Raw genomic sequence first — 57,671 nt, forward strand, 5'->3', positions numbered from 1 at the left:
ACAGGTTGCAGCAGTACGAGGGGGTGAAAATCAGCGCTTCACTTTTGAAAATAGCGTTGATGTAGCGCTGCAGGCCGAAGTTCTCGTTCATGGCAATTAAACGATGTTCGGTTAACTGGCTAGCGCTCACGGTGGCAAGTCCAGCTAAAGGATGATCCGGCGGCACAATGGCGCAGATCGGTCCGCGTTGAAAGCTTAGGCACTTCACGCCCGGCGGTCCGGCAGGGCCAAAACTCACTGCCATATCCACCTCACCTTTGGCAATCAGCATCACCGTGGTTTGCATATCGCCAGACATGATGTTCACAAACACGCCGGGATAGGCGACGGAAAACGCCTTCACCACATGCCGCACGACATCGTCCACCATGCCCTGGCCGACACGAATGTTGATCGATCCGCCGCGCATATGGCGTAAATCCTGCAACTGGCGTTCCAGTTGCTTGCGGCGCTGGCTGGTTTGCGCAAAATCCTCCGCCAGCATTTTTCCCGCTTCGGTCAACACCACGTTGCGCCCACGCCGTTCAAGCAGTGGCAGTTGCAGGCTGCGTTCCAGTGATGATAGCTGTCGACTGATCACTGAGGGATTGATGCCGAGCGCATCCGCCGCGCGTCGAATACCGCCATGCACGCCGACTTCATACAAATAACTTATGGCTTTCTCAGGATAAGTGGACAACGTCATAATTTTTGCCAATCTGTTGCTTTCAGAGCAACAATATTAACATTTACTGCTTATTTTTTAACGGCAATCTTTCTGCGCATACTGGCTAAGACACTTAGACAGATGGGTAATAATATGAAAAATATAAAAGATTATTTGCAACAACATGCCGCTGAGATTCTGGGGGACATCAAACGTCTGGTGGCGGCGGAGTCGCCTTCACACGACAAAGTGGCGGTAGATCGTTGCGGTGAGGTGCTGCAAAGCCTGTTTCAGCAGCGTTTGGGCATCAGCGCCAACGTCTCGCCGCAGCAGGAATACGGCAACCATCTCAAATTCACGCTGGGTGATTCTGGTCCGCAAACCACCATCATTGGTCATTTCGATACCGTTTGGGATCATGGCGAGCTAACGCTGCGCGAAGAGGACGGTAAATTGTTTGGGCCTGGCGTGCTGGATATGAAAGCCGGGCTGGTGCAGGCGATGTGGGCGGTGCGTGCCTTACAGGCGCTGGATCAGCTGGCGGGCAAACGCATCGTCTTCCTGTGCAACAGCGATGAAGAGTTGGGTAGCCCAAGCTCCAGCGACTGGCTGGCACAACATGCGCCGGGCGCCGATCAAGTGCTGGTGGTCGAGCCGGCCGTGGCGGGCAGCGGCGCATTAAAAGTGGCACGCAAAGGCACCGGACGTTACGACATCACCATCAGCGGTCAGGCGGCACACGCGGGTAATAATCCGGAAGAGGGCGTCAGCGCGATTCAGGAGATGGCGCAGCAAATTCTGGTGCTGCATGCCTTGAATGCTCCAGAGCGCGGCACCACGGTGAATGTCGGCATTGCCAACGGCGGCGGGCGCATCAATGTGGTCGCGGACAAGGCGGAATTGGGCATTGATACGCGTGTCACCAGTGAAGAAGAGGCGCAGCGCATCGATGCTGCCATCAAACAGCTCACGCCATTTAGCGCGGGGATTGGGATCAGCGTCAGCGGTGGGCAGAAACGTCCGCCGATGCGCCAAACGCCTGCTTCACTGCTGCTGCTTAAACATGCACAGCAGGTGGGGCTGGCGTTAGGTTTCGCGCTGGAAGGAAAATCAGTCGGCGGCGGCAGCGACGGTAACTTTACCGCTGCGCTGGGATTACCGACGCTGGATGGGCTCGGCGCCACCGGCTCGGGCATTCACGCCCGTCACGAACACATCATTATTGCGGACATCGTCCCGCGCGCCGCGTTAGTCGCAGGCATGATCCTCACTGATGCTGAGGAGGCAACGCCATGTCGCAGTTAAACGTTCAACACGTCAGCCGCGCCGCGCCAGTGCAGGAGAGCGGACAAAGCCCGTATATGCTGCTGTTCATCATTTTAGTGCTGGCAGCGGTCGCAACCTGGCTGATTCCGGCGGGCGTGTTCGATTTTGTCACGCGCGACGGCATCAAATTCGCGGTGAAGGACAGCCTGCATGCGGTGCCGCAAAGCGGGGTTTATCCGCTGGAGATTTTCACCGCCATCGCTAAAGGGATGGTGAAATCTGCGCCGATCATCTTTCTAATCCTGTTTACCGGCGGTGTGCTGGCAGTGGTTGAAGAGACGGGGGCGATTGCCACTGCATTGAATTCGCTATCACGCAGCACGCGGCTCAGCGATACACGCATGGTACTGATTTTCGGCACTATCTTTGCTTTACTCGGTACAACCGGCGTGGTGGTGAATGCGGTGGTGGCGTTTGTGCCGATTGGCCTGCTGGTGGCGCGATCGATGGGATTGCCGCCGATTCTCGGTGCGTCACTGGTTTACCTCACCTGCGCGGCTGGCTTTAACGTGGCGATTCTCAACCCAGCAACCACCGGTTTGACGCAGCATCTGGCGCAACTGCCGCTGTTCTCCGGCATGCTGCTGCGCGGCATTACCTGCCTGTTATTTGTGGTTAGCGCCGTGGCTTACTTGATGTGGTCAATTCGTCGCGCGCGTCAGGATGGCTATTTGCGCCCAAAGCAGGCGCAAGGCAGCGAACAGGCGGCAATAGTCACCGGTCGTCATAAGCTGATTTTGAGCACGGTCGCGCTGTCGCTGCTGCTGTTTATCAGCGGCGCGGTGAAGTTCCACTGGGGCACCAGTGAGATGTCAGCGATGTTTATTCTGCTCTCCATCGCGGTGGGATTGATGGGGCGCATGACAGGTTCGGATATCGCTAATACCTTCCTCGGCGGCTGTTCCAAGCTGGTGAAAGGCGCGTTTATCGTCGGCATGGCGGCTTCCATTTCGCTGGTGCTGCAACAGGGCAATGTGCTGGATCCGATTGTTGGATTCCTGTCAGATCTGCTCGCACCGATTCCGCCAACGGCGGCAGCAATTGGCATGTTTGTCAGCGCCGCCTTGATGCATTTCGGCATCTCATCCGGTTCCGGCGAATCGGCACTGCTGATCCCAATCTTCTCTCCGCTCGGCGATAACCTCGGTTTGACCCGTCAGGTGATGGTGCAGACGGTGCTGCTCGGCGAAGGCATCGTCAACTGCATGAGCCCAACCTCCGGCGTGTTGATGGCAGTGCTGGCTACCGCGAACGTATCCTTTGGCAAATGGCTGCGTTTCGTCGCGCCAGTCATCGCCGTGTGGTTTGTTATCTGCGTGGTGATGCTACTGATTGGCGTGGCGATTAATTGGGGACCGTTCTGATAACACATGAGGAAGCCTGAAAGGGGCTTCCTCGCAACTTCGCATAGTAATGATCTAAATTTCTGATCTACGGGTTCAAATCTTGTCATCACCGCGTGTTCATATACAACTTCTCGCGCCCGAAACTCAATACTTCAAGCACACCGATCTCAACGAGTTGCTTAAGATAAGCAGATCCCGTCTGACGTTTTGCCATCCCGCGTTCAACCTCGAATTATTTAGGGTATATAATCTAACCGGTTAAGTGGCTTGATCTGCCCGTTGAGCACATCAGCTTTTCCACTCCCTATTCGTGGCGGTGAATTTCAGAGGCATACATTATGCGAACACTTCAGGTGGCCTGGTCTCTTATTCTTGTCCTGTTTATTTTCCCCGCCACAGCGGCTAACTCGCTCAGCGACGGCTGGGAATGGCTCAAGCAGGACGTTTCTCAAACCTGGCAAGAACCGCAATATTACGATCTCTATCTGCCTTTCATCAGCTGGCATGCCCGTTTCGCCTACGATAAAGATAAAACCGATAACTACAATGAAACGCCGTGGGGCGGCGGATTGGGCGTATCGCGCATTAATGAAGACGGTAACTGGAGCGCGCTCTATGCGATGGCGTTCAAAGATTCGCATAACGAATGGCAGCCGATCATGGGTTATGGCTGGGAGAAAGGCTGGTATCTGGATCAACAGCGCGATTTTCGTCTCGGGCTCGGACTCACTGCCGGGATTACCGCACGTGATGACTTCGCCAATTACGTACCGCTGCCCATTGTGCTGCCGCTGTTCTCCGCCGGTTATAAACGCCTCAACGTGCAGTTCACCTATATTCCTGGCACTTACAACAACGGTAACGTGCTGTTCGCCTGGTTGCGCTATGCCTTCTGATTCCGCTAACGCGTTACACAAAGATCGCATCAGCAAAGTCCTTAAGCGCGTCGCGCTGGGTTTGCTGGTTTTACTGGTGATGTTCCTGGTGATCCGCGGTTACCAATCTGAACAGGGGCCGCCACTCCATCGCTGGCATACCTGGTCAGCAGATGAAATGTCCGTGGATGAGGTCGATCGCGCCAGTTTCGCAGATTATCTGACGCGCGAAGCGGCGATTTTCCGCGACATGAAAGTCAGCGTGACCGATCAACTCAGTGACGATGAGAAAACGGCACTGAACCGCTTCAACGCACAGAGCCCGGTTTATCCGGCGCGATTTGATACTGACTGGAACCGCTCTTATATCCTCCAGCCAGAAGGAAAAGTGATAGGCGCGGTAGTATTGCTGCATGGATTAACCGATTCGCCCTATAGCATGCGCTATCTGGCGCAGGCATATCAGCAAAAGGGTTTTGTGGCGGTGGTGCCGCGATTGCCGGGGCACGGCACGGCGCCCGGTTCGCTCACCAACGTTGACTGGCAAATGTGGATGGCGGCAACGCGTTTAGCGGTGCGCGAAGCCACGCACCTCGCGGGAACCAACGTGCCTTTGCATCTGGTTGGTTATTCGAATGGCGGCGCACTGGCGGTGAAATACAGCCTCGATACGTTGCAGAATAACGCGCTGCGCAAGCCGCAACAGCTGGTATTGCTGTCGCCGATGATTGGCGTTACTGCCTATGCGCGCTTTGCCGGTTTAGCTGGCTGGCCCGCTATCATTCCAGGCTTCGCCAAAGCGGCGTGGCTGAGCATCATCCCGGAATACAATCCCTTTAAGTACAACTCGTTTCCGGTGCGCGCGGCGCGTCAATCGTGGCTGTTAACGCAGGCGATGCAGGATCAGCTGCTGCATGTGATACGCAGCGGCACCCTGCAGGCGTTTCCCCCCGTGTTGACCTTCCAATCGGTACTGGATTCGACCGTTAGCACCCGCGCGGTGGTGAATGGGTTCTATCGCTATTTACCGGATAACGGCAGTGAACTGGTCATGTTTGATGTTAACCAGGCCGCGAATTTACGCGCACTCTTCAGGCCCACACTCTATTCAGCGGTGAACAGTTTATTGCCGCCTGCGCCGCGTCGCTACGCATCAACGGTGATCACCAACGCATCCCCCACGACCTATCAAACCGTAGCGCGTACAACACCGGCCGACCAGACACAAGAGATCGTGCGTTCGATGCATGAAGCCTGGCCGCTGGATACCTATTCGTTATCGCATATTGCCGTGCCGTTCCCGCTCAGCGACTCGCTGTATGGCCGCGTGCCAACGGAAAAGAATCGTTATGGCATCAGCTTTGGCACTATCTCGCTGCGCGGTGAAACCGCCAGCCTGATCGTTGGGTTGGATACGCTAATGCGCAACACCTCCAATCCGTTTTTTGATTACATGATGCTGCAAATAAAAGGGCGCATTGACTGCAGCAGTCAGGCTGAAATCGCGACATGCCTCAAAGCGTTATGACCTTTTTCAGCCAACCGCTGGCGAGGATCAGCTTTGACAGCAGCACCGAGGCGGCAAACGTCACGGCAATCAGCGTCAACTTAGTGGCCAGTGACGTGATTGGAATCAGCGCGGTGAGCAGATGGAAAACCGAGTAGTGAAGAATATACACCCCGGTCATGGTTTTGCTGATGGTTGCCAGTATGGTCTCTTTGACGGCGGCATTGCGGCGGAAGCGTACCTGGCTGGCCGCGATCACCAGCACCACCACCAGCAGATAGATCTGCGAGCCGGTGAGAATAAAGGCGTTACGATCGGCTTTGAACAGGGCAAAGAAGAAGTGCTGCTCATAAAACCAGGTAAACAGGTAGATAAAGGGCAGGGCGATCACCGCGCCGCGCGCCACTTTTTTACGCTCCATCCAGTCGGCGATCGCGGGGTCGCACAGTAGCTGGCCGGTTAAGTAAAACAGCAGCCAGGTCCAGAGCCGATACTGCGGCTCAAGGCGGAACAGCGGATCGTCCGGATGCAGCACCGCCAGCAAATCGTAGCCATACGAGAAGGCCAGCAGCGCAAACACCAGTGCGCAGAACGCGCGCCGATGCTGGCTGAGCCAGATCATCAGCGGGTGAAAGCTGTAGATGATAATGAACGAGAAGACAAACCACGGCTGAATCAGGTAGCCGCGCTGATAGGGTTCCCACAGGTAATAGACCGTCATCCAGAACAGAAACACGATCACCAGATTGCGAATCTTGCCCATCTGCCAGTTTACATCCTGCTCGGAACGGGCATCCATAATCCCGGCGACGACAAAAAACAGCGGCGTGGCGATGGTGGAGATAAAGGTCAGAAACGCCAGAATCCAGTGGTAATCATAATCGTAGCGATCCCAGGTGTTATACACGGTGAAAAATGTCACCGCCGTCATACATCCCAGCGTTTTAATCACATTGAGGCCGGTCACATTCATGAGGCGATCGCCACCTGCTGGCGGTGGAAGCAGGCGTAAATCACCGGCAGCACCAGCAGTGTTAGCACAGTAGCAAAGCCTAAACCAAACATGATCACCACCGCCATGCTCTGGAAGAAAACATCTCGCAGCAGCGGCGCCAGCCCGAGCACGGTGGTAAAGGCGGTCAGCAGAATAGGGCGCAGACGCGAGGTGGCGGCGTAGATGATCGCTTCAGCCTGTGGCTTCAACCGTTTCTGTTGCTCAATCTCCTCGACCAGCACAATACCGTTGCGGATCAGCATGCCACTTAGGCTCAGCAGGCCGATAAGTGCCATAAAGCCAAACGGAATGCCGGTGATTAAAAAGCCCGGCGTCACGCCAATCAATGCCAGCGGTACCGTCAGCCAGATAGCGACAGCGTTCTTAAGCGAACTGAACATCAGTACGGTGATGACGAACATCACCAGATAACCCAGCGGCAGCGAGGTAAATACGCCTTGCTGCGCTTCACTGGAGCTTTCGGCATCGCCACCCCACTCAATGCTGTAGCCGTGCGGCAACGGGATCTGGTCAATCTGCGGTTTAACGCGCGCCAGAATATCACCGGACGTGTCATTACTGAGGGGATTGGGATCGGTCTGCACGGTGAGAACACGGCTGCGATCGCGGCGCAGAATCAGCGGATCTTCCCATTGCAGCGTAAAGCCGCTCACCACGTTGCTGAGCGGAATGTACTGCTGTTGGCTCTGGCTCCACACCAGTACGTTATTAAGATGATTGGCATCCTGCCGCTCGCTGGCGGGGGGACGCACGATAACCGGCAGCAGATCAGCGCCTTCACGGTACAGTCCAACGCGGCTACCTGTGAAATTCATCTCCAGCGCGTTATCCACATCCTGCTTATCCACGCCCAATTCACGTCCCAGTGCCAGATTGTATTGTGGGCGGATCACTTTGCTGCGGTTTTGCCAATCATTACGCACGCTGTCGGTAGCGGCATCGGCGGTCAGGATGTCGCCCACCTGGCTGGCAATCAGGCGCATTCTGTCGGGATCGGGGCCTTTGATACGCACTTCAATTGCGCTGCCCCCTGAAGGGCCAAACATCACCCGTTTAGTACTGGCGTTAACCTGCGGATACTGGCGCGCAATATAGGCATCAATACGGTGTGAAAGCGCGGCGATATTGCGTTGGTCGTCCATACGCACCATGATCTGCGCATAGTTGCTGTACTGGCGTTGCCCGTTATAGGTGAGAATAAAACGCATGCTGCCCTGACCGATGGTGGTGACCGTTGAAACGACCCCTTTTTGCCCGGTGATCGATTTTTCAATATCGCTGGCCATCTGCTCGGTGGCATTGATGTCGGTGCCATACGGCAGCCAGAGATCGACAAAGAAGATGGGCGTATTCGCGGACGGGAAAAAGTTTTGCCGCACCGAACCAAAGCCCCAAATTGCCAGCGCTAGCAGCACCGCCATCAGTGAAAGCGTGAGGGTTTTTTGCCTGAGTAACACGTTCAGTGTGCGCTGATAAAGGCGATAAAAACCGCCGTCGTAAGGTGAAACGTCGGCCGCAGCCTTGGCGGGTGCCTGAGTTTTAAATAGCCACCATTTAATCAACACCGGCGTAATCGTCAGTGCCGAGAACCAGCTCAGCAGCAGGGAAATCAGCAGCACCTGGAACAGCGATTTGCAGTACTCGCCGGTGGAATCCTGCGATAAACCAATCGGCGCAAACGCCAGAATGGCGATGATCGTCGCGCCCAATAGCGGAAAGGCGGTACGGCGAATCACAAAATTGATGGTGGTCATCAGCGGCGAATTTTGCTGGCGCGCGATAAGCACGCCTTCGACAATCACAATCGCATTATCCACCAGCATGCTAAGCGCGATAATCAGCGCGCCCAGCGAAATGCGCTGCAATTCGATGCCGCACAGATACATGATCAGCAGCGTGCCCAGCACATTAAGCGCCAGCGACAGCGCAATAATAATGCCGCTGCGCACACCCATAAAAATCAACAGCACGCCAACGACAATCGCCAGCGCCATCAGGAAGTTAGCAATAAATCCATTCACGGAGTGCGCGACTTCCGCCGCCTGATCGTAAAACACGTTGATCTGAATGCCCGCCGGTTTTTCAGCCGACATTTGCTGCAGTTTGGCCTCCAGCGCGTGCCCGACATCAATCACATTCACGCCGGGAATAAACGAAATCCCCATGGTGACGGCCTGACGTCCGCTGGCATGGTAAATGCTGGAGGGCGATTCGCTCAGCCCGCGCGATAGCGTAGCGATATCGCGCAAGCGAGTCGTGGCGTGATCGCCCGGCGGACTGACCAGCAGATCACTCAACTCCTCGATGTTTTGAAACTCGCCGGTCGGATGCAAACGGATCGCTTCCGTCCCGGCTTTGATGTCGCCCGCATTAGAGACCACATTGAGGCGGCTCAGTACGCTGGCGAGTTGCGGCAGCGTAATGCCGCGCGCAGCCATCATCGTCAGGGAAACATCGATATTGATCTGCTGCGGGATCACGCCGCCCAGCGCGACTTTTCCCACGCCCGGCACCAGCACCAGTTCACGACGCAGCTGTTCTGCGTATTGCACCAGTTCCGGGTTGCTGAAGTTGTCGCCAGAAATGGCGAAGAAGAAACCAAACACATCGCCAAAATCATCATTGACGAAAGGTGCCGCCACGCCGGGAGGAAAGAAACGCGCCGCGTCGCCCACTCTGCGCCGCAGTTCATCCCAGATTTGCGGTAGTTGATTGGAGTGGTAACGCGAATCAATGTTCACTGTAATCTGTGACAGACCGTTGGAAGAGATAGAGCTGACATTATCCAGATAGGGCAATTGCTGCAGCGCATTTTCCAGTGGCAGGGTGACTTCCTCTTCAACCTGTTGCGCGGAGGCGCCGGGATAGTGCGTGACAACTATCGCTGTCTTAATGGTAAAAGCCGGATCTTCGAGACGACCAATATTGAGCAAGGCGAAAATGCCGCCGACGCCCAGTAACAGCATCGCCAGCCAGACGCGGACCGGATTATCGATAAACTGCCGAGAGATATCCATTACAGCCCCCGCTCACGGGTCCAGATACGCACCGGCTGTTGGGCATGCAACTCATTGACGCCTGCGGCGACCACGCGGTCACCTGCCTGCAACCCGGCGGTAATCACCACGCCACGATCGGTGACTTCACCCACGCTGACTTTGCGATCCTCTAATGTCAGCTGGTCGCCGCTGCCTTGCACCACCCAAACATGCGGTTCATTGCGCTGGCGGTTATCGGGATTGAATACCGCTTCCACCGGCACCACCAACGATTCACGATTTACGTTGGCGGGAAGATTGGCGAGGTTGATCGTCACCGTGCCACTGACGCCGCCCACCGCCGGGAAGTCCGCCGGACGTGGCATGGTGAGAATGATCTGCCAGGTCAGCGAATGCGTGTTGCTGCTCCCGGTGTGCTCTTTGTATTCGGCCTGGAATTCGCGCTCCGGCATGCTGTTAATGCGCACCACCGGGCGATAAGCCAGATTGCGCATATCCAGTGCGGTAAACAGATTTTCCGGCACGCTAAACACCACATCGAGTAAGTCGTTGCGGGTCAGGGTGGCGATAGTTTGCCCGGCGGCGACCACCTGATGATTGCGCACGTTGACGACCGCGGCTACACCGCTGAATGGCGCTGTCAGCGTCATTTGGCTTAACTCTTCCCGGGCGATTTGCAAAGCGGCATTGGCTGCATCGCGGTTGGCGCGCTGTACATCCATTTCTGCCTGCGAGATCGCCTGTCGCCCAGACAGCGTCTGGAATCGGGCAAATTGCCGTTGGGCAAGCGTGGCCGCAGTCTGGCGTTCATTGACGCGCTGCTGTGCTTCGCGTGCGGTGAGCCTGGCGATAAGCTGACCCTGCTCGATGCGGTTGCCCTGGCGAATATCCAGCGTTTCGATCTGTCCTCCCCGTTTGAATGACAAATCGGTGGAGTCACCGGATTCAATCCGTGCCGGGAAGATGCGTTGTTGAGATTCACCGGAAGCCACCACCTCAACGACTTTAACCATGCGCGGCGGCGGGGGAACTTCCTGTTTTTTTTGATCGCAACCGGTTGTTATAAAAATAACAATGGCAACCAGAGTGAAATAACGAGTCACTGTTTTATCCTCAGCAACAACGGTTTAATCGTTGACGTTATTATTAGTGGCGAATTTATCTGCCAAGCATAGAAACCACCGCAAAGGTGAACAGTCCTACGGCAGAGCAAGTGATGATCGCAAAGATGACATAAAGACTTAGTCGGAGCAGGCTATAACCATACATCGTTGCCTCCATTAACCATGAGCGCAGAATAACCACGCCATCGCCCTAAAAGGTGAGAAGTATTAACAAGATGTTTTGTCATCGATGAGCATAGACTCAGATGTCAAAAAAAGTAAAGGTGTGTAGCTTGTAATATTTTTAATGAAATAATCATTATTTAATGCTGTAAAAATCTACTTTATTGGATATATAAACCATCATGTCGGCATTATATGCTGATCAGGATCAACATTAATATCCGCATTAAATTATCCATCTTTATGAATCGCCACTCTTTTTATAAATTATTAGCAGGGTCGGATTAGTCTGATGAGAGAGGCGTGTTCAGCTTCAAACGTTTTATTGCGAGATGAATGCGATGAATATCCCTGTGCTACGTTTATAACGTTAATTTTTCAAAATAATATCTTTTTTATAGAGAAAATAGGGCAGTTACTCTGCAACTCAGCAGGCATTAATGACATATATTTCAAACAGAAACGGACCATTGCTCAAAACGAGCACGTCAGGTCTGTTCTTTTCGTTCAATGGCGTCTTGTTAATCACGGGATATCACCGCCTTGATTTCCGAAACAGGATTTGAGGAGAAAGCGATGAATACTGCTAAACCGGAAAGTACCTACTATCAACTTTCTGTCGATGAAACGCTGGCCAGTACGCAAAGTTCAACCGAGGGAATCAGCGGTGCTGAAGCGGCGGCGCGCTTAACGCAATACGGGGAAAATGCCCTGCCACAGAAACCCGGTAAGCCGGCTTGGTTACGTTTTCTCGCTCACTTCAACGATGTCTTAATCTATGTTCTGCTGGCCGCTGCGGTACTGACGGCCGTAATGGGACACTGGGTTGATACGCTGGTGATCCTCGGCGTCGCGGTGGTGAATGCCCTGATTGGCCATATTCAGGAGAGCAACGCGGAAAAATCCCTGCAAAGTATTCGCAACATGCTCTCCAGCGAAACGGTGGTGATCCGCGCGGGTAATCATGAGACGCTGCCCACCACCGCGCTAGTGCCGGGTGATGTGGTGGTAATCCGCGCGGGCGACCGCATACCGGCGGACCTGCGCGTCATCGAAGCACATAATCTGCGCGTTGAGGAAGCGATTCTGACGGGCGAATCGACGGTTGTTGAAAAAGGCACGGACGCACTTACCGGGGAGTTGCCGCTGGGCGACCGCACTAATTTGCTGTTCTCAGGCACGACCGTCAGCTCCGGCGGGGGCAAAGGGCTGGTGGTCGCAACCGGCGGTGCCACGGAGCTTGGGCACATTAATCAGATGATGTCCGATATCGAAAAGCACCGCACGCCGCTGCTGGTGCAGATGGATAAACTCGGCAAAGCCATTTTCCTGATCATCCTGGCGATGATGGCCGCGCTGTTTGTCTTCAGTCTGCTGTTCCGCGATATGCCGGTTTCTGAGCTGATGCTATCGCTGATTAGCCTCGCCGTGGCATCGGTACCTGAAGGTTTACCGGCGATTATCTCAATTATTCTCTCTCTCGGCGTGCAAACCATGGCGAAGCAGCAGGCGATCATCCGCAAACTGCCCACCGTGGAAACGCTGGGTGCGATGACAGTTATCTGCTCGGATAAAACCGGCACGCTGACCATGAATGAAATGACGGTGAAAGCGATTATTACCGCCGATCAGATTTATCGCGTCGATGGCGTCAGCTATGAACCGGTGGGCGCCATCCATAAAGCCGACGACGCTTCGCCGGTAAAGGTGACGCAAGGCTCAATACTGGAGCGCTATCTGCGCACCATCGATCTGTGTAACGACAGTCAGCTGATTAAAGATGAAACCGGCTTGTGGAAAATCACCGGCGGGCCGACGGAAGGTGCGCTCAAGGTGCTGGCCGCCAAAGGACATTTACCTTCCGTCACCACCGAACTGCGCAATAAAATTCCCTTTGATTCGCAATACAAATACATGTCGACGCACTATCTGATCGGCGATGAAGAGTGCGTGCTGCTGACCGGTGCGCCGGACGTGCTGTTCAGACATTGTCAGCAGCAGCAAACGGAAGCCGGGCTGCAGCCAATCGATCTGCCGTGGTGGGAAGCCAGGATAGAAGAGTATGCGCGCGAGGGATTACGCATGGTGGCGGCGGCCTGGAAACCGGCCACGCCAGGTCAAAGCGAACTGACGCATCAGGATCTACATCAGGGCATGATACTGCTCGGCATCGCCGGGATGATGGATCCACCGCGACCAGAAGCCATCACCGCCATTGGTGACTGCCTGCAAGCCGGGATTCGCGTCAAAATGATCACCGGTGACCATCCGCAAACCGCGATGAGTATTGGTCAGATGTTGGGTATCGGCAACGCCAGCACCGCGATCACCGGACGTGAGCTGGAAGTCATGGATGATCATCAACTGAGCGAGGCGGCGCAGGCTTACGACATCTTTGCCCGTACCAGTCCGGAAGATAAGTTCCGCTTGGTACAGGCTTTGCAGAGCAAAAAAGAGGTGGTCGGGATGACCGGCGATGGCGTAAACGATGCGCCCGCGCTCAAGCAGGCGGATGTCGGTATCGCCATGGGCATCAAAGGCACCGAAGTGACCAAAGAAGCCGCCGACATGGTGCTAACCGACGATAACTTCGCCACCATCGCCAGCGCGGTGCGAGAAGGACGCCGGGTTTATGACAATCTGAAAAAGACCATTTTGTTCATCATGCCAACCAACCTTGCGCAGGGCTTGTTGATCATCATTGCATTGCTGGCGGGAAACTTAATTCCGCTCACGCCGGTGTTGATTTTGTGGATGAACATGGCGACGTCCGCCACGCTCTCTTTTGGGCTGGCGTTTGAAGCGGGCGAGCAAAATATCATGCGTCGTCCGCCGCGCGATCCCAAACTGCATGTAATGGATGGTTTCGCCATCTGGCGCGTAATCTTTGTCGGTTCGATGATCGCTATCAGTGCCTTCGTGCTGGAGGCGTGGCTGCAACCGCGCGGCTATTCACCAGAATTTATTCGTACCGTGTTATTACAAACGCTGGTGACGGCGCAGTGGTTCTATATGTTGAACTGCCGTGTTTCCAATGGCTTCTCATTAAGCAAAGGGTTGCTGATGAATAAAGGTATCTGGATTGTCAGCGGGGTGCTGTTAGTCCTGCAATTACTGATTATCTACGCACCGTTTATGCAACTGCTTTTTGGTACCACCGCGCTACCGTTACGCTACTGGATTATTACCCTGATTATTGGCTTCGTGATGTTTTTAATTGTCGAAATCGAGAAACCTTTAACGCGGAGATTCAGAATCAACTAATAACGTGTGACATTCAGGCCGGTGTTATCATGGCCTGAATGTTTTTCCTCACTTGACCTCAAACAAGGCCCCGCGCACAGGTTTTTCTCTATAATACATTTTGTATAGGATGAAGGATCTTTATGATGGGACTGAACGAATTTCCTCTCTGGTCGAGGCTTTTACGCGTACTATTAATTCTCGCCACGCTAACCATAATTCTTACCGGTATCTATCTGGCATCAGCGTTAATTAATCAGGTGATGCTGTCGCTGTTTCTGGCGATTATGCTCGATCCGTTAATCAGTCGGCTTGAAAGAAAACGCGTGCCGCGTTTGCTGTCATCCCTGCTGGTGATCGTATTGCTGTTACTGGTGATCGTCTTCACCATCATCAAGCTGACCGTATTAACACCCGATTTAATTCAGCTGAGCCGCCAGGCACCGCTGCTGCTGGCCGAACGCTTCGAGCCGGTGACGCAGACGTTTAGTCATCTGGGCATTGTTTTGACGCCCAACGACATGCTGGCGTTTGTTGATGCGGGTGCGGTGGTGCGCTTTGTCACCAGTTTTCTCACGCAAATACCCAGCATTCTCTCCTGGTGGCTGATGGTATTTCTGATGCTGTTTTTCATGTTGTATGAAATGAGAAATTTAAAGATCCTGCTACGCAAACAGGCCGAAGGGAAATATCAGCGCTATTACGTGGCGCTTGAAGAGGGTGTGCAAAGCGTCATTGTTTACGCTCAGGTGAAAACGTTAACCAGTATTGTCGGTGGCATTATTGTATGGGCTGGCGCGCATCTTCTCGGCCTGAAGTTTGCCTTTTTCTGGGGTGTGATGATGTTTGTGTTCAACTATATTCCGGTGCTGGGTTCATTTATGGCGGCCATCCCGCCGGTGCTACAAAGTTATATGTTGTTTGATGTCCAAACCGCATTGGTGGTCGCGCTGTTTTTTGTCGCGCTAAATCTCATCCTTAGCTCAGTCATTGAGCCACTATTATTGGGCAAGCGGTTAAATATGGCGTTGACCACCCAGCTGCTGGCGTTTCTCATCTGGCAATCGCTGCTGGGCATCATCGGCGCGATTCTGGCGATTCCGCTGACCTTTATGTTGAAAAAGATATTACTGGCGAGCGCAGGACAACATATTAATGACGTTTCGTAGCGGCGCGCTGGTTCGCGCCGCTACGGCGTGTGCGTTGTTAGCGCTCAAGCCTTTTTAACAGTATGAAAACTTTGATACAGCACCGGCAATACCAGCAACGTCAGCACGGTGGCGAATCCCAGACCGAAAATGATCACCACCGCCATGCTCTGGAAAAAGACATCGCGCAGCAGCGGCAGCAGTCCGAGCACGGTGGTGAAGGCGGTGAGCAGAATCGGGCGCAGACGCGAAGTCGCGGCATCCAGGATCGCGTGCTGCAACGGCTGATGTAGCGCGAGCTGGCGCGTTTCCTCAACCAACACGATACCGTTACGAATCAACATTCCTGACAAACTCAGCAAACCAATCAACGCCATGAAACCAAACGGAATGCCAGTGAGCAGGAAGCCGCAGGTGACGCCAATCAGCGCCAGCGGCACGGTAATCCAGATTGCCAGCGCATCGCGCAGCGAGTTGAACATCAGCACGGTAATCACAAACATCGCGAGGAAACCCAGCGGCAGCGAACCGAGCAGGCCGCTCTGGGCATCGCGTGAACTCTCCAACTCGCCGCCCCATTCCAGATGATATCCCGCGCGTAAGCTCAGCTGATCGATAGCCGGCTGCACGCGCGCCACAATTTCCGCCGCGGTGCGGCCGCTGGCCGGATCGGGATCGGTCTGCACCGTTAACACGCGCATGCGGTCGCGGCGCATAATCAGCGGATCTTCCCACTCCAGTTGGAAATCGCTCACCAGATTGGCCAGCGGCACATAGCGCTGCTGCGCCTGACTCCACACCTGAATATTGCCAAGATGATCGATATTTTGTCGCTCGAACGCCGAAGTTTCTAGCATGATCGGCATCAGCCGCGAGCCTTCTCGCAGCAGGCCGACCGCGTCGCCGCTGAAGTTAATACGTAGCGCGCGATCGATATCACGCTTATCCACGCCAAGTTGCTGACCGCGTAGCGGCGAATACTGCGGACGGATCACTTTACTGCGCGCCTGCCAGTCATGACGTGGCGGAAACGCGCTGCCTTCGGCGAGGAAAATGTCGTCAATCTGGCTGGCAATCTGGCGCAACGTAATGGGATCGGGGCCGGTGACGCGCAACGCAATCGTGCTGTCGCTGGCGCTACCGAAATTAATGCGTTTGATGCGCTCCGTCACCTGCGGGAAGTTATCCCGGATGTGCTGCTCGGTCTGCTGGGCGAGCGTTTCCAGCTGCTTCGCGTCCTGCACACGCACCATTATCTGCCCGTAATTACTGTACTGCCGCGTGGCATCGTAGGTCAGCGTAAAACGCATCGCGCCCTGACCAATGGTGGTCACGGTGCTGGTCACCCCGGTCTGCTGGCTGATCCAGCCTTCAATCTCGCGCGCGGTTTGCGCGGTGTAATGGATGTCAGTGCCATACGGCAGCCACAGATCGGTGAAGAAAATCGGCGTATTAGAGGCGGGGAAGAAGTTCTGCTTCACGTAGCCAAAGCCATAGAACGATGCCGCCAGACACGCCGCCATCAGCACCAAGGTCGTGATGCGGAAGTGCAGCAGCGTGGTGAGCACGCGGCGATACAGGCGGAACAACACGCCCTGATATGGCTGCGCGGCTGTTTTACTGACCACCTGACGGCCATCCATCCACTGCACGAACACCGGCGTTAGCGTTAGCGCGGTGATCCAACTCAGTAGCAGGGAAATCAGCAGGACCTGGAACAGCGATTTGCAGTATTCGCCGGTGGAATCCTGCGATAAACCAATCGGTGCGAAAGCAATGATGGCGATCACCGTGGCGCCAAGCAGCGGCAGCGCGCTGCGTTTTACTATCTGCATCATCGCCTGTTGCAACGGCTTGCCGCGCTGACGATCGACCTTGATGCCTTCCACCACCACGATGGCGTTATCCACCAGCATGCTGAGCGAGATAATCAGTGCGCCCAGCGACACGCGCTGCAGCTCAAGCTTAAACAAATACATGATCAACAGCGTGCCAAGCACATTGAGCGCCAGCGAGGCAGCAATCACCATGCCGCTGCGAACGCCCATAAACAGCAGCAGCGTACCTACCACAATCGCCAATGCCATCAGGAAGTTATTGATGAAGCCATCGACGGACTGCTTCACTTCCTGCGCCTGGTTATAAAACACGTCCAGCGCGATGCCGAGGGGTTTGGCCTGCTGATGCTGCTGAATTTTGGCGCTTAACGCATCACCGACATCAATGACGTTGACGCCAGGCGCAAAGGAGACGCCCATCGCCAATGCGGCATCGCCGTTAGCATGATAGAGATTACCCGGCTGCTCGGTGACGCCATAGCTGACCGTAGCGATATCACGCAGCAGCACTTGCTGGCTGCTGCCAGGCGCGGAGATCGGCAGCGCGCTGATCTCGTCCAGCGATTGAAATTCGCCGGTGGGATGGAAACGGATCGCTTCATTGCCGATGCGAATCTGGCCCGCATCGGAAACGGCATTAACGCTGTTGAGCACGGCGGCCACACGCTGTGGCGTAATGCCCAGCGCCGCCATCTGCTGGCTAGAGAGTGTGATGTTCACTTGCTCCTGTTCGATGCCGGCGATCGCCACTTTCGCCACGCCGGGCACCAGATTCAGCTCACGCCGCAGCTGATCGGCATAAGTTCGCAGCTCGCCGTTGCTGAAGTTCTCTCCCGAAAGGGTAAAGAAGTAGCCGTACACATCGCCAAAGTCGTCATTGACGATGGGCGCGCTGACGCCGGGCGGAAACTGGCGCGTGGCATCGTCCACGCGGCGACGCAGTTCATCCCACACCTGCGGCAAGTCGTCGGCGCGATAATGGCTGTGAATCGTGACGGTGATCTGCGATAAGCCGTTGCTGGAAATCGAACTGACGTTGTCGAGGGACGGCAAACGCTGCAAGGCGTTCTCCAGCGGCAGCGTCACTTCCTCTTCCACCTGCTGGGCCGAAGCGCCGGGATAGTGCGTCACAATCACCGCCGATTTGATGGTAAAAAGCGGATCTTCCAGGCGACCGATATTGAGCAGCGCAAAAATGCCGCCCACGCCGAGCAGCAGGATCACCAGCCAGCTGCGAATCGGGTATTTAAGGAACTGTTCCAGCAGGCGCATCACAGACCTCGCTCGCGTGTCCACAAGCGTACCGCCTGACCATCACGCAGATCGCTGACGCCCGCGACCACAATACGATCGCCCACGTTCAGCCCGGAAAGGATTTCGATGCCCTGTGCATTGAGTTTTCCCACCACCACTGGCTGCTGCTGAACGTTAAGCACATCGCCTTCACCGCTGATTAGCCACACGTAAGGCTGATTTGGCAGGCTGTGATCCGGGTTAAACACCGCGTTGGCGGGTACGCGCAGCAGCGGGGTGCCATCGGACGTGGGCAGGTTGTGCATCTGCACTTTTACCGTGCCGCTCAAGCCGCTGACCTGCGGTAAATCTGTGGGACGCGGCATCGTCAGCACCACTTGCCAGGTTAGCGTGGCGGCATCAGCTTCTGCGCGATGTTCTTTATATGCCGCGCGAAACGTACGGCCCGGCAGCGCATTCAGGCTGATCTCCGGCTGATAGGTCGCGTTCTGCACGTCAAGGCTGGTAAACAGGTTTTCCGGCACGCTAAAAATCACATCCAGCACATCGTTACGGCTGATCACCGCCACCGTTTGTCCGGCGGCGACCACCTGATGATTTTGTGACGCGACGCTGGTGACGATGCCGTCAAAAGGTGCGCGCAAGGTATGGTAATCCAGCTCCTGTTTGGCGATGTTGAGCGCCACGGCGGCGGCGTCGCGGTTCGCCTTTTGCACATCCATATCAGCTTGCGAAACGGCACTGCGCGTGGCCAGCGCACTAAAGCGTTGATACTGGCGATCTGCCAGCCTGAATCTGTTCTGCTGATCGTTGACCCGCAGTTGCGCATCAGTATCGATCAGCCGGCCAATCACCTCGCCAGCCTTAACATGGCTGCCTTCACGCACCTGCAGCTGCGCTAGCCGACCGGTACGCTTAAAGGCTAACTCGGTGTAATCGCCGGCTGAAATACGCGCCGGAAATAGCCTGACTTTCTCTGTGGTATTTTCACTCAGTGTTAACGCTTTAATTACGCGAGGTGTGGTGATTTCACCACCGCTTTTATTGTCACAGCCAATCAAAACCAAACAAATTAGAAGTGCGCCCAGCACTGGCCAATTATTCATGCCCCTGCCTCAATAAGAAAGAAAGGGCGGGAATATGCCATTAGATGAAGCAGTGAATAATGACCCTCCGCAATATAAGGGTCATTAACAGGGGTGGATTAAAGGTGTTTAACTTTCGTTTAATTTCGCTGTGTATAGCGAAACTAATTATCCCGCCATGCGTGAAACGATATTGTAGGTCAGAAAACCAATCGCGGTAGTTGATGATACCGCAATGAAAATAAAGAAGATAATCATCGGAAATGTCAGTTTATGTATTTTATTCAAAATAATTCCCCATCAGGTTAATAGAGTCTGGCACAAACGGTGAAGATATATTCGTTACGTGAGCTTTCTAATCGGGTGAAAATAATAACACTGAGTAATTAGTGCTTTCTTTATTAGCATCACACTTTCAAATCGGTAAAAACATGACCACGGTCAGTATGCTTCGGGAAAATATAATTAAAATGTGTTTTTTATTTTCGCACGCTTTTATATTTTCATTTCAATCTCACGGGGTTAATTATGACCGTTATTCCTATTCAGCCAAAACGTTCGGAGGCAACCGCGCGGCCCTATTATCAGCAGGATAACGCCGCCGTATTTAAAGCAATAAACAGCTCACCCGCGGGATTGAGCACAACCGACGCTCAGCAACGATTAACCGCCAACGGGCCAAACGTGCTGCCGCAGAAAGCGGAAAAATCACTGTTGATGCGTTTTCTGGCGCATTTCAAAGATGTGCTGATCTATATCCTGCTGGCGGCCGCGGTGATCACTGCGGTGATGGGCCATTGGGTCGATACCTTTGTCATTCTCGGCGTGGCCGTTATCAACGCGCTAATCGGCTTCATTCAGGAAAGTAACGCAGAAAAGTCGCTGAAAAGTATTCAGAACATGATGTCGAGCGATGCCATGGTGCTACGCGATGGCCAGCAGATTACCGTCGCCACTCAGGATCTGGTGGTGGGCGATGTGGTCATGCTGCGCCCAGGCGATAAGATCCCGGCGGATTTGCGTCTGTTTGAAGTGCATAACCTGCGCGTCGAAGAGGCGATTTTGACCGGTGAATCGACGGTGGTATCTAAGAATACCGTGGCACTGGAGGGCGAGAAAGCGCTCGGCGATCGCCTGAACCTGGCCTATTCCGGCACGACCGTCAGCTCGGGTACCGCGCTGGGCGTGGTGATCGCCACCGGCGGCGACACGGAGTTGGGCCACATCAATGCGATGATCTCCGCGATTGAAGAGGCGAAAACCCCGTTGCTGGTGCAGATCGACAAACTCGGTAAAGCCATTTTCGGCATCATTATGTTGATGATGGCGGCGCTGTTCGTGTTTGGTTATCTGCTGCGTGACATCGCGGTGACGGAGCTGCTGTTGTCGGTGATCAGCCTCGCGGTGGCAGCCGTGCCGGAAGGCTTACCGGCGATTATCTCGATCATTCTGTCGCTCGGCGTGCAGTCGATGGCGCGCAATCACGCCATCATTCGTAAGCTGCCGACTGTCGAAACGCTCGGCGCCATGACGGTGATCTGCTCGGATAAAACCGGCACGCTAACCATGAACGAAATGACGGTAAAAGCAGTGGTGCTGGCGAATAGCCAGTGGCGCATCAGCGGCAACAGCTATGAACCTAAAGGTGAGTTTACCCTTGAAGCCGGCCAGCAGTCCGATGCGCTGATGCAGGGTTTTTTGCAGGTGGTAGATATCTGTAACGAGAGCCAGCTGCGTCAGGATGCCAACGGCAACTGGGGCATTGTCGGTGGCCCAACCGAAGGTGCGCTAAAAGTGCTGGCCGCCAAGGCGGGCATTCAGAGTGACAACGTGCAGATCCTGAGCAAGCTGCCGTTTGATTCGGCCTACAAATACATGGCGGTAAGCTGCCTGATTGATGGCAAGCCTTGCTTGCTGATGACCGGCGCGCCTGATGTGTTGCTTGCGCTGTGTCAGCAGCAGCAGGGAGCGACAGAGGCGGAAGTCATTGATCGCCGCTATTGGGAAGCGGCGATCACCACTTACGCCAGCGAAGGCTTGCGCACCGTCGCCGCCGCGTGGCGCTGGCTGCCGGAAGCGCAGCACTCTATTGATCACGATGATTTACGTCACGGCATGCAGATGCTGGGACTGGCCTGCATGATGGATCCGCCGCGTCCGGAAGCCATCAGCGCCATTCGCGACTGCCAGCAGGCCGGAATTCGCGTGAAGATGATCACCGGCGATCACCCGGAAACCGCGATGGCGATTGGTCAGATGTTGGGCATTGGTAACAGCGACTCCGCCATCACCGGTTATCAGCTGGAGCACATGGATGATGCCGAATTGGGTGTGGCCGCGCGCGAGTACGACATCTTTGCTCGTACCAGTCCCGAGCATAAGTTGCGTCTGGTGAAAGCGCTGGAGAGCAGCGGTGAGATCGTTGGCATGACCGGTGATGGCGTCAATGATGCGCCCGCACTGAAGCAGGCCAATGTCGGTATCGCGATGGGCATTAAAGGCACTGAAGTGACCAAAGAGGCGGCAGATATGATCCTCGCCGATGACAACTTCGCCACTATCGCTGCGGCGGTGAAAGAGGGCCGACGCGTCTACGATAATCTGAAGAAAACCATTCTGTTTATCATGCCCACCAACCTCGCGCAGGGATTGCTGATCATCATTGCGATTCTGATGGGCAACTTGCTGCCGCTGACGCCGGTGCAGATTTTGTGGATGAACATGGCGACCTCAGCAACGCTGTCGTTTGGTCTGGCATTCGAACCGGCAGAACGCAACATCATGCGCCGACCGCCGCGTAACGCGCGCAGCCCGGTGATGGATGGTTACGCCATCTGGCGCGTGATCTTCGTGGGTCTGCTGATTTCAATTAGCGCCTTTGTGCTGGAAGCCTGGCTGCAGCCGCGCGGCTACACGCCGGAGTTTATCCGCACCGTGTTGCTGCAGATGCTGGTGACCGCGCAGTGGGTTTACATGCTGAACTGCCGCAACAGTAACGGGTTCTCGCTGGATGCAGGTTTGCTGAAAAACCGGGGTATCTGGCTGGTCACCGTGGTGCTTATCGCGCTACAGGCGATGATTATTTATGTTCCGCTGATGAACACGCTGTTTGGCACCACGCCGCTGCCGTTTAAATACTGGCTGATTTCGTTGGCGGTAAGCGCCGGAATCTTTGTGCTGGTGGAGATAGAAAAGCGTTTGACGCGAGGATGGCGTGTAGCAGGTTAAGTGCTGGCTGAGAGATATTCCTTGTACGTTAGAAATTCCGCTGCGCATGCATCGGCTGGCTAACAGCATGCCGGTACGCAGTGGCGCGCCAGTGGAACTTGAACGCATTGTTGAGGTGCTGAGGGAGAGTAAAAGGTATATCGATGGACTGCAGCGCAACGATGGCTAAATCAGGCATATCAGGGCGTTAAATCCGCACCGCTGGAAGGACAATCTCTTTCAGCGGTGCGGATTCAGTCAGATTATTTCTTAGGAATTTCTGAAATCTCTTTCACGTCACTCTTATTCATTTGCTGCTTCACGCCATTGGCATCCACATAACCCAGCAGGCCGGTTTCCGCATCCTGTGGTTTGCCATCAGTTACGATGGTGCGACCATCATTGGTGTGGATAGCGTAAGAAGTACGCGTACATCCGGTCAGTGCGGACAGGGCAATCACTGCAGTAATAGAAAGCAAAATTGATTTTTTCATTAGTCTCTCCAGACAGTTATAAGGATATTAATTATCCAGTTCGCTCATGTTGGTAATCTTGTCGCGATTGATCTGCTCAGTTTTACCGGTTTGCGCATCCTTATAGGAAACAAGGCCCGTGTCGCTGTCGATTTGCGGCTTGCCAGACGTCACGATAGTGCGTCCGTCGGTAGTCTTAATGGCCTGATTAGAAGAACACGCTGACAATGTCATTGCCATAAAGGTGCCAAGAAATGCGGTTGCTAATACTGTTTTTTTCATCGTGATGAGTTCCTTTCAGTGGAATAAGTTTTAACTACCTAAATAGCTTAGAACATTTTTCCGAAACAGCCAGAAAGCGGGGTATTAACGCAACTGGCTATCCTTACTTCCGCGACGATTGTAACCGCTGTTCGCCGCCTGTTTTTTATCCATCTTGCTTTGACAGTTCACGCAATAACGCACGCCCGCTAACGCCGCGCGACGCGCTTCCGGGATCGGTTCACCGCACTCATCGCAAAACTCAGCGCTTTCGCCGTGACCGAGATTTTCGCGGGCGCGGGCTACCGCATCATCAACCGTGGCATCAATTTGTTTGTGAACCGCACCGTCTTCCGACCAACCGCCAGCCATACTTCACCTCCATAAAAACGTATAGGAAAAGTATAAGACACGGCGCGATTAATGCCGGGCAGGTGGGAATGACTGCGTTAATCGCCACCACTTTTAACAGGGTTGACACATCATCGGGCGCCACCCTAGACTGCGGCTTGTTCCAAGGGGTGCTCTGTTAAGGGGCTGAGATTCTACCGGCTGGCGTGTCTGCGCTGGCAACGTAGTGACCCTCCGAACCTGATCCGGCTAATACCGGCGTAGGGATGCGGAACCGCAGGGCGACAGTACGCCCTGATTCCCTCTTTGTGCTTTGTAGCGGACAGTTCGCGCTCTTCAGGCGATGCCTGGGAGTCTCTGCGCAATCGCAAAGGTGGCTATGCACATGAACGAAACCCAAATCATCCAGGCTCTGCTGGCATTCCTGCAGCGCGAAGATGCCTCAGACGACGATTTCAACCAGCTGGCCCTTGAAATCTTCGCCTACCAGTTCACCCATAACCCACCTTATCGCCGCTTCGCCATCCAGCGTGGCCGCACGCCCCTGACGGTGAAAAGCTGGCGCAATATTCCCGCCATTCCGATTACCGCCTTTAAAGATTTGACCCTCAGCTGCCGACCCGTCGACGAAATGGCAGCCATTTTTATGACCAGCGGCACTACCGGCACGGTAAAAGGGCGCAGCTACCACCCAACGCTGGAAGTGTGGAAACATTCAATGCTGCTCAACTTCCGCCGCCGCTTTATGGCAGGCAGAGCACGTATCCGCATGGGCATTTTGTTCCCGGACCCGGTGGTGATGCCGAACTCCTCGCTGGCTACCTATCTCGATGTGGCGCTACAGGAATGTGGTACGCCAGACAGTGCAGTGATGGTGGGCGAGCAGGGTCTCGAAACCGAACTTCTGTTCAACGCGCTGGAGCAGACCGAAGCTCGCGGCGAGCCGTATGCGCTGCTGGGTGCAAGCTACAGCTTCGTGCATCTGCTCGATGAAATGCAGCGCCAGCAGCGGCGCTTCTCGCTGCCTGCAGGCAGTCGCATTCTGGATACCGGCGGGTTTAAGGGCCAGTCACGCGAAATGGGCGCGGAAGAATTCTACGCATCGCTCGCCGCCGCATTCGGCATTCCGCGCCAACACTGCATCAACATGTACGGTATGACCGAAATCAGCACGCAATTCTACGACTCGGGGAATGAACACTGCCCGCCGGTGAAATCAGGACCGCACTGGATCCGCACGCGTGTGGTCAATCCGCTTACCGGTGATGATGTGCCGGAGGGCGAGATTGGCGTGCTGGTGCATCACGATCTGGCGCATTTCAACTCGGTTTCCGCCCTGTTAACGGAAGATGCCGGTGCGATCGTGCCTGGCGGATTTCATCTGCTGGGACGCGCGACCGGTGCTGATGCCAAAGGCTGTTCATTGACCATGGATGCGTTTCTCGCCGGCGCGCGGGCTCCGCTGTGAAAGAAATTGCCGGTCATCTGCCGGGCCTTTCCATTGATGACGTGCAGTGGCACACGCTGAATTTCAGCCATCACGGCGAAAATCTTGAGGTTTGCGTTCCGCAACTCAATGATGAGCAGATAAACGCTCTTTCTGCGCGCATCCGCGCCAACGCCCGCGCCTACCTCTGCCAGCTAAGCGTCGCGCAGATCATTGCCGTCGTTGATCAAGCGGTAGTGCGACTACTTGATCGCCAGCATCCGTTACGTATCAAGGCTGAAAAGCTGCTGCCGATTATCACCGGTTACGATGCCGAAATGGTGCGCCTTGGCCTCACCGGCTACCTGAAAACTTTCCGCCAGCCGCAGCTGAAACGCTTTCTGGCGGAAGATTTCGCCGATCCTCAAATGCTCGACGATTTCCAACCGCGCCCTAAAGGCGGTTTCGCGCGGGCATTTGGCCCGCAGCTATTGATGCACATCTGGGCGGGTAATGTGCCCGGTTTGCCGCTGTGGAGTTTGATCTGCGGTCTGCTGGTCAAAGCGGGCACCATTGGCAAACTGCCGGGCAATGAGCCACTGATGGCGAGCTGGTTCGCGCAATTGCTGGCGGAAATCGACCCAAAACTGGGCGAGTGCATCGCAGTAGTGTGGTGGAAAGGTGGCGATGCGCAAACCGAGCCAACGTGGCTGCGCCAGCCCGATGCGGTGGTGGCTTATGGCGGAAACTCAACGCTGGCGGCGATCCAACAGCGTTTGCCTGTCACCACCCGCTTTCTGCCACACGGCCACAAAATCAGCTTTGGGCTAGTGGCGAATTCAGCGCTGAATTCACGGCAGGGCGCTGAACTGGCGCGTCGCGTGGCTCACGACGTGATGTGTTACGACCAGGCGGGTTGCTACTCGCCGCAGATGCTGTTTGTTGAACGCGGCGGTAAGGTGTCGCCAAATGAGTTCGCCAGCTATATCGCCCATGAACTTGCCGCACTGGCGCATAAACATCCCCGCCGTCCGCTGGCTAGCGAAGAGACGAACAGTATTGCCGCGTGGCGTAATGGCGAGGAGATTCGCGCACTGCGTGGCGATCGCACGCTGTATGGCGATGCGACAGAGAGTTGGGCGGTGGTGAGCGTTGATCACGCGGAAGCGTTATTGCCTGGCGCCCTTGGGCGCACGTTAAAAGTGGTGTCAGTTGATGCGCTGAATGAGGTGATCGATTTGCTGGCGCCGCAGCGGCATTTTCTGCAAACCGCCGGCGTAGCGGCCGCGCCGCAGGCGTTGTTCCGCATCTCCGCTCTGCTCGGGCAAGTGGGCGTCACCCGCATCGCCGGGTTTGGCAATATGACCTCGCCGGAAGCGGGCTGGCATCACGACGGGCGTTTTAGTTTGCTCGATCTGGTGACCATCACGGAAATTGAGCAGGGCGCAGAAACGGCCGCCGAACATTACGCCCCCTATGCGGACTAACGTGGCCCCGCACCGTAGCGGCGCAATTTATTGCGCGTGACGATATAAGATCTTATTTCTACTGGAGCAAAACATGAAATTCTCCAACCAGACAGTTTTAGTGACAGGCGCCAGCCGAGGTATTGGTGCGGCAATGGCTAAAGCGTTCGCCGCAGAAGGCGCGTTTGTGATGGTGAACTATCTGCGTAATGCTACGGCGGCTGAAAGCGTGGTTGAGGCGTGTCGCGCACTGGGCGGGGACGCGCTGGCGATTGCCGCAGATGTCACGTCTGAGCCGCAGGTCTACGCAATGATGGAGCAAATCGTCAACACGACCGGCCGACTCGATGCGGTGATCAACAATGCCTTTGCGCCTTACGTTTTCGACACCGAGAATCGTCCGCGTTTCTGGGAAACCGCGTGGTCAGGATATCAGTCGCAGTTCGATGGCTCGGTTAAAGCCGCTTATAACGTCTGCCAGGCGGCGCTGCCTTTAATGCGTACGCGAGTGCGTGGCAGCATCGTTAATCTGACCAGCGATCTGGTGGCGCGTCCCTCAGTGCCGTATCACGATTACATCACGGCTAAAGCCGCGTTGACCGGCTTTAGCCGTACGCTGGCGACGGAGCTGGGGCCGCTGGGCATTCGTGTTAACTGCGTCGCGCCCGGCCTGGTTTATCCCACTGATGCCAGCCAGGCAACGCGTGAAGCGGTGCGCGATCTCCTCACCACGCAAACGCCGCTGCGCCGCATTGCGTGCCCGGAAGATGTCACTGGCCCGGTACTGTTTCTGGCCTCCGACTGGAGCGAATTTGTCACCGGGCAAACGTTATACGTCGATGGCGGATTAGTGATGAATTAACCCGTGGGGTCGCCATTCAGGGTAAAACTGAGTTGCCTTTTTGCGCATTGTTCACCGGGAACATGCCTGCGGTGACAATCGAATAGTTGGGAACTCATTACATCGATCAGACTTTTGATACGACGGTGAATGCGATTTCGGTGATCTTTATCAGCTACGCGCTGCTGGTATTACTGGTGATTGAGAAAACGATTGGGTTGATGACGTTGAGTGAGATTGATGATGACGATTCGCACGCAGATGGCGCGGTGTTTGTGGCTAAGGAAATGTTGTAGTTTGTTATCTTTGTTCATATAATTATTCTGTTCATGAATCATGAACGAAACGAAAGTGTGAACAAATGAAGATGGAACAACTGATTTCTGATGCAATCCGCTGCCTGCCGACCGGACTTCGTCTGGAGTACGACCTCGCTCCACACGTCTTGCCTCCGGCTGGCTCGGCCATACTCTTTGCGCCGCATGATGAAAGTATAAACTTCACCCTTGAGGTTAAGCATATCCATCGTATGGAGACGCTTAAGCGGGTGAAAGCCCATATCGAAAGCTTGCAGCGGGAACGCCCAGTACTGCTTATCTGCAATCAGCTCAGTCAGTCACTTGCTGCTTACTGTATGCAAAATGACATCAATTTCATCGATACCGCCGGCAATGCAAGCATTCAGTTACCAGGATTTTTTATGCTGATTGAGGGCAAACAAGAAAAAAAATCCGTGACCTCAGGCGGAAGATTCCCGGTAGGAGTCATGAAGCTGCTGTTTATCTTGCTGTCAGACCCCAGCGTTATCGACCAACCTTACCGTGCACTGGCTGAAATGGCGGGAATCTCTTTGGGTATGGTAAGCAAAGCCTTCGAATATCTTGAGCGTCAACGTTATTTTCGCAAGACTAAAAATGGCAGGCGGCTCATCGGCGTAGATGAACTCTGTGCAATGTGGATAGATGACTATCCTCGCTCGTTAAAGCCCAAACTTGATCAGCTGAAGCTGGCTATGCCGGAGAAACCAGAATACCTTGCTTTGATTGACGATGAAATTGCAGGAGGAGAGTTGGCAGCTGCAAACCTCAGCAACGGCTATCTGGTGCCCACCTCAGCAATTGTTTACACCCCACATTCGTTGCTGCAGCGTCGTAAAGAACTCGCGCTAAAACCTTCTCGTGAAGGGGATTTCCAGCTTATTGCCGGTTTCTGGGGACGTTATCATCTGACTTCACGCGCGCGAGCTATGCTATGCCTGGCGGATCTGCTGGAAAGCGGTGATGACAGGAAGAGGGAAGTCGCAAGGATCATAAATGAAAAATATCTTAACCTTAACGAAGCCACTCTTTTCAGTTACTGAAGCACTGCTGCGTAGTATTAATAAAATCTGCGCTGAGCAAAGTATTGCCTATTTCATCGCGGGGGCTACTGCACGAGAAATCCTCATTCTTGATCGTACAGATAATTATGTCTGTCGATGGTTTTGAAGAAGCCTTCAGCGAATCGGTATTGGTTGAGCTATCTGATGGAGAGCTTATTCCATTTTGCTCGTTACCAGGCCTTGCTTTGCTCAAGCTGTTTGCGTGGCGCGATCGCGGTGATGAAAATGGTAAAGACGCAGCGGATCTGTACAAAATCCTTAGTGAATATGGCCTGATAGAAGAAAATCGTATTTACGAATTTCCTGTCAGAGGTGAGGAAATGGAGTGGGATGTTATCCGCATGGGAGCGTATTTACTTGGCGCAGATATCGCAGCGATCAGTGGTGTTGAATCACAGTCAGAACTGCAAAGGTTAGATAAAGAAAAAATAATCGATGCAATAGTGCGTCAGTCAAATAGCGAAACAGCGGAAAATATTGAGCAAATTATTGATGATTTCTGGGCGGGGGCAATGAAGGAAAAAGATTAATTGTTAATTGGTTTGATAAATGCTGTACGTGGACGGCAACATTGTGTGTAAGGATGGATGGAATGAGAGGATGATCGCATAGCTTTTGGCTAACACTGCTAACGCTGAGGAGGAGAACTAACATGAACAAAATAGTATTGCTCAAAGATGACATAACCAAAGTTTCGGCAGACGCTATTGTGAACGCCGCTAATACCTCGTTGCTGGGTGGAGGCGGAGTTGATGGCGCCATCCATCGGGCAGGCGGGCCAGCGATTTTGGCTGAATGCCAGAAAATCAGGAATCGACAAGGTGGCTGTAAAGTCGGAGATGCAGTGATCACCACGGCGGGTGATTTGCCGGCAAAATATGTGATTCACACCGTTGGACCACACTGGCATGACGGGCAACATGACGAAGAAACGCTGTTAAAAAATGCCTATCTGAGCTGTTTTAAGCTGATCGATGAATATGGCATCCAAACCGTTTCGTTTCCCAATATCAGCACCGGCATATACAGATTTCCTAAGGCATCGGCGGCTGAGATCGCATTGGGTGTGATTAACCAGTGTTTACGTGACAACCCCCACATCGAGCGCGTCAATTTGGTGTGCTTTGATGAGGAAAATTACGATCTGTATTCAACTATGCTTGGGCAGTAAAGTTCTAAATAATTTCATTCATCCACTCTCGCACCGCGATATATTTACTGTTGGCTAAAACCTGATGACTATCTTATTACCGCCTTAAGTCGATAAAAATTGCAACAATTAACCTTACGCAATATTCAAAACGGAAGGGTTAACAACATGGAGTTTGGTTTTCAAAATCGGCTGGCCTTATTCAAGGTCTAAGGATGAACTTAACGCATTATTTGCCAGTCTCAACTTTAGTAATCTGGAAAATGTCAGCCCAATTGAAGCATTCGATCAATTCCAAACACAGCGTCGCATGAGCGCTACTTTCATTTTCAGCCAGTTATACCTATTGCTTAAGAATGTAGTCGCGACCTTTATTACTCAGGAACCATAACCTTTTTGACGCGATTGCATTCATTTTGTCTATGGTGACAGAAGGTCTTTTGATAATCCCCGCCAAATAAAAAAAGCGGCCCTCAGGCCGCCAAAAACCTCAACTGCAGTGAACATTGAGGAAGGAGGATAATAACCGGGTTAGCCTTTTACGCCGCCGGCCGTCAGGCCGCTGACCAGCCAGCGTTGTGCCAGCAGGAACACCAGCGTAATTGGAATCGCAGACAACACCGCCGCCGCGGCAAAATCGCCCCACAAATAGTTCTGCGGGTTCAGATATTGCTGCATGCCAACCGCCAGCGTGTAGCTGTTCACATCGCGCAACAGCAGCGACGCAACCGGCACTTCGGTGACGGCAGCGATAAACGCCAGAATAAATACCACCGCCAGAATAGGTACCGACAGCGGTAACAACACCAGGCGGAATGCCTGCCACGGCGTGGCGCCATCCAGCGCGGCGGCTTCTTCCAGCGATCCATCGATGGTTTCGAAATAGCCTTTAATGGTCCAAACGTGCAGGGCAATGCCGCCAAGGTAGGCAAAGATCACGCCGCCGTGGGTGTTGAGGCCGATAAACGGCAGGTATTGTCCCAGGCGATCAAACAGTGCATACAGCGCCACCAGCGACAGTACGGCAGGGAACATCTGGAAAATCAGCATGCCTTTTAACAGCGTGGCGCGTCCGGCAAACCGCATGCGGGCAAAGGCATACGCGCAGGTGGTGGAGAGCGCCACAATACCGATGGCGCTGATGGCGGCGATCTTCACCGAGTTCCACAGCCACAGCAGCACCGGGAACGGCGGCGGAGTGACGCGCCCGTCGGCGTGCTCCACGCTGAAACCTAACGCCAGTTGCCAGTGTTCCCAGGAAATCTGCTCTGGGATCAGCGAGCCGGTGGCGAAGTTACCGGCGCGCAGTGAGATGGCAAAGACCATCAGCAGCGGAAACAGAATTCCCGCAATAAACATCAGCAGCAGCAGATGCGTCATCAACAGACGCAGCTTTTGCGATTTGGGTTGCACCATAGCCATAACGCCTCCTTAATCGAATTTCATCCGCACGGCTTTCAGATTGATCACCGCCAGCGCGCCCACCAGCAGGAAGATCAGCGTGGCGATTGCTGCCGCCAGGCCAAAGTCCTGCCCGCCGCCGCCTTCAAACGCAATACGCCAGGTGTAATTCACCAGTAAATCGGTGTAGCCCGCTGGCGTGGTGGTGCCGATACGATCCGGTCCGCCGTTGGTAAGCAGCTGCACCAGCACAAAGTTATTAAAATTAAAGGCGAAACTGGCGATCATCAGCGGCATCAGCGGCTTTAACAGCAGCGGCAGGGTAATCAGGAAGAAATTCTGCATGGGCCCAGCGCCGTCCATCGCCGAGGCTTCATAAAGATCGTCCGGAATGGCTTTCAACAGTCCCATGCAGAGGATCATCATGTAGGGATAACCGAGCCAGGTATTGACAATCACCAGCATGGTGCGCGCTAGCGTCGGATCGCTAAACCACGCGGGTTGGAAGCCGAACAGCGCTTTCAACATCACGTTGATTTCACCGAAGCTCTGATTGAATAAGCCTTTAAAGATCAAAATCGAGATAAACGCAGGCACGGCATACGGCAAAATCAGCATCACGCGATACACCGCTTTGCCTTTCAGCGCTTCCCACTGCACTAAGCAAGCCAACACCATGCCAACCGCCACGGTGAGCACTACCGTCACGAAGGAAAACAGCAGCGTCCAGCCAAAGATCGCCAGAAACGGTTTTTGAATCCCTTCATCAGTAAACACGCGAATGAAATTCTTCCAGCCGCTATTCACCGTAAAGCCCGGACTCAGCGCTTCGCCGCTGGCGTTCTGATAGAAACCGGTTTCGCGATTGGCCTGATACAGCACGCCGTTTTGCTGATTTTTTAGATCGCCATTAGGTTGCAGCACATACAGCGGGCGCGTGCCAGAGAACTGCCGCAGTGAACTCATCACCACCTGACGACCATCTGGCAGCTCGGCCTGAATCTGGTTCAGCGCCTGACGATGGGTGGTGACGATGCGCAGCGTGGCGCGTTCGCCCGGCGGCGGCGGGGCGCTGGCCAGTTTCAGCTGTTGCGCGCCGCCAAAGGCGAACGCCGGTGAGACGAAGGTTTGTCCGTTGGCGGCTTCGGTCAGTACCAGCTGCCAGCGATCGCCCGCCGGGATCAGCGAGAAATTAAGCGCCGATCCATCCTGATACTGACGGTTCAGCAACACCTGTTGCGCGCGTTCCAGCGTCAGCTGGTTGGTGCTGCTGTAGTTGGTAAAGGCAATCGCCACGGTACAGGCGAGGGGAAACAGGACGAACAGCGCCATGCCCGCAAGGCCGGGATAGACATAGCGCCAGGCATAAGCGCGACGATTGGCATAAATCCAGATGCCGACGGCGCTGATAATCAGCGTCACCAGCGCAAACAGATATTCACCTTTTGCATACATCAGCACGAGCAGATAGCCGACCAGCAGACAGCAGATACCGAGAAAAAGAGCCTTCAGCGCGGCGCTGAACCGTGCCGTTTTCGGTTTTCCTGACATGATGCGGTTTTCCTTAACAGCCAGTAACGAGCCGGATTGCGCCGGCTCTGGTAGAGAGGATTACTTGTTGAGTCGTGCCTGCGCATCTTTCAGCGCCGCATCGACGCTTTGGCGTCCACTCAACGCATTCAGCGTGGCCGTGCGCATCGCGTACCAGAAGGCGGCCATCTGCGGAATGTTCGGCATGATGTCGCCGTTGCGCGCGTTGGTCATGGTGGCGGCGATACGCTCATCCTTCTCCAGCGTCTGCTGGAATGATTTCAGCGCCACCGCGCCGAGCGGTTTGTCTTTGTTGACCGCATCAAGACCGGCATCGGTCAGCAGGTAATTCTCCAGGAACTCTTTGGCCAGCTCTTTGTTTGGGCTGGCGGCATTGATGCCGGCACTCAGCACGCCGACGAAGGTTTTGGCGTTTTTGCCATGCAGCGTTGGCAGCAGCGTGACGCCGTAATTGATTTTGCTCTTGTCGATGTTGCTCCACGCCCACGGCCCGTTGATGGTCATGGCGGTTTGCCCCTTGTTAAAGGCGGCTTCGGCGATGGAGTAATCGGTATCAGCATTCAGCGTTTTGGCCTTTACCTGATCAACCAGGAAGGTCATGCCCGCTTTGGCGCCAGCGTTATCCACGCCGGTATCTTTCACGTCGTAGCGGCCATCGGTGAGCTTAAAGGCATAAGCGCCGCCCGCCGCCAGCAGCGGCCAGGTGAAGTACGGCTCCTGCAGGTTAAACATCATGGCGCTCTTGCCCTGCGCGCGCATTTTCTTATCCAGCGCGGCGATCTCTTCCCAGGTTTTTGGCGGTTCAGGCAGCAGATCTTTGTTGTAGATAAGCGATAAGGATTCAACGGAGATTGGATAACCGATCAGCTTGCCGTTAAAGCGCACCGCGTCCCAGGTGAAGGGGAAGATTTTCTCCTGGAAGCGCGCGTCCGGCGAAATCTCCGCTAACAAGCCTGACTGCGCATAACCACCGAAGCGGTCGTGCGCCCAGAAGATGATATCCGGGCCGTCGCCAGTGGCGGCGACCTGCGGATACTTCTCTTCCATTTTGTCCGGATGCTCAACCGTCACCTTGATGCCGGTTTCCTGCTCAAACTTTTTACCCACTTCAGCCAGGCCGTTGTAGCCCTTATCGCCGTTGATCCAGATGACCAGCTTTCCCTCTTCAATTTTGGCAACGGCAGAAGCTGAAAACAGCACGGCCGTCAGGGCGGAAAGGGCAAGAATGCGTGCACCGGTTTTCATTGTCATAACTCCATCCTGTTAGCGGAAACGGAAATCGTTTTACCTGCCACATTGTGAGTATCTGCCGCCGCTTCTCATCCTCCCCGGCTCTACGCCTGCGCGCTATCAGTTGTGATCTGTGTTGCAAAACCACCCGGTTATTACGGACTGGCGCACAGAATCGCCGTGCTGCTCTGCGTGATACGTCACAAAAATGGTTGCCTGCCGCGTTGGGTCACCTGCGTCTGCACGTTCTCCTCCTCCCGCCTCCTCCCCCACGCTGACGCCCTGCGGTGGAGGATGTTGACGCTTACGTCCTTGCCCATAGTGGTCGCCGGGGTCTGTCCGTGGATTTGCGGACAAGGATTAGCAAGCTGAGAGGAAAGCATCATGTCGAGCGTTACGTTGCGCAGTGTCTCTAAGGTTTGGGGTGAAACCGAGGTGTCGAAAAACATCAGCCTTGAGATCGCAGAAGGAGAGTTCGTGGTGTTTGTCGGACCTTCGGGCTGCGGGAAGTCGACGCTGCTGCGCATGATTGCCGGTCTGGAAACCATCACCAGCGGCGATCTGTTTATTGGTGACAAACGCATGAATGAGGTACCGCCCGCCGAGCGCGGTATCGGCATGGTGTTTCAGTCCTACGCGCTGTATCCCCATCTTTCGGTGGCTGAGAACATGTCATTCGGCCTGAAGCTGGCGGGCACGCGTAAAGCGGAGATCCAACAGCGGGTCAATCAGGTGGCGGAAGTATTGCAACTGGCGCATCTGCTGGATCGCCGTCCCAAAGCGCTGTCGGGCGGTCAGCGTCAGCGCGTGGCGATTGGTCGCACGCTGGTGGCAGAACCGCGGGTGTTTTTACTCGATGAACCGCTTTCTAACCTCGACGCGGCACTGCGCGTGCAGATGCGTATTGAGATCTCACGTCTACATAAGCGCCTGAAGCGCACCATGATTTACGTCACCCACGATCAGACCGAAGCAATGACGCTGGCCGATAAGATTGTGGTGCTGGATGGCGGACACGTTGCCCAGGTCGGCAAGCCGCTCGAGCTTTATCACTATCCCGCCAATCGTTTCGTCGCCGGTTTTATCGGCTCACCGCGCATGAACTTCTTACCGGTGAAAGTCACCGCCACCGCCATCGATCAGGTTCAGGTGCGCTTACCCAACACTCAGCTGGTGTGGCTGCCGGTCGACAGCGCGGGTGTGCAGGTGGGCAGCAACATGTCGCTCGGTATTCGTCCTGAACACCTGCTCTCCAGCGATATCGCCGATGTCACCCTTGAAGGCGAGGTGACGGTAGTCGAGCAGTTGGGACACGAAACGCAAATTCACCTCCAGATTCCCGCTATTCGTCAAAGCCTGGTGTACCGCCAGGAGGACGTCGTGCTGGTAGAAGAGGGCGCCCTGATGGGCATCGGCCTGCCGCCGGAGCGTTGCCATCTTTTCCGTGAAGATGGCAGCGCCTGTCGCAGGTTACATCAGGAGCCCGGTGTTTAGCCCTGCAAAACAATAAAAGCAATGACCTCAGGAGATAGAAAATGTTAACTCTGCGCAAACTCCCTATCGCGGTTGCTATCGCGGCAGGTACACTCGCTGCCCCGTCAATGGCAGTCGATTTTACTGGCTATGCCCGTTCCGGCATTGGCTGGACCGGCAGTGGTGGGGAACAGCAATGTTTTCAGGCCACCGGTGCTCAAAGTAAATACCGTCTGGGCAACGAATGTGAAACCTACGCTGAACTAAAGCTGGGCCAGGAAGTATGGAAAGAGGGTGATAAAAGCTTCTATTTTGATACCAACGTCGCCTATTCGGTTTCCCAGCAGAATGACTGGGAAGCCACTTCTCCCGCGTTCCGCGAAGCCAACGTGAAAGGTAAAAACCTGATTGATGCGTTGCCGGGATCCACTATCTGGGCCGGTAAGCGTTTCTATCAGCGCCATGACGTCCATATGATCGACTTCTACTACTGGGATATTTCCGGTCCCGGTGCGGGTTTGGAAGATGTTGATCTCGGTTTCGGTAAACTCTCTTTTGCGGCTACACGCTCCTCTGAAGCGGGCGGCTCTTACACCTTCTCCAGCGATCAGATTCGTGATTACGCGACCAGCACCGCAAACGACGTGTTTGACGTGCGTCTGGGTGGTTTGGAAACGAACCCGAACGGCGTGCTGGAGCTGGGCGTCGATTATGGCCGTGCCAATGCGCGTGATGGCTATCGCCTGGAAGATGATGCGTCTAAAGATGGCTGGATGTTCACCGCCGAACATACGCAGAGCATGATGAAAGGCTACAACAAATTTGTGCTGCAGTACGCCACCGACGCACTGACTTCTCAGGGCAAAGGGCTGCCGCAGGGCACCAACATTAACAACAGCGGCAGCATGTATCGCGTCCTCGATCACGGCGCAATTACCCTCGCCGATCGCTGGGATCTGATGTATGTCGCTATGTACCAAAATACCGATCTTGATAACAACCGAGGTACCGAGTGGTACACCGTGGGCGTGCGCCCCATGTACAAATGGACGCCGATCATGAGCACGCTGCTTGAAGTGGGCTACGACAACGTGAAATCGCAGCAGGTGAACGAACGCAACGGCCAATACAAAGTGACCCTTGCGCAACAGTGGCAGGCGGGCGACAGCATTTGGTCGCGTCCGGCACTGCGTCTGTTCGCCACCTACGCCAAGTGGGATGAGAAGTGGGGCTACAGCAAAGACAGCGCAGGAGATTTGACCTCCTTTGCCTCTAACGACAGCAGCGGCAACGGCATCTTAACGAACAGCCGTGGCAACAACGATGAGGTGACATTCGGGGCGCAGATGGAGATTTGGTGGTAATGCTCCCGCGTCAGTCCTGATCGAGACAAACTCTTTTCGGCGCGGCGCGCCATTGCCTGGTTCGCGCCGCAGCCTGACAGCCTTTTGAGGTTTTACCATGATAATGAAAAAAACAGTTTTTGCGCTCTGTCTGAGCGCCGCGTTGTTCGCCGGCCAAAGTCTACCGGCGATCGCGGATGTCAATCTGGTACCACAGGATCTCTCTGCCGCGCCCACATTTCCTGCCGCCAGCCTGCAAACGCTGAGCTGGCTGCCGGTGGATACCTCGCGCACCCAGGTCACCACGCTGAGTGAGAGCCACACCAGGTTGAACGCTGCGGGCGTAACGGGTTCGGTGGCGGCCTACAGCTTGCCAGCCAATATCGGTGAACTCACCATTACGCTGAGCAGTGAAGTGAAACAAAATCAGGTGTTCGCGCCTAATGTGCTGGTGCTGGATGAGAACATGCGCCCGGCGGCTTGGTTTCCGGCACGCTTTTTCACCTATCAGCAGCCGGGCGTGATGGCGGCGGATCGGCTGGAAGGCGTGATGAAACTGACGCCTGCGCTGGGTCAGCAAAAGATCTATCTGCTGGTGTTTACCACCGAGAAGGATTTGACCGAAACCACCACATTACTGGATCCGGCTAAAGCCTACGCCCGAGGCACCGGCAATGCGGTGCCGGATATTCCCGATCCGATTGCGCAGCACAGCCGCGACGGCACGCTGAAACTCAAAGTGAAAACCAGTTCAGGTTCATCAATTCTGGTTGGGCCGCTGTTTGGATCATCAAGTCCTGCACCGGTAACGGTGGGCAATACGCAGCCGGTTGCGGCGACCACCTATCGCGCAGCCCCCGCGCCGGAGGCCAAACGTGAGCCGATCATGACGGATACCGAAGGTTACTTTAATCAGAACATCCGCGAAGCGGTTGAGAAGGGCAATATCGATAAGGCATTGAAGCTGCTGGATGAGGCAGAGCGTTTAGGCTCCACATCGGCCAGACAAGTGTTTATCAGCAGTGTTAAAGGCAAGGGGTAAAGCGCCCCGACACTGCTGATTTGTCCCATCTGGTGCGCTTCGGCGCACCTTTTTTATTGCAAGCTAAACACCGCACAGTTCGTAGCGGCGCAATTTATTGCGTAATGCCGATCAGTTAAGCGCCGATCGACTTTCGTTCGCTATCGGCTGGGGCAGTTTCAGCTATGCCGTGCGGCGACCGAGCAGAGGGCGTCAGGCCGCGCCCTCTGCACTCCGCGGCCCTGCGCCAGCCCAGCCCGCCGCTACGCGGTACCTTCACTCGCTCACGATTCCTGACGGACCGGCGGCGATTCGCTCCTGCTCAGCGCCGCCTCTCGCCGCATCCCTGCGGCTCGTCCTGGAATCCTTCACTCGTTCAGCGGGCTGGGATGTCGCCTCAACACCCACGCTGCAACATCAATGCGTATTTCTGAATTACCATCGCGGTAACGCCTGTAGGGTCGCCATTCATGGCGACCAGGTAATCCCCGCAGAGCCAATGCGCTGCTTAACTGACGAGCATTACGCAATTTATTGCGCCATGTCGATCAATTAGGCACCGCCTCAAACACCGCACAGTTCGTAGCGGCGCAATTTATTGCGCCATGAATTGCGCCGTTACGGGTGAAGTTCGCCTTCCATGGCGAACATTCATTTCACCGTCCGCCGCCGTTGATCGATATCCGCCAGCAACGCGTTGATCTGCGGGTCTGCAAACATCTCCTCCAGCGAGGCGCTGAGTTTGCGCCGCCAGTTGGGATATTGGCTGGTGGTACCGGGAATATTCACCGGGGAAGCCATATCCAGCCACTCCTCAGGTTGCAGGCCAAGCAGCGCACTGTTGCTGTCGGCCAGATAGCGCTGCATCGCGGCATTTAGCGCCCGATCCATCACCTGTGGTTCGGCCTGTTCGGCTAGACAGCCGCTGCGTTGCAAGCTCTTAAACAGCGCGCGCCGTGCTGCCAGGCGTGACTTATTGAGCCCGGCGAGAATCTGCTTGTCAGGATAGAGTCCTAGCGCGCTGCCCAGACGTAAATCGTCGCTTTGCCACCAGCCGCGCAGGGTTGGCATATCGTGGGTGGTGGCGACCGCCATCGCCTGACGTGGCCAGCGGGAAGGGGCGCGAAAGGCCACGTTTGACGTCTGCTCAAAATAAAGCACTTTGTAGGAGTAAACGCCGGCTTGTTGGAGCTTGCCGATAATCTTCTCTGGCACCGTACCCAAATCTTCCCCAATCACCATGCAGTGATGACGCTGACTCTCCAGCGCCAGAATCGCCAGCAGATCGTCAATGGGATAATGGACATAAGCCCCTTCCGCCGCGCTTTCACCCTGCGGGATCCACCACAGCCGCAGCAGCGCCATCACGTGATCGATCCGCAATGCGCCGCAGTCGTGCATGTTGGCGCGCAGCAGCGCAATCCATGGCTCGTAGGCGCGGGCCTGCATAATCTGCGGATCCATCGGCGGCAATCCCCAGTTCTGCCCCAGCGGGCCGAGAATATCCGGCGGCGCGCCGACGCTGGCCTGCAAGCAGTAAAGCTCGCGATCGCTCCAGGTTTCTGCGCCGCCCTGCGCCACGCCCACTGCTAAATCGCGGTATAAGCCAATCGGCATTTCATGCTGCCGGCACACTGCCCAGCAGTCAGCGAACTGGCGAGCGGCCAGCCATTGCAGCCACAGATAAAAGCGCACTTCATCAGTGTGCTCGATGCGGAATGCCCGCACCGCCGCGCTGTCGGGAGATTGCAACTCCGCAGACCAGGTTGTCCAGTCGTAGCGCCGATCGTCTTCGGCGATCTGCACGGCGTGCAGCGCATCGAAAACGCCCTGATGCAGCAAACTTTCACCGCCTTGCTGCATAAAGGCTTCAAAGGCCGCAACCTGATGATCCTCCGCACTGCGCTGCCTGAAGTGTTGCCAGGCGAGACGCAGCGCCTCCAGTTTAAGTCGGGTGACCGCTGAGTAATCAACCCACTCAGCGTTCCGCGCCGCCTGTAATGCCTGCAGCGTACTGTCCGCCTGCCACCAGCGCTGCGCATCTTCACTCAGCGTAAAATCCTCAACGGCGGTGACGTCGATATACAGCATATTGAGCCAGCGCCGCGATGACGGGCTGTACGGGCTGGCGCTTTCCGGGGTCGCCGGGAACAGTGCATGCAGCGGATTCAACCCAATGCAGGCACCGCCACGCTGTGCGACCGCGACCAGCATCTGCTTTAAATCACTGAAATCGCCGATTCCCCAGTTAGTAGCCGATCGCAGCGTATACAGCTGAATACAGGCGCCCCACAGCGATTGCCCTTGCTGGATGGCTGGCGGCTCGTAACAGCGAACCGGCGCGACAATAATCCGGCTGTGAAACGCCTGCTGATGCGCGATAAAGGTCAGCTGGTGATAACCGAAAGGCAGTGCAAGCAAACGGATCGGCTGATCGGCTAGACAATGGCCTTTCCAGGTTTCTCCCTGTTCCGCAATCAGCTGCCATTCGCCTTCAATACCGGGCGCAGGCAGCACAATCTCAGCGTCTTCTCCTTGCACGATGTGCACCGGCGGCAGCGGCGAGGCGTTCATTTTTGGCGGATGCATGGCCGCCAGCAAACGCTGGCGGGTAATGGCAGAGACCGATTGCAGCTGGCCGTGGGCGTCAATGTATTCGCTGGCGATGTCTGCGGTTGGCGTGAGAGTGCTGTTCATCGCGTGGCCTGCCAGATGCGTTGCTGGTAGTCACGGATGGCGCGGTCAGCGCTGAACATGCCACAGCGTGCGGTGTTGAGAATGGCGGCGCGCGTCCAGCCAGGCTGATCGGCCCACAAGGTTTCTGCCTGCGCCTGCGCATTGAGGTAGTGACGAAAATCGGCCAGCACCAGATAAGGATCGCCGCCTTTGGCGCTCAGGCTGTGCAGCAACGGTTCGAACGCAGTGACGTCGCCGTCGCTGAAGGTGCCGTCTTCTAACGCTTTCAATACCCGATCCAGCTGCGCATCTTTTTTGCGCCATGCGTCAGGCGAGTAGCCTTCCGCTTTCAACGCGCTGACCTGATCGACGGTATGACCAAAGATAAAGATATTATCGGGCCCAACTTGCTCGGCGATCTCCACATTAGCGCCATCCAGCGTGCCGATGGTCAACGCCCCGTTGAGTGCCAGCTTCATGTTGCCGGTGCCGGATGCCTCTTTACCGGCGGTAGAAATCTGCTCCGACAGATCCGCTGCCGGGATCAGCCGCTCCGCAACCGAAACGTTGTAATCAGGCACAAACACCACTTTGAGGCGATCGCCAACGCGGGGATCGTTGTTGACGATAGCCGCCACTTTGTTAATCGCGTAGATGATGTTTTTGGCCAGCACATAACCCGGCGCGGCTTTGGCACCAAACAGCACCACGCGCGGCGTCAGGTTGGCCTGCGGATCGCTCACCAGCGTTTGCCACAGGGCGATAATGTGCAGCAGCGCGAGATGCTGACGCTTGTACTCGTGCAGACGCTTAATCTGCACATCAAACATCGCTTCAGGATTCACTTTGATGCCGGTGCGTTCTGCGATCCATTGCGTCAGCGCGATCTTGTTCTGCTGCTTAATGGCGCGGTATTGGGCCTGGAATGCGGCGTGATCGGCGTAGGTTTCTAATGCCTTTAGCTGATCGAGATCGGTGAGCCACGGCTGAGTGAGGGTTTTGGTGATCAATGTCGCCAGCGCCGGATTACACTGGTTTATCCAGCGGCGCGGCGTGATGCCGTTGGTGACATTATGGAATTTATCTGGCCACAGCGCGTGATATTCCGGGAAGAGATCTTTCACCACCAGCTGTGAATGCAGCGCCGCGACACCGTTCACTGCAAACCCGCTGGTGACACAGAGATTGGCCATGCGCAGCTGGTTGTTATGTATCAACGCCAGTTTCGCCCAAGTGGCTTCATCGCCTGGCCAGCGAGCCTCAACCTGCTTCTTCAACTGGGCATTAAGTTGGTTGATGATCAGCATATGGCGCGGCAACAGGGCACGCACCATGCGTATATCCCAGCACTCCAGCGCTTCAGGCATTAAGGTGTGATTGGTATACGCAAAGGTGCGCTGGGTAATACGCCACGCCTCGTCCCAGCTCATCGCGTGTTCATCCAGCAGCAGGCGCATCAGCTCAGGGATCGCCAGCGTTGGATGGGTATCGTTTAGCTGAATGACCTCGTGATCCGGCAAGGATGCTATGCTGCGCCCGGCGCGTTGGTGACGGCGAAGAATGTCCGCCAGCGAGCAGGCGCACTGGAAATATTGCTGCATCAGACGCAGCTTTTTACCGTTGTCGTGATTGTCATTGGGGTAGAGCACTTTGGTAAGTTTTTCTGCCTCAATGCCCGGCTGCTCGGCACGCAGGAAATCACCGCGATTGAAGCGCTGCAGATCAAACGGCTGCGCATGTTTCGCCTGCCACAGACGCAGCGGTTGGGTTACGCCATTCTGATAACCCACCACCGGCAGATCCCAGGCTTCACCCAGAATTTGCACCGCAGGCTCCCAGCGCGGCACGCCATTTTGCGTGATGACTTTGCCGCCGAGATGCACCTGCACGGTTAACGCGGCATTGTGATTGAACCACGGATAGCTGTCGCGCTGCCAGTTGTCCGGCATCTCTTGCTGCGCGCCATCCACGAAGTGCTGGCGAAACAGACCGTACTGATAATTGAGTCCGTAGCCGGTGGCGGGTTGTCCAACCGTCGCCATCGAATCGAGAAAACAGGCAGCAAGTCGACCCAAGCCGCCATTGCCCAACGCCGGATCGGTTTCACACGCTTCCACGTCGCTTAGCGTAATATTCCACTCGGCCAGCGCCGCGTTCACGTCGTCATACCAGCCAAGATTGAGCAGATTGTTGCCGGTCAGTCGGCCAATCAGAAACTCCATCGAGATGTAGTTAACGTGACGCTGCGGCGTGACTGAAGGTGGCGCAGGCATCTCCGCCAGCATATCGGCCAGTGCGCCGCTTAACGCCTGCCACCATTGGTCTGGCGTCATCTCTTTTGCATCGTGCAGACCAAACCGTTGCCATTGTCGAGTTAGTGCGTGTTTAAAACGGGTGCGATCAAATTTCATAATCAGTCCTGTAACGGCGGAGGTGAATGTGCTTCATTCTGCGCGTCAGCCATTACACACTCCTCCTCCCGCACTAAATTCAGCGGGGAGGATGAGCGGGGAGGAGAGGCTGAGGTAAATCTGAAAGCGTGACAAGAATGTGATAACCCTCGCTTTTGTTAAGTTTGCTTAATGGGTTCGCTTGCAATAGGTAAACGAATATCTGAACGTATGTGACGATTAATTACGAAGCGTAAAATAATGATGCGCCACGTTTAGGGAGAAGCGTTCACTGATGTTAATACCCTCCAAACTCAGCCGACCTGTACGCCTTGAGAACACGGTTGCGCGCGAGCGCCTGTTGCAAAAACTCGGCGCGGCAGGCAATTACCGTTTGGTATTGGTGACCAGCCCGGCCGGATATGGCAAAACCACGCTGATATCACAGTGGGCGGCGGGAAAAGCCAATCTGGGCTGGTATTCACTGGATGAGGGCGACAATCAGCCTGAACGCTTCGTTGATTACTTAATTGCGGCGCTACAACAGGCGACGCAGGGCGGTTGCGCCTCCAGCGAAGCGTTGGCGCAGAAAAGGCAATATATCAATCTGAATGCGTTGTTCGCCCAGTTGTTCAGTGAGCTGGCGGCGTGGCAGCAACCGACCTGGCTCATCATTGATGATTACCATCACATCACCAATCCCGTTATTCATGACGCCATGCGTTTCTTCTTACGCAACCAGCCCGAAAATGTGACGCTCATTTTACTGTCGCGTAATCTGCCGCAACTCGGCATTGCTAATCTGCGCGTGCGTGAACAACTGATTGAATTAGGCAGCCAGCAGCTGGCGTTTACCCATCATGAAGCCAAGCAGTTTTTTGATTGCCGCCTGACCACGCCACTGGCATCCGAAGAGAGCGGTCGCCTGTGTGACGATGTGGCGGGCTGGGCGACTGCGTTACAGCTGATTGCGCTCTCGACGCGTCAGGGCGCCAGCTCCGCCCAGGATTCGGCACGCCGACTTTCCGGAATTAACGCCAGCCATCTTGCCGATTATCTGGTGGAGGAAGTGCTGAACAACGTGGACAGCGCCACGCGCAATTTTCTGCTGAAAAGTGCGCTGCTGCGTTCTATGAATGACACGCTGATTGCCTGCGTAACGGGTGAAGAACAAGGGCAAATGCGGCTGGAAGAGATTGAGCGTCAGGGGCTGTTTTTACAGCGCATGGATAACTCGGGCGAGTGGTTTAGCTATCATCCGCTGTTTGGCAGTTTTTTGCGTCAGCGCTGTCAGTGGGAACTGGCGGCGGAATTACCTGCGCTGCATCGTGCGGCAGCTGAAAGCTGGATGCGACTGGGGTTCCCCGGCGAAGCGATCCATCATGCGCTGGCCGCCGGTGATGCGTTGATGCTGCGCGACGTACTGCTGCAATACGCCTGGACGCTGTTTAATCAGAGCGAACTCACGCTGCTGGAAAACTCTCTCAAGGCGCTGCCGTGGGAGATTCTGCTGGAGAATCCGAAGCTGCTGCTGTTGCAGGCGTGGCTGATGCAAAGTCAGCACCGTTTCTCCGAAGTGAGCAGTTTGCTCACGCGTTTTGAACACTCCTGTAGCGAAGAGATTGATGATGTGCTGCGCGGCGAATTCAATGCGCTGCTGGCGCAGGTCTCCATTAACGACGGTAATGCTGAAGAAGCTGAGCGGCTGGCGTTGCTGGCGCTCAAAGCGCTACCCGAAAGCCGACAATACAGTTGCATCGTGGCCACTTCGGTATTGGGCGAAGTGATGCACTGCAAAGGCGAGCTCAGCAGTTCATTGAAGCTGATGCGTCAGACCGAGCAGATGGCGCGTCGTGAAGAAGCGTGGAATTACGCGCTGTGGAGCCTGATTCAGCAGAGTGAAATTCTCTTCGCGCAGGGATTTCTCCAGTCCGCTTATGAGATGCAGGAGCGGGCATTTGTATTGGTCAAAGAGCAGCATCTGACGCAGTTTCCCATGCATGAATTCCTGCTGCGTATTCGCGCTCAACTATTGTGGGCGTGGGGCCGACTCGACGAAGCGGAACAGGCGGCGCGCGAAGGGATGAAAGTGCTAAAAGGCTATCAGCCACAGCAGCAGATTCAGTGCCTCGGTTTGCTGGTGCAGTGCTCGCTGGCGCGCGGCAATCTCGATAATGCCCGCAGCCACCTAAGTCGGCTGGAGAATTTGCTCAACAACGGATCGCTGCACAGCGACTGGATCGCCAATGCTGATAAGGTACGGGTAATTTTTTGGCAGATGACCGGCGACAGCCAAAGCGCCAGCAGCTGGATGCGTCAGACCGCGAAGCCTGAGTTTGCCAATAACCACTTCCTGCAAGGGCAGTGGCGCAATGTCGCCCGTGCGCAAATTCTGCTGGGGAATATGAGCCAGGCCGAAGTGGTGCTGGATGAACTGAATGACAATGCCCGTGCGCTCAACCTGATGAGCGATATGAACCGCAATCTACTGCTGTTAAATCAGATTTACTGGCAAACCCAACGCAAAGCGGAAGCCCAACAGGCACTGACCGAAGCGCTGAAACTGGCGCGCAGCACGGGTTTCGTCAGCCATTTTGTGATTGAAGGTGAAGCGATGGCGCAGCAGCTGCGGCAACTTATTCAGCTCAACACCCTGGATGAACTCGATAATCATCGCGCCAGACGGATCCTCAGCGAAATTAATAAATATCATCGCCATAAGTTTGCCCATTTTGACGAAGGCTTTGTTAGCCGCCTGATTAATCATCCCGATGTGCCGGAGCTGATCCGCACCAGCCCGCTAACCCAACGCGAATGGCAGGTTTTGGGGCTGATCTATTCGGGATACAGCAACGATCAGATTGCTGGCGAGCTGGATGTCGCTGCCACCACGATCAAAACGCATATTCGCAATCTTTACCAAAAATTGGGTGTGACGCACCGCGCAGAGGCGATGAATCAGGCGCAGTCGATGCTGCGGATGATGGGGTATGTGTAATAAATCGGTCGCCATAAATGGCGACCCTACGAAAAACCGCGTCAAATCAAGGTAGGGTGCGCATCAATGCGCACCTGGGAATATATGAAATCATGGTTTCATCAGTTTATTTCTCTTGCGAGCCACTCTTCGCGGGTTAACTCCCATAATTCGTAATCGAGAACACCGGCGACATACTCTTTTTTACCGGTTTTTATCAGACGCATGCCAGATTTACGTGAGATCATCACCGAGCCGGTATTCACCGCCGCTTTTGGCACGCGTAATACTTCGCGGCCCAGCGTTCTAAACCAGAAGTCGTTCACGGCGTTGCAGGCTTCACTCATGAATCCGCGTTGCTGCCACTCAGGTACCAGCCAGAATCCGCGGTTATCATTTTCTTCATCGCGCAATTCGATCAGCCCAATTAATTCCTCAGGTTTATCCTGGCGTCTGATGCTCCAGCACCAGCATCGACCTTCGTTGACAGCGGGCAACACCACGTTATCCACGTAATCTTGCGAGGCACCTTCAGGATAAGGCCACGGCACGGCAGCATTGAGATAACGCACGATCTCCCAGCGAGGGAAAGCAATTTGCATCGCCTGCCCATCGCCGCTTTCAAGTGGCTTCAGGATTAATCGTTCCGTTTTGATTTCTGGCGTCATATATCCTCCATTTTGGGCCTTTGCTCCAGCCTGGTCATCGTCAATAAAGGTTTGTCCCTGCTATCCAGCCGCAGTTGCATAAATGTTAGATCCAGCCAGCGACCAAATTTCGTTCCTACCTAGTTAATCTGTCCGGCATCGGTAAATCCTAACTTGCGATGTAACGCGATTGAAGGTGTGTTTTCAGACTCAATGCCCGCCACCATCACGTGCTTACCTTGCTCGGTCGCATGCGTGATAAGTGACTGCATTAATGCCACACCAATGCCTTTTCCCTGTGACGCTTTATGGACATAGACCGAATGTTCAACCGTGTAGCGGTATCCATCCCAGGGGCGCCAGTCACCATAGGAAGCGTAGCCGAGCGCATTATCCTGCTCATCAACGGCAACCAGAACCGGAAATCCCGCCGTTAGCCGATCTGACAACCATTTGATTCGGTTAGCAATATCGACCGTTTGATCATTCCAGATAGCAGTGCTGTTTAGCACCGCATCGTTATAAATATCAGTGATTACCACTGCATCTTTTTCAACTGCCGAACGTATGCTCACCATAGACACCTCGCTGTTATGCCACTAAAGTAGACACTTCGTACACTATCTTATATATCCACTATGTCAGACGAAAAATCCACTAAAGAAGATGATTTAAACGCGCGCATTGGCAAAAAAGTGAAGGCTGAAAGGGAAAAACGCAGCTGGTCGCTGACTGAATTGGCTGAGCAATCAGGCGTATCTCGGGCAATGATCCATAAAATTGAACGGGGCGAAAGCAGTCCTACAGCAACGTTGCTGGCACGTTTGGCGGGTTCGTTTGATATGAGCATGTCGCAACTGATCGCGTTGAGCGAAGTTCAAACGGGAACATTACTGAAACAGCATGAGCAGCCGGTTTGGCAGGACCCAGAAACGGGATACATACGACGCCACGTGTCGCCGGGGCAGATACCGCTCGATCTTGTCAGCATCGAATTGCCGCCCGGTGTTAGCGTGCCGATGCCGGTCATTTCCTATCTGTCGCGCCGTCAGCTTATCTGGATTTTAGAGGGCGAATTACGTTTTCAAGAAGGTGAAAAAATCTTCGAAATGCAAACGGGTGATTGTCTTGAACTCGGCGATCCTGCTGACTGTATTTTCAGGAATGACTCAGAACAACGTTGTCGCTATGCGGTCATCGTACTCAAATAAAAGTAGCAGCAGTTAAACATCCATTATTAATGGACGTAAAACTGCCGCCTGGATTGTGCCTTAATGCGCGCACCAGTTCCTGAGCGAATTAATTCCGCCATCGGGAGAGGTAAAACCTGAGCAGCCTAAGATCGAGTCGAATAACTTCTCGTGGAATACCGGCGTTTTGTCATTCTGCAGTTGCTGAAGTTTGGCAAATGACGCTTTGTTATTACTGTCACTTAAAAACGTATCTGATGCCCAAACCATAATCGGCACCGTGCGCTGCGCCATCGGTGCATGATCGCGTGGTGTGCCGTGGAAATGCAGATTATCGGAAATTGATTCCCCATGATCCGATGCATAAAATACGATGGCATTTTTATCTTTCAGGCTGTCGAAAGTCTGCTTAAGAAAATAATCGGTATATAAAAGACTATTATCATAGGAATTAATCATCTCCTCGGTGCTGCAGGCATCATCAATGCCCTGACACTCCGGCTTATAACGCGCAAACGCCCGTGGATAGCGCTCGGTATACATATAATGTGAGCCTTTGGTATGAAGAATCACAATGTGTTTACCCTGCGGATGGCGCTGAATAGAGTCCTGCAATTCATTAATCAGTGCCATATCATCCACCGGCTTACCGACATTCCGCTTCTCCGCCTGAATAGATTCGCGCATTGAATAACTGTCAGCCATGACTTTGTTATAGAACCAGGCTTCGCTCTGCATCGAATAGAGATCTTCAGAGAAGCCTTGCTTTTTCATCACCGTGAAGACATTCATCTCTTTCAGCGTACGCTGCGGGGCTTCTGAGGCGCCGCCTTCTCTGACAAACATACAGCGCAGCGAGAGCTTGGTTGAGGTATCACAGGAATAGCCCTGCAAGTGAACCAGGTTTTTTTCGTGATCGAGATAAGGCGTGTTATCGCGATCGTAACCGTATAAACCCATGTGATCGCGGCGGGCACTTTCACCAATCACAAACACGATATACAAGTTATCCGCATTTTTCGGTGGAACGTATTTAAAGTGCTCAGCGGGATCGTAAAGATTACGGTTATCTTCAGCCTGGCTGAACGAACTATAAGCCAGCAAGCCAACGCCCGATAGCCAGTTAGACGGCGAATAAGTACCCGCAACAATGCCACCATAGCTGGCCATCATGCGATTATTTTTCTTATCCTGTTCATCCTGCACCTTGCCCATTAAATTCAACGGTAACCAGCAACCTAATGCGGCAATAACAATGGCGATAGTTTTATAAGACCAGTAACGCTTTTTACTAATATTTGTCACTGGATTGCCGCGCATTCCGCGCCAGATAAGCCATAGTGGGACGATGTTAATGATCACCATCCATAGCATAAAGTGCCAACCAACCGATTCCTTAGAAAGGTCTAATGAATCGGTGGCTAAAACGGCGGCGATAATGCCATAACCAATATCAATATTAAAGAAAATCATGTAATAACTGGCGGCGCTGGAGAATATCACCAGCATGGTCATTAATACGCGCGATAGATATTTTCCGGTTAATGAGGTTAACAACGTTAACAGCATGACCAAAAAAAATGCAGCCATGACCTCAGTCATTAATGAAAGGGTATTATCAAACTGCAGTTGCGTATAGCGACGGATGAAAATCGGAATATTAAGAAGTACACCGATATAGAGCGAAATAAACACCGGTATATAAAACTGCTTAACCCAACCCTTTTTAAACATGTATTCCTCGTTATTATAATGAAAACTAATCACTTGCCTGTAAATTGACAGCCCTAAGTAAGAGGATGGATTTGGGGATCAGTTCAACCATTGCTGGGCCTAAAGTATGTTATAATGTAACAATCAAATGCAGGCGCTTATGCTCTGATTAGGGTTCGCCGCAACCACTTTACCCGCAGACTGCTAATCAATGCAGTGGAGATCCTCATTCTGTATATGCATTTCCCTCATCATTTCATTCAATATGCATGACCTGGAGGGGGAACAGTATCAGGTAAAGTGATGGAGTAACTGACTATTTGTGTTAGGAAGAAACTTCATAATTCATAAAATTGAATAAACAGGAAATTAATTTTTTTATAAATAGCCAGGAACTTTCTGATTGTTAAGGTGATATTCTGCGCAAAAGTGCTTACACAAAACTTACAATTAATTTCGCTTAAGTTTTATTATGATGGCAAAAACATGGATGTCACTGGCGCTGGGCGTCGGTATGATCACAACTTCTGCATTTGCGGCACCGTTAAATCCGGGCGACCGCGATTATATTCAGAATCAGCAACAACAACGTTTGCAAAATGACCAGCAGCAGCGAGATGCGCTGTGGAGTGCTACAGTGCCGCAGAGCACGCCAGCAGCGGATTCTGGTCAGGCTGGCCCCTGCTTTCCGGTGCAGCATATCGCTATTCGCAACGCCACGCTAATGTCTGCCAGTCAGCAGCAATCACTGGCCGAACCTTATATTCAACGCTGCCTGAACTTAACCGAAATTAATTCGCTGGTACACGCTATTTCTGACTGGTATATGCAAAGAGGCTATATAACCAGTCGGGCTTTTTTAATTGAACAGGATTTATCGCAGGGCGAATTAATTATACCGGTGCTGGAAGGGAAGCTGGACGCCATTCGTCTCGACGGCCAGCATCCGCGTTCACTACAGATGGCGTTTCCGGGCCTTGAAGGAAAGATACTCAATCTGCGCGATATTGAGCAGGGCATGGAGCAGATTAACCGCGTGCGCACAACGCCGGTACAGATTGAAATACAGCCGTCGCCTAAAACCGGTTATTCCGTGGTTAACCTTACGGCGACGCCGGAATTCCCGCTCAGCGCATCGCTGGGTTTTGATAACAGCGGACAGAAAAGCACCGGGGTTGGTCAGCTTAACGCCTCGCTGACGGGCAATAATCTGCTGGGACTGGCCGACCGCTGGTTTATCAGCGGCGGACGCAGCAGCGCCTTCAGCGACTGGCGCGATGCGCAAAACCTGCAGGCGGGCGTCAGTGTACCTTACGGCTACGGACTGCTCGACTACAGCTACAGCTGGAGCAACTATCACAGCAGCTTCGTCAACAACGGCTTCACCTGGCTGAGCAACGGCGACAACGTGTCGCACCGGCTTAACGGTTCATGGGTGCTGTTTCGCAACGGCGATATCAAAAGCGGCGTCCAGCTCGGCCTGAATCACTATTCCAGCCACAACTATCTCAACAATACCTTGTTGCAGAGCAGCAGTCGCAAAATCACCAGCGCGCAACTGGGACTCAACCACACGCAGAAAATCCTTGGCGGCGTCGCTACGCTCAACCCGACGTTCACGCGCGGCATGCCGTGGTTCGATGCCGAAGATGACGCGGGCAAAACCGGCGACCTGCCGAAAGCGCAGTTCCGCAAGTGGAGCATCAGCGGCAGCTTCCAGCGCCCGCTGGCTGACAATCTGTGGCTGTTGAGCAGCGTTTACGGCCAGTGGTCGCCCGATCGACTGTATGGCAGCGAACGCCTGACGCTGGGTGGCGAAAGCTCGGTGCGCGGTTTTAAGGAGCAGTATCTCTCCGGTGATGCCGGTGGCTATCTGCGCAACGAACTGAGCTACAGCCTGTTCACGCTGCCGGTTTTGGGCGACGTCAGCGCGCTGGCTGCCATCGACGGCGGCTGGCTTAAGAGTGACGCGCAGAACCGCGAGTCAACCGGTACTTTGTGGGGCAGCGCGGTCGGAATCAGCACGCGCGGTCGCAACGTCTACACCCAGTACACCGTCGGCATTCCGCTTAGCTATCCCGGCCATATGCAGCCGGATCACGTCAGCATTTACGCCCGCGTCGGGCTGGTTTTCTAAGAGGCAAAGATTATGGATGATCGTCAACCCGTTTCCCTCGCCCGTCGCGCGCTGAGCTATGTCATCTGCTATCTGCTGGCGGTGCAGCCGATGCTGCCGGCGATGGCGGCACAAATCACGCCCGTCACGCCAGGTACGAAAATGGATGCCGCCGGCAACGGCGTGCCGGTAGTGAATATCGCGACGCCCAACGGCGCCGGGATTTCGCACAACCAGTACCAGCAGTATAACGTCGGTAAGGAAGGGCTGATCCTCAATAACGCCACCGGCCAGCTTACCCAGACGCAGCTTGGCGGCCTGATCCAGAACAACCCCAATCTGAAAGCCGGTCACGAAGCACAGGCAATCATCAACGAAGTCGTTGGTGCCAACCGCTCACAATTGCAGGGCTACACCGAAGTGGCGGGCAAAGCCGCTAACGTGATGGTGGCCAACCCATACGGCATTACCTGTAACGGCTGCGGCTTTATCAATACGCCAAACGTCACGCTGACCACCGGTAAACCGCAGCTGGATGCAAATGGCAATCTGGCGGCGCTGGAGGTAACGAAAGGCTCGGTGATTGTCGAAGGTCAGGGACTGGACGGCAGCAATGCCGATGCCGTGTCGATTGTCGCGCGCGCAACGGAGATCAACGCCGGGATCCACGCGAAAGATCTGTCGGTGACGGTGGGAGCTAATCGGGTCGGTGCGGATGGTTCGGTAACGCCGATTGCCGGTGAGGGCGCGGCACCGTCGGTAGCGGTCGATACCGGCGCGCTTGGCGGCATGTATGCCAATCGTATTCATCTGGTGTCGAGCGAAAAGGGCGTGGGCGTTAACCTCGGTAACCTGGTGGCGAAACAGGGTGATATTCAGCTCGATGCCAGCGGCAAACTGACGCTGAATAACAGCCTGAGCAGCGGTGCGCTGACGGCGAATGCTGAAGCAGTGACGCTCGGTGGCGAAAACAAAGCTTCCGGACAGGTCACGCTCAGTGCAAAGCAGGATGCAACGCTCAACAAAGGCACGCTGGTCAGCGACGCCGGAGTCAGCATCACGGCGAAAGGAAATCTCACCACTAATGGCACCAGCATCACGGTAGGACGTGATGTTCAGCTCAGTGGCGCAACCGTTGTTACGGACAGCAATGCCGTCGCGAAAGCCGGCAACGATATCAGATTGCAGGCGCAGGATCGGCTCAGCAACAGCGGCCAGTTGACTGCTGGAAACAACTTAACCATCACGGCAAAACAACTTGATAATCGCGGCATGCTGGCCGCTAACACCACCGGCATCACTACAAGCAGTCTGCAGAATGGTAAGGGCGCGGCCATATCTGGCGCAGAGAATCTAAACCTCAGCAGCGACAGCATGCTGAATCAGGGCGTATTGTCAGCGCCCGTGCTCTCACTCAGCAGTTTGCAAACTGATAACAGCGGGCTGATTCAGGGCAGCAAAGCGCTGACCTACAGCGGCAACCGCCTGAATAATCTGGCGGGCGGCACCCTGAGTTCGGACAACAGCTTTGCACTCAATCTGCCGCAGTTGAGTAACAGCGGGCTCATCACCAGCAAGGCAGGGCTGACGCTGAGTGGCGACGCGCTCACCAACAGCGGCGAAATCAACGCTGCCAGCCTGTTTGCCTCAAATGCGCAGCTGAATAATCAGCAGGGTGGTCTGCTGCTCGCTGATAACACCCTCAATCTACAAAACGATACGCTGACCAATGACGGTCAAATCGCCGCAGCAACAACCCATGTTGATGCCAGCACGCTGAACAACAGCGGCACGTTGCAGGGTAAACAATCCCTGCAGGCTAGCGGCAAGGCGATAACCAGCAGTGGTACGTTACTGAGTGACGGCAAACTGACAGTCTCAGCAGACACGCTCACTAACCGTGGCCAACTGCAGGGACAGCAACTGACGTTAACGGCAGACAACTGGCATAACAGCGGCAACGCGTTGAGTGCGAGTGATGGCGTAATTAACGCTGCAACGCTGGATAACAGCGGCAAAATCCTTGGTCAGCACAGCTTACAGCTTAAAACAGATTCCGTTGATAACAGCGGCTGGCTGCTGGCGCAGGCGCTCACCCTTCAGGGAGACTTAGTTAACAGCGGGCTGATTCAGGGCAGTGATGCACTTACCGTGATGGGCGATAAGCTCAGTAATAAAACCAGCGGCCAGTTACTGAGTGCCGGCACGCTAATTGCTCATGCTGACAGCCTGGATAATCAGGGCAGCGTTCAGGCCGACACGCTTGATATGCGGCTGCAAAGCTGGCAGAACGCCGGCAGCGCCCAGGCGACCACGCAGTTCCTTGGCACCCTGAGCGGGGCACTGGATAACCGCGGCACGCTGCTGAGCCAGAACGATTTTGCCCTCGTCAGCCACGACATCACTAACAGCGGTACGCTGGCGGCCACCCAACTCAGCATCACCGCACCGCAGCTGACCAATTTCGGACTGCTGCAGGGTAACAGCGCGCTTTCACTGAACAGCGCGAATATCACTAACGCCGCCCGCGGTCAGCTTATCAGCGGCGGTTCGCTGACGCTTTCCCCGGTACAGTTGACCAATGCGGGCCTGCTTCAGGTGGCTGATGACTTCAGCATTAACGGACGTGACCTGAACAACAGCGACCGCATCACCGCAACCAATCTGAATGCAGAACTGAGCGGCACACTGAACAACGGCGGGCAGGGTGTTTTGCTTGCGCAGCGCCAGGCGCATATTCATGCCAGCGAGCTGAACAATGGCGGTTCGATTGCGGCACAGCAGTTGAATGCGTCAGGTGATGTGCTGAAGAATCAAAGCCTGCTCCAGGGTGACAATGGACTCAGCGCGGATTTCAGGCAGTTCAGTAACCTGGGCGCGGGACAGCTACTGAGCAACGGTATTGTTGCGCTCAAAGGTGCAACCGCTGACAACGCCGGTGTGTGGCAGGGCCAAAGTATTGACTATCAGTTTGGCTCGCTGAGCAACAGTGGCACCGTTTACGGTATTGACTCACTCAAAGGTCAATCTGATGGGCTGCTGGATAACCGTGGTAGCCTGACTGCGGGCGGCAACGCCAGCCTGACTGCGGGTAACCTGCAAAACAGCGGTAAAGTGCTGGCCGATCGTCTGGTGTTACGCGGCAGCAGCCTCAGCAACAGTGGCCTATGGCAGGGAACATCCTCGCTGGATGCACAGTCGAGCGGCGCTTTAACACAGGCAACTGGCGGCAAAACGCTGACCGGCGGTGACCTGCTGCTGAACGCTGCCGACCTCAACACGGCGGGCGCAATCCAGGGTGACAACGCGCAAATCAACGCAGGCCGCTGGCAGAATCAGGGCTCGCTGCTGGGCACCACAGGTGTGTCAGCTGACGTTGCGGGTGAGCTGCGCAACAGCGGTGAAATATTGTCGCAGGGCGCGGCACAGGTCAGCGCGCAGAACCTGAACAACAGCGGCTCGCTGCTGGCGGATAAGGCGATGACGCTGAGTGGCGGTGCGCTGAATAACAGTGGCAGCGTGCAGGGCGAAACGCTCGCAATTACCCCGGCCAGCGTGACCAATCAGGGCAGTCTGATTGGCCTGCAATCACTGACTATCGGTCCGGCGCAGGCCCGCGTTTTCCGCATGCTGGCGCTACAGTCGCAGCCCACACGGGAATTAATCAACAATGCTGGCGGTCAGCTGCTGACGCAGGGCACGCTGAGCATTACCGGTGACGCCATCACCAACAACGGCAGCTGGCAGGGACAGCAGATCCTGCTGAACGCCACCCGCCTTGCCAACAACGGTGCAATCCAGAGCGCAGGCGATCTGACGCTTAACCTCAGCGATGCGCTGACGTCCGCCTCTGGCAGCAAAATCACGGCGAACGGCAATGCCGCGCTCAATGCGCTTAGTTTCACCAATCAGGGACAGTGGATTGCCCGCAACCTGACGTTACAGGGCGCGACGCTTAACAACGGCGGCGAGATGTCGGGCGTAGAAGGGCTGACCACAACGTTGTCAGGCGCACTGACGCAGCAGCAAAACGCGGCACTGCTGAGCGGTGGCACGCTGGATGTGCATGCAGCAACCGTGGACAACGCGGGCCGGATGCAGGGTAAGGATCTGTTACTCACCAGCGGCGGTATTACCAACAGCGGGCGCTTGCAGGGCGACAACAACCTGCAGCTGAACGCCGGCGGACGCCTCACCAATAGCGCCAGCGGGACGTTACTGAGTCAAAACGGCCTGACGCTGACCACGCCCGAACTGTATAACTACGGCGTGATTCAGGGAGCCACCAGCCGTATTACCACCAGCGGCCTGGTTAACAACAGCGGCAAAGTACTCTCTTCAGCGGATCTCACGCTCAGCGCGCCACAGCTGGTCAACAGCGGCTGGCTGCAGGCTTCGCAGCTGGTCATGAATGCGGCCAGCGCCAGCAACAGCGGCACACTGATGGCGGATCAACAGGCGACACTCACCGGCACCAGCCTGCAGAACCAGGGCACCGCGCAGGGCGGGAACCTGACGGTGAACTACGCGCAACTCACCAACAGCGGCACGCTGCTCGGCGCAAATCAGCTGAATGTCAAAGCGACAAGTGTGACCCAGCAGGCCGCGGGCAAGCTGTTCACCGGCGGGAATCTGCTGCTGGAAAGCACGGGATTTGATCAGCTTGGACAGGTGGTGGCGCTGGGCGACGCAACGCTCAAACTCATCAATAGTTTTACCGCACGTAACACGCTGGCCGCAGGGAATCGCCTGACTATCAGTAGCAACGGTGCGATTGAGAACCAGGGAACAATGCAGGGCCAGGCGCTGACGCTGAGCGCAGGCGGCGATCTGACGAACAACGGCCAGCTCACCACCGGAACTGGCGACAGCAGCCTGAGCGGGCAGCGCATCAACATGAACAGCGCGGGGACGCTGCAGGGCGGTGGCAATGTGGCGCTCACCAGCCGCAGCGATGTGGCGCTTAACGGCTTTACCGGGACGCTCGGCAGCCTCACCGTTTCCTCGCCGGGCAGCATTGTGAACACGGCGCTGCTGTATGCCGGGCAGAATCTCTATCTTTACGCCAACAGCATTAAAAACCAGCGCGGCGATATGCTGGCGGGTAACAGTTTGTGGATGCAGCGCGACGCGGCGGGGAATGCCAATGGCGAGGTGATTAATACTTCGGGAACCATTGAGTCGCAGAAGGGTGATATCACGATTAAAACCGGGCATCTGCTTAATCAATGGGCCTCTCTGACTGTCGGCCCCACACAAAGGGAGGATTTTGAGGAAAACTATGCATTTTTCAGCGGCACCAACATTTTTGGCATTCATGGTGCGCAGGGAGTTTATGCCCTTCCTTTGAATATTTTTGGAGCTGATGAGCTTAAATATTTTTACCAGAAAGCGCCCGGTATGGACTACTATTCGGTCGCACCCCTCCCTGTAAATTTAGACCAGAATAAAGAAGTATTAATTTCTCGAATCATATTCAGCACGCAGGTAACAGGTCAGGCAGGAAGGATCAGTGCAGGCCGTAATTTTTATGGACAACTGGGAAGAGTGGACAACCTAGGTAGCTACATCCTTGCTGGAAAAGACATGCACATGGATGGTGTCAAACTTAACAACCAGTCCTATCTCTCAGGAACGCAAAACGTATGGCGAAGTTACACACCTATTAAAAATTACTATCTTGTATATGAAGAAATTAAACCAAGTGATTATACTTTCTTAAGCCCTGAATATGATAGCAGCTCGTCAAGTTATAACGGCCTGCCTGTAAAGTTTGACGATAAAATATATTCCTTCGCGACTGATTCCTATCGTACAGA

General features: G+C 54.7%; 37 protein-coding genes, 2 pseudogenes and 1 riboswitch (2 of these 40 cut by a window edge). Of the genes and pseudogenes, 21 read left to right on the forward strand and 18 right to left on the reverse strand.

The genetic code is table 11. The features are described 5' to 3' along the window. A protein-coding gene (locus AC6I8K_RS19335) for a LysR family transcriptional regulator (RefSeq protein WP_497827322.1) crosses the window boundary here: on the reverse strand, positions 1-685 show its 5' portion. The gene continues 239 nt to the left of window position 1, outside the view; only the first 685 of its 924 coding nucleotides appear in the window; its start codon is at positions 683-685; the stop codon falls past the left edge of the window. Between the two features lie 114 nt (positions 686-799). On the opposite strand from AC6I8K_RS19335, the gene AC6I8K_RS19340 reads away from it, so the two are divergent. Then, complete coding sequence (locus tag AC6I8K_RS19340; protein ID WP_497827323.1) at positions 800-1,951, forward strand: M20 family metallopeptidase; 1,152 nt, start codon at positions 800-802, stop codon at positions 1,949-1,951. Beyond that, the gene (locus tag AC6I8K_RS19345) at positions 1,939-3,336 is read left to right on the forward strand and encodes a YfcC family protein (RefSeq protein WP_497827324.1); all 1,398 of its coding nucleotides are present in this window, start codon (positions 1,939-1,941) and stop codon (positions 3,334-3,336) included. The genes AC6I8K_RS19340 and AC6I8K_RS19345 overlap by 13 nt, the downstream gene beginning before the upstream one ends. A gap of 88 nt (positions 3,337-3,424) precedes the next feature. Here AC6I8K_RS19345 and AC6I8K_RS19350 read toward each other — a convergent pair. Next, positions 3,425-3,544, reverse strand: a pseudogene (locus tag AC6I8K_RS19350) (Fic family protein); the annotation flags it as partial. Positions 3,545-3,656: 112 nt separating this feature from the next. On the opposite strand from AC6I8K_RS19350, the gene pagP reads away from it, so the two are divergent. Then, complete coding sequence (pagP, locus tag AC6I8K_RS19355; protein ID WP_155726415.1) at positions 3,657-4,214, forward strand: lipid IV(A) palmitoyltransferase PagP; 558 nt, start codon at positions 3,657-3,659, stop codon at positions 4,212-4,214. Further along, complete coding sequence (locus AC6I8K_RS19360; RefSeq protein ID WP_497827325.1) at positions 4,204-5,721, forward strand: alpha/beta hydrolase; 1,518 nt, start codon at positions 4,204-4,206, stop codon at positions 5,719-5,721. The genes pagP and AC6I8K_RS19360 overlap by 11 nt, the downstream gene beginning before the upstream one ends. Here AC6I8K_RS19360 and AC6I8K_RS19365 read toward each other — a convergent pair. Genes AC6I8K_RS19365 through AC6I8K_RS19375 form a run of 3 tightly spaced genes read right to left on the reverse strand, consistent with a single transcriptional unit; the run spans position 5,708 to position 10,817 of the window. Beyond that, a complete protein-coding gene (locus AC6I8K_RS19365) occupies positions 5,708-6,673 on the reverse strand; it encodes an acyltransferase (RefSeq protein ID WP_497827326.1) in 966 nt (321 codons plus the stop codon). The two genes, AC6I8K_RS19360 and AC6I8K_RS19365, sit on opposite strands and share 14 nt — an antisense overlap. Continuing rightward, positions 6,670-9,732 (reverse strand): efflux RND transporter permease subunit, encoded by a 3,063-nt coding sequence (locus tag AC6I8K_RS19370; protein ID WP_497827327.1) that lies wholly within the window; start codon positions 9,730-9,732, stop codon positions 6,670-6,672. Before AC6I8K_RS19370 ends, AC6I8K_RS19365 begins: the two co-directional genes overlap by 4 nt. Beyond that, positions 9,732-10,817, reverse strand: a complete 1,086-nt coding sequence (locus tag AC6I8K_RS19375; protein ID WP_497827328.1) for an efflux RND transporter periplasmic adaptor subunit — start codon at positions 10,815-10,817, stop codon at positions 9,732-9,734. Before AC6I8K_RS19375 ends, AC6I8K_RS19370 begins: the two co-directional genes overlap by 1 nt. A 759-nt stretch (positions 10,818-11,576) precedes the next feature. Here AC6I8K_RS19375 and AC6I8K_RS19380 point away from each other — a divergent pair. Both AC6I8K_RS19380 and AC6I8K_RS19385 read left to right on the forward strand, forming a co-directional pair. Then, entirely contained in the window at positions 11,577-14,264 is a 2,688-nt protein-coding gene (locus AC6I8K_RS19380; RefSeq protein ID WP_497827329.1) for a cation-transporting P-type ATPase, read from the forward strand. A gap of 125 nt (positions 14,265-14,389) precedes the next feature. Continuing rightward, positions 14,390-15,412 (forward strand): AI-2E family transporter, encoded by a 1,023-nt coding sequence (locus AC6I8K_RS19385; protein WP_497827660.1) that lies wholly within the window; start codon positions 14,390-14,392, stop codon positions 15,410-15,412. Positions 15,413-15,456: 44 nt separating this feature from the next. Here AC6I8K_RS19385 and AC6I8K_RS19390 read toward each other — a convergent pair whose 3' ends face one another. Together AC6I8K_RS19390 and AC6I8K_RS19395 are read right to left on the reverse strand one after the other, a co-directional pair. After that, entirely contained in the window at positions 15,457-18,501 is a 3,045-nt protein-coding gene (locus tag AC6I8K_RS19390; protein ID WP_497827330.1) for an efflux RND transporter permease subunit, read from the reverse strand. After that, positions 18,501-19,589: an efflux RND transporter periplasmic adaptor subunit gene (locus AC6I8K_RS19395; protein ID WP_497827331.1), complete on the reverse strand. Its 1,089-nt coding sequence runs from the start codon at positions 19,587-19,589 to the stop codon at positions 18,501-18,503. The genes AC6I8K_RS19390 and AC6I8K_RS19395 overlap by 1 nt, the downstream gene beginning before the upstream one ends. Before the next feature lie 507 nt (positions 19,590-20,096). Here AC6I8K_RS19395 and AC6I8K_RS19400 point away from each other — a divergent pair. Further along, the gene (locus AC6I8K_RS19400; RefSeq protein WP_497827332.1) at positions 20,097-22,796 is read left to right on the forward strand and encodes a cation-transporting P-type ATPase; all 2,700 of its coding nucleotides are present in this window, start codon (positions 20,097-20,099) and stop codon (positions 22,794-22,796) included. Between the two features lie 242 nt (positions 22,797-23,038). On the opposite strand, the gene AC6I8K_RS19405 is transcribed toward AC6I8K_RS19400, so the two are convergent. The 3 genes from AC6I8K_RS19405 to AC6I8K_RS19415 all read right to left on the reverse strand — a co-directional run bounded on the left by AC6I8K_RS19405 (position 23,039) and on the right by AC6I8K_RS19415 (position 23,881). Beyond that, on the reverse strand, positions 23,039-23,269 hold the full coding sequence (locus tag AC6I8K_RS19405; RefSeq protein WP_064740257.1) for a YgdI/YgdR family lipoprotein: 231 nt from the start codon (positions 23,267-23,269) through the stop codon (positions 23,039-23,041). 27 nt (positions 23,270-23,296) lie between these two features. Continuing rightward, positions 23,297-23,530, reverse strand: coding sequence for a YgdI/YgdR family lipoprotein (locus AC6I8K_RS19410; protein WP_064740256.1), 234 nt, complete (start codon positions 23,528-23,530; stop codon positions 23,297-23,299). Between the two features lie 84 nt (positions 23,531-23,614). After that, positions 23,615-23,881: a DksA/TraR family C4-type zinc finger protein gene (locus tag AC6I8K_RS19415; protein WP_064740255.1), complete on the reverse strand. Its 267-nt coding sequence runs from the start codon at positions 23,879-23,881 to the stop codon at positions 23,615-23,617. A gap of 135 nt (positions 23,882-24,016) precedes the next feature. Next, positions 24,017-24,144: riboswitch (TPP riboswitch) on the forward strand. Positions 24,145-24,245: 101 nt separating this feature from the next. Here AC6I8K_RS19415 and AC6I8K_RS19420 point away from each other — a divergent pair. The 7 genes from AC6I8K_RS19420 to AC6I8K_RS19450 all read left to right on the forward strand — a co-directional run bounded on the left by AC6I8K_RS19420 (position 24,246) and on the right by AC6I8K_RS19450 (position 30,145). Continuing rightward, entirely contained in the window at positions 24,246-25,328 is a 1,083-nt protein-coding gene (locus AC6I8K_RS19420) for a LuxE/PaaK family acyltransferase (protein WP_483818070.1), read from the forward strand. Then, complete coding sequence (locus AC6I8K_RS19425; RefSeq protein ID WP_497827333.1) at positions 25,325-26,773, forward strand: acyl-CoA reductase; 1,449 nt, start codon at positions 25,325-25,327, stop codon at positions 26,771-26,773. The genes AC6I8K_RS19420 and AC6I8K_RS19425 overlap by 4 nt, the downstream gene beginning before the upstream one ends. Before the next feature lie 73 nt (positions 26,774-26,846). Continuing rightward, positions 26,847-27,614 carry an SDR family oxidoreductase gene (locus AC6I8K_RS19430; RefSeq protein WP_497827334.1) on the forward strand — a complete coding sequence of 256 codons (768 nt, stop codon included), beginning with the start codon at positions 26,847-26,849 and terminating at the stop codon, positions 27,612-27,614. A gap of 86 nt (positions 27,615-27,700) precedes the next feature. Beyond that, positions 27,701-27,889, forward strand: coding sequence for a hypothetical protein (locus AC6I8K_RS19435; RefSeq protein WP_497827335.1), 189 nt, complete (start codon positions 27,701-27,703; stop codon positions 27,887-27,889). Between the two features lie 65 nt (positions 27,890-27,954). Beyond that, complete coding sequence (locus AC6I8K_RS19440; protein WP_497827336.1) at positions 27,955-28,953, forward strand: type IV toxin-antitoxin system AbiEi family antitoxin; 999 nt, start codon at positions 27,955-27,957, stop codon at positions 28,951-28,953. 107 nt (positions 28,954-29,060) lie between these two features. Next, complete coding sequence (locus AC6I8K_RS19445) at positions 29,061-29,504, forward strand: hypothetical protein (protein WP_497827337.1); 444 nt, start codon at positions 29,061-29,063, stop codon at positions 29,502-29,504. A 122-nt stretch (positions 29,505-29,626) separates the two neighbouring features. Then, on the forward strand, positions 29,627-30,145 hold the full coding sequence (locus tag AC6I8K_RS19450; protein WP_483818065.1) for an O-acetyl-ADP-ribose deacetylase: 519 nt from the start codon (positions 29,627-29,629) through the stop codon (positions 30,143-30,145). A 510-nt stretch (positions 30,146-30,655) separates the two neighbouring features. On the opposite strand, the gene malG is transcribed toward AC6I8K_RS19450, so the two are convergent. Genes malG through malE form a run of 3 tightly spaced genes read right to left on the reverse strand, consistent with a single transcriptional unit; the run spans position 30,656 to position 34,327 of the window. Further along, on the reverse strand, positions 30,656-31,546 hold the full coding sequence (gene malG / locus AC6I8K_RS19455) for a maltose ABC transporter permease MalG (protein WP_008110659.1): 891 nt from the start codon (positions 31,544-31,546) through the stop codon (positions 30,656-30,658). A gap of 9 nt (positions 31,547-31,555) precedes the next feature. Further along, on the reverse strand, positions 31,556-33,076 hold the full coding sequence (gene malF / locus AC6I8K_RS19460; protein WP_497827338.1) for a maltose ABC transporter permease MalF: 1,521 nt from the start codon (positions 33,074-33,076) through the stop codon (positions 31,556-31,558). A gap of 60 nt (positions 33,077-33,136) precedes the next feature. After that, positions 33,137-34,327: a maltose/maltodextrin ABC transporter substrate-binding protein MalE gene (malE, locus tag AC6I8K_RS19465; RefSeq protein ID WP_064740246.1), complete on the reverse strand. Its 1,191-nt coding sequence runs from the start codon at positions 34,325-34,327 to the stop codon at positions 33,137-33,139. A gap of 363 nt (positions 34,328-34,690) precedes the next feature. On the opposite strand from malE, the gene malK reads away from it, so the two are divergent. From malK to malM, 3 genes are all read left to right on the forward strand, one after another. Then, the gene (gene malK, locus AC6I8K_RS19470; RefSeq protein ID WP_064740245.1) at positions 34,691-35,800 is read left to right on the forward strand and encodes a maltose/maltodextrin ABC transporter ATP-binding protein MalK; all 1,110 of its coding nucleotides are present in this window, start codon (positions 34,691-34,693) and stop codon (positions 35,798-35,800) included. A gap of 41 nt (positions 35,801-35,841) precedes the next feature. Continuing rightward, positions 35,842-37,143 (forward strand): maltoporin, encoded by a 1,302-nt coding sequence (locus tag AC6I8K_RS19475; protein ID WP_064740244.1) that lies wholly within the window; start codon positions 35,842-35,844, stop codon positions 37,141-37,143. A gap of 97 nt (positions 37,144-37,240) precedes the next feature. Further along, positions 37,241-38,164 (forward strand): maltose operon protein MalM, encoded by a 924-nt coding sequence (gene malM, locus AC6I8K_RS19480; protein ID WP_483818062.1) that lies wholly within the window; start codon positions 37,241-37,243, stop codon positions 38,162-38,164. A 630-nt stretch (positions 38,165-38,794) separates the two neighbouring features. Here malM and malQ read toward each other — a convergent pair. Beyond that, the gene (gene malQ / locus AC6I8K_RS19485; RefSeq protein WP_497827339.1) at positions 38,795-40,840 is read right to left on the reverse strand and encodes a 4-alpha-glucanotransferase; all 2,046 of its coding nucleotides are present in this window, start codon (positions 40,838-40,840) and stop codon (positions 38,795-38,797) included. After that, complete coding sequence (gene malP, locus AC6I8K_RS19490) at positions 40,837-43,230, reverse strand: maltodextrin phosphorylase (protein WP_497827340.1); 2,394 nt, start codon at positions 43,228-43,230, stop codon at positions 40,837-40,839. The genes malQ and malP overlap by 4 nt, the downstream gene beginning before the upstream one ends. A gap of 274 nt (positions 43,231-43,504) precedes the next feature. Here malP and malT point away from each other — a divergent pair, with 274 nt between their 5' ends. Continuing rightward, complete coding sequence (gene malT / locus AC6I8K_RS19495) at positions 43,505-46,207, forward strand: HTH-type transcriptional regulator MalT (protein WP_497827341.1); 2,703 nt, start codon at positions 43,505-43,507, stop codon at positions 46,205-46,207. Positions 46,208-46,308: 101 nt separating this feature from the next. Here the strand turns inward: malT and AC6I8K_RS19500 are convergent, their stop codons facing one another. Then, on the reverse strand, positions 46,309-46,854 hold the full coding sequence (locus tag AC6I8K_RS19500; protein WP_497827342.1) for a GNAT family N-acetyltransferase: 546 nt from the start codon (positions 46,852-46,854) through the stop codon (positions 46,309-46,311). After that, positions 46,851-47,408 (reverse strand): annotated as a pseudogene (locus AC6I8K_RS19505) (GNAT family N-acetyltransferase). Before AC6I8K_RS19505 ends, AC6I8K_RS19500 begins: the two are co-directional and overlap by 4 nt. A gap of 63 nt (positions 47,409-47,471) precedes the next feature. Between AC6I8K_RS19505 and AC6I8K_RS19510 the strand changes: the two are divergent. After that, entirely contained in the window at positions 47,472-48,044 is a 573-nt protein-coding gene (locus AC6I8K_RS19510; RefSeq protein ID WP_497827343.1) for a helix-turn-helix domain-containing protein, read from the forward strand. 60 nt (positions 48,045-48,104) lie between these two features. On the opposite strand, the gene eptB is transcribed toward AC6I8K_RS19510, so the two are convergent. Continuing rightward, positions 48,105-49,757 carry a kdo(2)-lipid A phosphoethanolamine 7''-transferase gene (gene eptB, locus AC6I8K_RS19515; RefSeq protein ID WP_497827344.1) on the reverse strand — a complete coding sequence of 551 codons (1,653 nt, stop codon included), beginning with the start codon at positions 49,755-49,757 and terminating at the stop codon, positions 48,105-48,107. A gap of 451 nt (positions 49,758-50,208) precedes the next feature. Here eptB and AC6I8K_RS19520 point away from each other — a divergent pair, with 451 nt between their 5' ends. Both AC6I8K_RS19520 and AC6I8K_RS19525 read left to right on the forward strand, forming a co-directional pair. Continuing rightward, a complete protein-coding gene (locus tag AC6I8K_RS19520; protein ID WP_497827345.1) occupies positions 50,209-51,873 on the forward strand; it encodes a ShlB/FhaC/HecB family hemolysin secretion/activation protein in 1,665 nt (554 codons plus the stop codon). A gap of 12 nt (positions 51,874-51,885) precedes the next feature. Continuing rightward, positions 51,886-57,671, forward strand: partial view of a hemagglutinin repeat-containing protein gene (locus tag AC6I8K_RS19525; protein WP_497827346.1) — the 5' portion only. Its footprint extends 5,491 nt past the window's final position; only the first 5,786 of its 11,277 coding nucleotides appear in the window; the start codon lies at positions 51,886-51,888; its stop codon lies beyond the right edge, outside the window.

Source organism: Pantoea sp. X-Soil-ISGK-421 (assembly GCF_059730785.1).

Coding starts and splice junctions, on each gene's coding strand:
- AC6I8K_RS19340 (WP_497827323.1), top strand. CDS start 800: ATGAAAAATATAAAAGATTATTTGCAACAACATGCCGCTGAGATTCTG.
- AC6I8K_RS19345 (WP_497827324.1), top strand. CDS start 1,939: ATGTCGCAGTTAAACGTTCAACACGTCAGCCGCGCCGCGCCAGTGCAG.
- pagP (WP_155726415.1), top strand. CDS start 3,657: ATGCGAACACTTCAGGTGGCCTGGTCTCTTATTCTTGTCCTGTTTATT.
- AC6I8K_RS19360 (WP_497827325.1), top strand. CDS start 4,204: ATGCCTTCTGATTCCGCTAACGCGTTACACAAAGATCGCATCAGCAAA.
- AC6I8K_RS19365 (WP_497827326.1), bottom strand. CDS start 6,673: ATGAATGTGACCGGCCTCAATGTGATTAAAACGCTGGGATGTATGACG.
- AC6I8K_RS19370 (WP_497827327.1), bottom strand. CDS start 9,732: ATGGATATCTCTCGGCAGTTTATCGATAATCCGGTCCGCGTCTGGCTG.
- AC6I8K_RS19380 (WP_497827329.1), top strand. CDS start 11,577: ATGAATACTGCTAAACCGGAAAGTACCTACTATCAACTTTCTGTCGAT.
- AC6I8K_RS19385 (WP_497827660.1), top strand. CDS start 14,390: ATGGGACTGAACGAATTTCCTCTCTGGTCGAGGCTTTTACGCGTACTA.
- AC6I8K_RS19390 (WP_497827330.1), bottom strand. CDS start 18,501: ATGCGCCTGCTGGAACAGTTCCTTAAATACCCGATTCGCAGCTGGCTG.
- AC6I8K_RS19395 (WP_497827331.1), bottom strand. CDS start 19,589: ATGAATAATTGGCCAGTGCTGGGCGCACTTCTAATTTGTTTGGTTTTG.
- AC6I8K_RS19400 (WP_497827332.1), top strand. CDS start 20,097: ATGACCGTTATTCCTATTCAGCCAAAACGTTCGGAGGCAACCGCGCGG.
- AC6I8K_RS19405 (WP_064740257.1), bottom strand. CDS start 23,269: ATGAAAAAATCAATTTTGCTTTCTATTACTGCAGTGATTGCCCTGTCC.
- AC6I8K_RS19410 (WP_064740256.1), bottom strand. CDS start 23,530: ATGAAAAAAACAGTATTAGCAACCGCATTTCTTGGCACCTTTATGGCA.
- AC6I8K_RS19415 (WP_064740255.1), bottom strand. CDS start 23,881: ATGGCTGGCGGTTGGTCGGAAGACGGTGCGGTTCACAAACAAATTGAT.
- AC6I8K_RS19420 (WP_483818070.1), top strand. CDS start 24,246: ATGAACGAAACCCAAATCATCCAGGCTCTGCTGGCATTCCTGCAGCGC.
- AC6I8K_RS19430 (WP_497827334.1), top strand. CDS start 26,847: ATGAAATTCTCCAACCAGACAGTTTTAGTGACAGGCGCCAGCCGAGGT.
- AC6I8K_RS19440 (WP_497827336.1), top strand. CDS start 27,955: ATGAAGATGGAACAACTGATTTCTGATGCAATCCGCTGCCTGCCGACC.
- AC6I8K_RS19445 (WP_497827337.1), top strand. CDS start 29,061: ATGTCTGTCGATGGTTTTGAAGAAGCCTTCAGCGAATCGGTATTGGTT.
- AC6I8K_RS19450 (WP_483818065.1), top strand. CDS start 29,627: ATGAACAAAATAGTATTGCTCAAAGATGACATAACCAAAGTTTCGGCA.
- malG (WP_008110659.1), bottom strand. CDS start 31,546: ATGGCTATGGTGCAACCCAAATCGCAAAAGCTGCGTCTGTTGATGACG.
- malF (WP_497827338.1), bottom strand. CDS start 33,076: ATGTCAGGAAAACCGAAAACGGCACGGTTCAGCGCCGCGCTGAAGGCT.
- malE (WP_064740246.1), bottom strand. CDS start 34,327: ATGACAATGAAAACCGGTGCACGCATTCTTGCCCTTTCCGCCCTGACG.
- malK (WP_064740245.1), top strand. CDS start 34,691: ATGTCGAGCGTTACGTTGCGCAGTGTCTCTAAGGTTTGGGGTGAAACC.
- AC6I8K_RS19475 (WP_064740244.1), top strand. CDS start 35,842: ATGTTAACTCTGCGCAAACTCCCTATCGCGGTTGCTATCGCGGCAGGT.
- malM (WP_483818062.1), top strand. CDS start 37,241: ATGATAATGAAAAAAACAGTTTTTGCGCTCTGTCTGAGCGCCGCGTTG.
- malQ (WP_497827339.1), bottom strand. CDS start 40,840: ATGAACAGCACTCTCACGCCAACCGCAGACATCGCCAGCGAATACATT.
- malP (WP_497827340.1), bottom strand. CDS start 43,230: ATGAAATTTGATCGCACCCGTTTTAAACACGCACTAACTCGACAATGG.
- malT (WP_497827341.1), top strand. CDS start 43,505: ATGTTAATACCCTCCAAACTCAGCCGACCTGTACGCCTTGAGAACACG.
- AC6I8K_RS19500 (WP_497827342.1), bottom strand. CDS start 46,854: ATGACGCCAGAAATCAAAACGGAACGATTAATCCTGAAGCCACTTGAA.
- AC6I8K_RS19510 (WP_497827343.1), top strand. CDS start 47,472: ATGTCAGACGAAAAATCCACTAAAGAAGATGATTTAAACGCGCGCATT.
- eptB (WP_497827344.1), bottom strand. CDS start 49,757: ATGTTTAAAAAGGGTTGGGTTAAGCAGTTTTATATACCGGTGTTTATT.
- AC6I8K_RS19520 (WP_497827345.1), top strand. CDS start 50,209: ATGATGGCAAAAACATGGATGTCACTGGCGCTGGGCGTCGGTATGATC.